Below are 55629 nucleotides of genomic sequence, written 5' to 3'. Positions count from 1 at the left end.
GGCCCTGGCCTATTGCATCCGCCGCTGCTGTGAACTCAAGGCTGAAGTGGTCGCCGCGGATGAACGCGAAAGCGGTCTGCGTGCGCTGCTGAATCTGGGCCATACTTACGGTCATGCGATCGAAGCCGAAATGGGCTATGGTGTATGGTTGCACGGTGAGGCCGTTGCCGCCGGCATGGTGATGGCGGCAGAAACCGCGCACCGTCTCGGTCAGTTCTCCACCGACGATATTGAACGTATTAAAGCCCTGTTGTTACGTGCCGGTTTACCGGTGTGTGGTCCGCAGCAAATGGCCCCGGGATCTTATCTGCCGCATATGATGCGCGATAAGAAAGTACTGGCCGGTGAACTGCGCCTGGTACTGCCGACGGCGATTGGTCAGGCGGAAGTCCGTGGCGGAGTGGGGCATGATATGGTGCTTGCTTCGATCGCCGCTTGCCTTCCTGTAGGGAATGCCTAAGTAAATCGGACGAAGTAACAGTGGCTTAGCCGCCGTTTACATCTATATTAATTATGTGCAAAGCACGCTTGGCGTCGCTTTGCCATCATCGGGTTAATCTGCCCGTGCCACGGTAGGTCTACAGTGGTGGGCTTTTGCCTCTAGTTGGAGGGTTTCAGATGGATGAGTTTAAACCGGAAGACGATCTCAGACCTGATAGCAGCGATCGTCGTCCAGCACGCTCGCGTAAGCCGGCTCCGGGACCACGTTTTGCCGTTTCACGTCAGCATTTAATGATTGGTATCGGTATTTTGGTGCTGTTGTTGCTGATTGTCGGCATTGGCTCGGCGCTGAAAGCGCCAACCAAGCATGAGGCAGCCCAGGAAGGCGCGCAAAATGGTGCGGCTAAAGACATTAACCTGTCAGGATCTTCGTCACTGACTGCCGGTAACTCCGGTGTTCCGGGCGGCACCACCGACACCAATGACAATAACGGCGTGAGCAGCAGCTCTCAGCCGCAAACCGTCAGCGTCCCACCGATCTCCAGTACCCCGACGGAAGCACAACCGCAGCCACCGCAGGGCGGCGCGCAGCAGCGTGTCGATCTGCCGGGCAATATGTCAGACGCGCTGTCAGCGCAACAGGGCCAGGTTGATGCGGCTACGCAGGGCATGACCGGTCCAGCGTCGACGCTGCCGACGGCTCCGGCTACCTTGATGAACGGTGCCGCGGCGAAAGAAACCGTACGTCCGGTTCAGGGTACGGCGCCACAGCAGCATAAAACACCGGCAAAAACCGTCAGCAAGCCTGCGGCTACAGCCTCGCAACACAAAACGCCAACCAAGGTGTATACGCCGGCGCCGTCCTCTTCCGCCAAAGCGGGAGCCGCAAGCGCCAAGACGGGCGCCGTAAGCGGCAGCGGCGGTTCGCTGCAGTCTGCACCGGCCAGCCATTATACTCTGCAACTGAGCAGCGCCTCGCGTTCCGATACGCTCAACGCCTATGCCAAGCAGCAAAAGCTGCAGCATTATCTGGTATATGCGACCCAGCGTGACGGTAAACCTTGGTATGTATTGGTGAGCGGTAACTATGCCTCTTCGGCAGAAGCGAAGCGCGCAATCGCGACGCTGCCAGCGGATGTTCAGGCGAAAAAACCATGGGTCCGACCTGTACGCCAGGTACAGCAAGATCTGAAAAAGTAACCCGGTAGATTTCAAGCTGCAGCCAGACGGCAAGAGCAGGGGTTTCAGGCATAGTATAAGGGCGCAGCATGCTGCGCCCATGTTAATCGGGGCGCGCAATTTAGCCCGCGACAGATGACTGAAATGGTCTGGAAACAGACCGAATAACCGTGTGTAGCCAACGAGGCCGCGGCTTGAAGAATGAAGGGTATCAATCACTTAAATTTGTGCGCTGATGTGCTGTCTGAAACAGAGTACAATCCGCCGCTCTGAATTGTATAATAAGTAGCTAATTGACGGCATGAAGAAAAACCGCGCTTTTTTAAAATGGGCTGGTGGAAAATACCCGCTGGTGGACGAAATTCGTCGTCATCTACCAGCAGGCGACTGCTTAATCGAGCCCTTCGTGGGTGCGGGTTCAGTCTTTCTGAACACGGAATACGATGCCTATATTCTCGCCGACATCAACAGCGATCTTATTAATCTGTATAACATCGTTAAGCTGCGTACGGATGACTTCGTGCGTGATGCCCGCCTTCTTTTCACCGATGAATTCAATAAGTCGGATCAGTTTTACCTGCTGCGCGAAGAGTTTAATACTAGTGCCGATCCTTATCGCCGCGCGCTGCTGTTTCTTTACCTGAACCGCCACTGTTACAACGGTCTGTGCCGCTATAACCTGCGTGGGGAGTTCAACGTCCCGTTTGGGCGTTACAAGAAACCGTACTTCCCGGAGGAAGAGCTGTACTGGTTCGCCGAAAAATCCCGCAACGCCACTTTTGTCTGCGAGCATTACCGCGATACCATGGCAAAAGCCGAACGCGGTACCGTGGTGTATTGCGATCCGCCGTATGCGCCATTATCGGCGACGGCGAATTTTACCGCCTACCACACCAACAGCTTCAGCATGGCCGATCAGCAGAGCCTGGCGTTGATGGCGCATCAGCTTTCGGTAGAAAGCCAGGTGCCGGTATTGATTTCCAACCACGATACCGAACTGACGCGTGACTGGTACCAGCACGCCTCGCTGTACGTGGTGAAGGCGCGCCGCACCATCAGCCGCAATATTCTTGGTCGCAGCAAAGTGAATGAACTTTTGGCGCTTTATCGTTAAACCGGGGTTACGCCCCGGCGTATAACAAATTCGAACCCTACGTTTGGAGATAGCGGATGAAAAAATTTTTGATTGCCCCGTCCATTTTGTCGGCAGATTTTGCTCGCCTGGGTGAAGATACTGCCAACGTGCTGGCCGCAGGTGCCGACGTAGTGCACTTCGACGTGATGGATAACCACTACGTTCCCAACCTGACCATCGGGCCGATGGTTTGTCAGGCGTTGCGTAACTACGGCATCACCGCACCGATTGACGTGCACCTGATGGTGAAGCCGGTAGACCGCATTGTGCCGGACTTCGCCGCAGCGGGTGCCAGTTACATCTCTTTCCATCCGGAAGCCTCCGAACACGTCGATCGCACCATTCAACTGATTAAAGAGCACGGCTGCAAAGCCGGTCTGGTCTTCAATCCGGCGACGCCGTTGAGCTATCTCGATTACGTGATGGATAAAATCGACGTGATCCTGCTGATGTCGGTTAACCCAGGCTTTGGTGGCCAGTCGTTTATCCATGGCACTTTGGATAAGCTGCGCCAGGTGCGCAAATTGATCGACGAAAGCGGCCGCGATATCCGACTGGAAGTGGATGGCGGAGTGAAGGTCGACAATATCGCCGAGATCGCCGCCGCGGGCGCAGACATGTTCGTCGCCGGTTCAGCCATCTTCGGCAAGCCGGATTACCGCCGGGTGATTGACGAAATGCGCAGCGAGTTGGCGAAGGTGACGCATGGCTGATTTCAGTGCGATCCGCGCTCTGGCCTTTGATCTCGATGGCACGCTGGTAGACAGCGCGCCGGGGCTGGCAGCCGCTATCGATATGGCGCTGGCGGAAATGGGTCTGCCGCAGGCCGGTGAGACGCGGGTCGGCACCTGGATTGGCAATGGCGCAGACGTGCTGGTGCAACGCGCGCTGCGCTGGGCCGAAGTGGAAGCCACGCCGGAACACTGCCTGCAGCTGCGCGAGCGTTTTGATCACTTCTATGCGCAAACCGTGGACAGCGGCAGCCGCCTGTTTCCGCAGGTGAAGGAAACGCTGGCCCAATTGGCCGCGCAAGATTATCCGATGGCGCTGGTGACCAACAAACCGACGCCGTTTGTGGCGCCATTATTGGCCGCATTGGGCATTATCGATTACTTCTCGCTGATTATCGGCGGCGACGACGTGGTGGAAAAGAAACCGCACCCGGCCCCGTTGTATCTGGTACTCGGCAAGTTGGGTCTGCGTGCCAACGAGTTGCTGTTTGTGGGCGATTCCCGCAACGATATTCAGGCGGCACAGGGGGCCGGCTGCCCGAGTGCTGCGCTGACCTACGGTTATAACTACGGCGAGGCGATTGCCCTGAGCCATCCCGACCGCGTGTTGGAGCGCTTTGCCGATTTGTTGCCCGCTCTTGGGCTGTCATCTTTAGAGAATCAGGAAATTTAAACATGAGTAAGCCCATCGTATTTAGCGGCGCGCAGCCGTCCGGTGAACTGACCATTGGCAACTACATGGGTGCGCTGCGTCAGTGGGTACACATGCAGGATGATTATGACTGCATCTACTGCATCGTTGATTTGCACGCCATCACCGTACGTCAGGACGCAGAGAAACTGCGCAAAGCCACGCTGGATACGCTGGCGCTGTATCTGGCCTGCGGTATCGATCCGCAAAAGAGCACTATCTTCGTGCAGTCGCACGTGCCGGAACACACGCAGCTGAGCTGGGTGCTGAACTGCTACACCTATTTCGGCGAACTGAGCCGCATGACCCAGTTCAAAGACAAGTCCGCACGCTACGCAGAGAACATCAACGCCGGCCTGTTCAGCTATCCGGTGCTGATGGCGGCAGATATCCTGTTATACCAGACCAACCAGGTGCCGGTTGGCGAAGACCAGAAACAGCATCTGGAGCTGAGCCGTGACATTGGTCAGCGCTTCAACGCACTGTACGGTGACGTGTTCAAAGTGCCTGAGCCGTTTATTCCCAAGTCCGGCGCTCGCGTGATGTCGCTGCAAGAACCGACCAAAAAAATGTCCAAGTCGGACGATAACCGCAATAACGTGATCGGCCTGCTGGAAGATCCGAAAGCAGTGAGCAAGAAGATCAAGCGTGCGATGACCGACTCCGAAGAGCCGCCAGTGGTGCGTTACGACGTGGCGAACAAGGCGGGGGTGTCAAACCTGTTGGATATTCTCTCCGGCGTGACCGGCAAGAGCATCGCTCAACTGGAAGCCGAGTTTGAAGGTCAGATGTATGGCCACCTGAAAGGTGCGGTAGCTGAAGCGGTATCCGGCATGCTGGGCGAGCTACAGGAGCGTTATCACCGTTTCCGCAATGACGAGGCTTTGCTGCAGCAGGTGATGCGTGACGGCGCGGCCAAGGCCCGTGCGCGCGCTCAGGAAACTTTGGCCAAGGTTTACCAAGCGGTTGGTTTTGTATCGCCGCAGTGATCCTCGCCATACTCGCCATAAAGAAAAGCGGCCAGTGGCCGCTTTTTTTACGTCTGAATTAGGCCATTTGAGCCAGTTGCGGCTGCGGCTCCCGGCTGGAGAACCAGTTCAGCTTATTGCGCAGGCTCACCACGCTGCCGACGATGATCAAACTCGGGCTGGCGGCCTGTAAGGCCAGGGTGCCCAGGTGACTCAGTTCCCCCTCGATCACCCTTTGGCGGCAGGAAGTGCCGTTTTCTACCAGCGCCACCGGGGTAGAGGCAGGCATGCCGTGCGCGATCAGTTGACGTTGGATCTCTGCCGCCTGCGTCAGGCCCATGTAAAACACCAGTGTCTGCTGCCCGGCGGCCAGCGTTGACCAATCCAACCCGCCGTCACTTTTGGCATGACCCGTGACCAGCCGCACGCTCTGCGCATGGTCGCGATGGGTGAGGGGGATGCCGCTGTAGGCCGAACAACCGGAAGCGGCGGTAATGCCCGGCACCACCGAGAACGGAATATGGGCATCGGCCAGCGTTTCCAGCTCTTCACCGCCACGGCCGAAGATAAACGGGTCACCGCCTTTCAGCCGCACCACGCGTTTACCTTGTTGCGCCTGTTCGAGCAGGATTTGGTTGATTTGTTCCTGTGGCACGCAGTGGTTGCCGGCACGTTTACCGACGAAAATACGCTCGGCATCGCGACGCACCAGCGTCATGACTTCATCGGATACCAGCCGGTCGTAAACCACCACGTCAGCCTGCTGGATCTGCTGCAGACCTTTCAGGGTCAGCAGGCCGGCATCGCCCGGCCCGGCACCCACCAGCACCACTTCGCCGCACTCTTGCGGTTGATGGCTAAACAATTCCTCGATCTGTCGCTCCGCCAGCGGCTGGTCGTCATTGGCCAGCGACTGTGCCAGCCGATCGTGGGCAAACAGTTTCTCCCAAAAGCGACGGCGTGAGCCGATGTCAGTGAAGTGCTTTTTCACCCGTTGACGCAATGAACCGCCCAGTTGTGCCAGCTTGCCAAGATGCTGGGGCAGGATAGCCTCCAGCTTTTCACGCAGCAGCCGTGCCAGCACCGGCGCTTTGCCGCCGGAGGACACCGCGACCATAATCGGCGAGCGATCGATGATCGACGGCATGATAAAGCTGGCGCGCTTGGGATCATCCACCACGTTGCAAAACACCCGCTGTTGGTTGGCGCATTGGTACACCAGCGCGTTAACCTCGACCCGGTCGGTGGCGGCGATCACCAGCCACTTTTCTGCCAGCAACGCCGCACTGAACTCGCCTTCCACCAGCGTGACCCGGCCAAGTGCGGCCCATTCGTGGAATTGCGAGGTAAAGTCGCAGGCGTTGACGGTCAGCGCTGCACCGGCATCCAGCAGCAGGCGCGCTTTGCGCTCGGCTATCTCGCCGCCGCCGACCAGCAGGCAGGCTTTGTGTTGCAGTTGGCAGAAAATCGGCAGGTAATCCATCGGCAATCCTCGGGGCAATCAGCAGAGGGCGCAAGGCGCCCCAAAATATTATGCAGCCTGGCGCGCGGTGGCTTTCTCAGCCTGCGGGCGTTCGGCTCGGGGTGTTGCGTACCAGTAACCCAGGCCCATCAGCACCGCACCGGACAGGGTATTACCCAGCGTGACCCACAGCAGGTTATGGCCGATCCCGCTCAGGGTATAGGCTTCGCTGTGATGACCGAACCAGGACAGGGCGAACAGCGTCATGTTGGCGACAGAGTGCTCATAACCGGAAGCGATAAAGGCCAGCAGGCACCACCAGATGGCGATGAACTTGGCGGCGCCTTCAACGCGGATGGCCATCCAAATCGCCAGGCAGACCAGCCAGTTACACAGCACGCCCTTGAAGAACAGCACCTCTGCCGGTGCGGTGGTTTTTGCCAGCGCCACGGTGTGTACCAGGCTGGTGTCTACCGGCAACAGGCTACCGCCGCCGTAATAATACATCAGCGCCACCAGCACCGAACCCAGCAGATTGCCCAGCCAGGTTTGCGGCAAGACCGCCCACATTTGGCCCTGCGTGATGGTGCCGGCTTTGACGCCCAGGGTCAGGAACATGGTGTGGCCGGTGAACAGTTCCGAACCGGCGATGATCACCAGCGTCAGCGCGATGCCGAAGGTGGCGCCCATCACCAGCGGGCGAAGGGACGGATCGACCAGATTGCCGAGGGTGAAGATTAAAATGATGCCGAGGCCGACGTAAGCCCCGGCCATCGCCGAGCTGATCCAAAAGCCCAGCGGGCTGTGCTTCGACAGCCTGACGATGCGCGCTGCGTTGGCGGCGCATTTGTTGATGGTATCGGTGAACATGCTGCTTCCCCTGAGGTTAAAGTAAAAGTATCAGGCCGCGACCTGCACCATGCCGTCCACGACTCGGCTGGTGAAATGCGCGACGGAGCGGCTGTCATCTTCCAGGCAGTAACCGTCGTGCAGGCGGAAATGTTGTTTTTTTAACGGGCTGGCGACCCACAGCTCACCCTGATGTTCGGCGATCAGGCCGCGCGACAACACGCTGGCCTGGGCGAAGGGATCAATATTGCTGATGGCAAAGACCTGTTCGTCGGCATAGGGACGGAATATCGCCACCTGTTGGTCGCCGATCAGGGCACACACGCCGGTGCCTGGCAGAATATCGGTGAGGGGGCAAAGGGTTGTCCACTGGCTCATGCGTTGTTCTCCTCGGCTTCCAGCAGGGTGACAGGAATGCGTTCATCCGGACGTGCCGGCCGATGCTGTTCACGCTCGGCGACCACCTGGACGTTCGGATCGCGCAGGCTGCTGTTGATAAAGTGAGCGAAGCGCACCTGAGATTCAGGATGTTCGACGGTTTCTTTCCACTCGCAGACCACCGCGTCGCGCAGACGGGCGATTTCGGCTTCCAGTTGCGCGTTGATGCCCAGTTTGTCGTCAATGATCACTTTGCGCAGATAATCGATGCCGCCTTCCAGGCTTTCCAGCCATACCGAGGTACGTTGTAGCTTATCGGCGGTGCGGATATAGAACATCATGAAGCGGTCGAGGTAGTGTTCCAGCGTTTCGCTGTCGAGATCCGCCGCCAAAAGATCGGCGTGGCGCGGTTTCATCCCGCCGTTACCGCAGACGTACAGATTCCAGCCATTTTCGGTCGCGATAATGCCGACGTCCTTGCCCTGCGCTTCGGCGCATTCACGGGTGCAGCCGGAAACGCCAAACTTCATTTTGTGCGGGGTGCGAATGCCTTTGTAGCGGTGTTCCAGTTTGACGCCAAAGCCGACGCTGTCGCCGACGCCAAAGCGGCACCAGGTGCTGCCGACGCAGGTTTTCGACATGCGCAGCGCCTTGGCGTAGGCGTGACCGGTTTCAAAACCGGCGGCAATCAGTTTGCTCCAGATGGCCGGCAGGTCGTCTTTCTGCGCGCCGAACATGCCGATGCGCTGGGAGCCGGTCATCTTGGTGTACAGATTATATTCCTTGGCGATCTGGCCGACCGCCATCAAACCGTCTGGCGTGATTTCGCCGCCGGCGGAGCGTGGGATCACCGAATAAGTCCCGTCTTTCTGGATATTGCCGAGGAAGTTGTCGTTGGTATCCTGCAGCGGCGTGTGCTGCGGTTTGAGCACGTACTCGTTCCAGCAGGAGGCCAGCAGCGAGCCGACGGTCGGTTTACATACTTCACAGCCATAGCCCTTGCCGTATTTGGCCAGCAGTTCGTCAAAGGATTTGATGCCTTCAACGCGGATCAGGTGGTACAGCTCCTGGCGCGAATAGGCGAAGTGTTCGCACAGGTGATGGTTGACCTCGATACCCTGTTTGGCCAGTTCGGCATTCAGCACCTGGGTGATCAGCGGAATACAGCCGCCGCAGCCGGTGCCAGCCTTGGTTTCGGACTTGATCGCCGCAACGGTATGGCAACCCATGCCGACCGCCTTGATGATGTCGCCTTTGCTGACGTCGAAGCAGGAGCAGATTTGTGCGGTTTCCGGCAGTGAGTCGACGCCGATGGCCGGTTTACTGCCCGCGTGTGATGGCAGGATCAGACCGTCCGGGTTTTCCGGCAGTTCGATGGCGTTTAACGCCAGCTGCAGCAGGTTGCCGTAGTCGCTGGTGTCGCCGACCAGCACCGCGCCGAGCAGGGTTTTGTTGTCCGCGCTGACTACGATGCGTTTATAAATTTCTTTGCTTTCGTCCAGATAAACGTAGCTGCGCGCCCCTTCGGTACGGCCGTGGGCATCGCCGATGCCGCCGACGTCGACGCCCAGCAATTTCAGCTTGGCGCTCATGTCCGCGCCCAGGAAGGTGTTTTCGCGGCCCAGCAGATGGTCGGCGGTCACCTGCGCCATTTTATAGCCCGGCGCTACCAGACCGAAGGTGCGATCGCGCCATGAGGCACATTCGCCGATGGCGTAAACGTCCGGATCCGAGGTTTGGCAACTGTCGTTAATTACGATGCCGCCCCGGCGTGCGGTGGCCAGCCCGCATTGATGCGCCAGTTTATCCTGGGCACGGATGCCGGTGGAGAAGACGATAAAGTCGACTTCCAGCGCGGAACCGTCGGCGAACTGCATGGTCTTGCGCGCCTGTTCCCCGCCGTTGACGATTTCCTGGGTGTTTTTACCGGTATGGACTTTGACGCCCATGCGTTCGATTTTACGACGTAGCTGATCGCCGCCCATGGGATCGAGCTGCTCTGCCATCAGCACCGGCGCGAACTCAATCACATGGGTTTCTACGCCCAGGCTTTTCAGCGCGCCTGCGGCTTCCAGCCCCAGCAGACCGCCACCGACCACCGCACCGCGTTTGCTGCGGCGTGCGCAGGCTTCGATAGCGTTCAGATCTTCAATGGTCCGGTAGACGAAACAGTCCTGGCTGTCGGAGCCTTTGATCGGCGGGATCCACGGGTAAGAGCCGGTGGCCATGATCAGCTTGTCGTAGTACACCGTGCGGCCGGTATTGGAGTGAATGACTTTTTCGCTGCGGTTGATGGTGATGGCGCGTTCACCGACCAGCACCTTCACGCCCTGTTTTTCATAAAAACCTTCACGAACCAGCGAAAGCTCTTCGGCGGTGTGGTGGGAAAAATAAGAAGACAGGTGCACGCGATCGTAGGCGATGCGCGGTTCTTCGCAAAATACGGTGATGTTGAACTGGTCTTTGTCTGCTTTTTCCAACAGATCTTCGATAAATCGGTGGCCGACCATGCCGTTCCCGATGACAGCAAGTTTGACTCTGCTCATTATTGCCTCAAAATTCTGGTTTCCTAGGGTTACCTTATTCTTCCCAACGGGCAATTTATTGATGCAAATCAAGCGTCCCTCCATATACCTCTTATGTGGTATATGGATGATTTTTATCGATATTTGATAAGTTGCGGTTTTTATTCACCTTTAGCTGAAACGAGCCAGTTGATGCGAATTCTACTTATTTGGGAGTAACGGGGGGGGAATAACCGCAAGGTGGCTTTGTCAGTCTGATCCGCTGCCAGTATGATGAATAAAACAGGCGGCAACAGCAGAGGTGAAGGGTGGCCAAGAGTCCATTGAAGTTTATCGATAACCTGCGTTTAAGCGGGCATGAAGGGCTGTGGCAACTGGCCATTGAACAGGGCCGCATTGCCCATATCGTGCCGCAGCCGGAAGGGCAGGAGTGGCGCAGCGACGTGCTGGATGCGCAGGGTGGGCTGGCGCAGCCGGCGTTTGTCGAACCGCATATCCATCTGGATACCACCCAAACCGCCGGGCAGCCGGCCTGGAATCAGTCAGGCACCCTGTTTGAAGGCATTGAACGCTGGGCGGAGCGCAAGGCGCTGCTGACCCATGAGGACGTCAAACAACGCGCCTGGCAGACGCTGAAATGGCAGATCGCCAACGGCGTGCAGTACGTGCGTACCCACGTTGATGTCTCCGATCCGACCCTGACGGCGTTGCGTGCGATGCTGGAAGTGAAGCAGGAAGTCGCTCCCTGGGTCACGCTGCAAATCGTCGCTTTCCCGCAGGAGGGCATTATGTCCTATCCCAACGGCGAAGCCTTGTTGGAAGAGGCGCTGCGGCTGGGGGCCGATGTGGTAGGGGCCATTCCGCACTTTGAGTTCACCCGGGAATACGGTGTGGAATCGCTGCACAAGGCGTTTGCTATGGCGCAGAAATACGATCGGCTGGTGGATGTCCACTGCGATGAGATTGACGACGAACAGTCGCGATTTGTCGAGACCGTGGCGGCGCTGGCATTGAAACTGGATATGGGCGCCAGGGTGACCGCCAGTCACACCACGGCGATGCACTCTTACAATGGCGCTTATGCTTCACGGCTGTTCCGCCTGCTGAAAATGTCCGGTATCAACTTTGTCGCCAACCCGCTGGTGAATATCCACTTGCAAGGGCGTTTCGACAGCTACCCGAAACGGCGCGGCATCACCCGGGTGAAGGAGATGCTGGAGGCGGATATCAACATCTGTTTTGGCCATGACGATGTGTTCGACCCCTGGTACCCGCTGGGCACCGCCAACATGTTGCAGGTGCTGCATATGGGGCTGCATGTGTGCCAACTGATGGGATACGGCCAGATCGACGACGGGTTGAAACTGATCACCAGCCACAGCGCACGTACCCTGAATCTGACCGATTACGGACTGAAGGCGGGCAACAGCGCCAACCTGGTGATTCTGCCGGCGGAAAGCGGCTTTGATGCGGTGCGCCGACAGACACCGGTACGCTATTCGATACGTCAGGGAGCGGTGATTGCCGAGACTCAGCCAGCCGAAACCACGCTGTATCTGGCACAGGATGAGAAGGTGGATTTCCGGCGTTAAGATCGGGTTGCCGACCGATTTTCTTTGGTTACCAATGCTCTATCACACATTGTTGTTAATCATTGCGCAATATATCTACATAGGCCTGATAGACGTAGCTTTTGCTTCTTAGCCGACCTGTCGTTTCCATCAGGATCCCTGCATTTTCCAGCGCTTTGACGGCGGCGCTGGCAGTAGGGAAGGAGACGGCCAACTCCGCCTGAGCGCGTTCCACAGTCAATTTTGGCATGGTGGGTAATAACTCAAAGAGGCGCAGTGTTTGTAATGTACTTGATGCAGTAGCGAGAATTTTTTTCCTGTCAGTTGCGATCAACGAAGCTATCTGAATGATGCTTCGTTGTGCTTCCTCTGCCGCTATTTCAACCCCTTCAAGAAAGAAAGTCACCCACGATTCCCAGTCCCCATTGCTCCTGATTTCAGATAAACAACGATAGTACTCAGCCTGATGAGCTTTCAGATATCCTGACAGATACAATAATGGCTCAGGCAAAAGTTTCCATGTCTCAAGTAACATGGCGATCAGCAAACGACCTATACGGCCATTTCCATCAAGAAAAGGGTGAATGGTTTCAAACTGGGCATGCACCAAAGCTATCCTCACCAGGGGGGGTAAGGTAGGTGCTTCATCGTGTATAAAAATCTCAAGATCTGCCAGTAAACGGGTGACATGCTCGGGTGGCGGTGGAACATACGCCGCATTACCTGGTCGCGTACCGCCAATCCAGTTCTGACTGGTTCGTACACTGCCCGGCTGCTTATTGGTACCCCGAATGCCATCCAGGAGAACTTTGTGGGCCTCGGTGAGTAAGCGGACCGATACAGGTAATCCCGTCGGAGAGAGTATCTGCTCGCGGACAAACCTGAATGCCTGCAGATACCGGGTGACCTCCTCGACATCATTCGCATTGGTTACAGACAATCCGGCCTCTTCATCAAAAACATCTGTCAGCGTCGCCTGAGTCCCTTCAAGCTGAGAGGTGAGTAATGCCTCTCGTCTTATTGCACTGTAGATGAGCCATTCCCCCGATGTCACCAGGCCTGTCATACCCGATAGTCTGGCCAACGCAAGTTCAGCTCGGGTATTGAGTTGTTGATAGGATTGGGAATCAAGGACAGGAGCAGACGGCGGTAAAGGCACAGGTACAAAGGCATTGACGCTTTCCTGATGACTCTGGGTTGTCATAAATCGGCCAGATGTGCGCTTCATTAAACTCTCCTTTAATAAACCTGAACGTTATTAAACAACTCTTTAATAACATGGGGGCTCATTAAAAGTCTTTTTAATTAGTTGAGGTCATGAAGACAAGGGGCAAATCGCTTATGGGCCTGGACTCATTTTGCCCGCCAAAACATATAAAAAATCCGGTGACGGGGACTCACCGGATTTTGATCTCTTGGTAAAAGCGCGTTTTATATCGCGCTAGCAGATCAGTGCGTCACGTGACCGTGGCTGCGGTGCTTGGTCACGAAACCGAGCAGCAGACACATGACGAACACCGCCAGGTACAGGCCGTTAGCGGTAGTCAGCGCAGCGTGCGCGCCGCCTTTCGCGACGATCGGGCCGGTGACCACGAAGGTCAGCATGGTGCCGATGGTGCCGCAGGTCAGGATGAAGTTGACCAGTTTCGGTGAGGAAACCTTGGTCTGCAGCGAGCCCAGAGTGATCAGCGTGGTGTAGATTGCGCTGGAAACGAAGCCCAGAGCCATAATGTAGTAGCCCAGGTGTTCCGGGTTATCGGTGCTGACGAACATGTACATCGCACCGGTCGCCAAAGCGGCCAGAATGGTGACGATGCGCTGCAAATCGAAGAAGCGCAGGATAAAGCTGAACACCCACATGCCCACCATGTACGAGGTCCAGAAATCGCTCACCAGTTTACCGGCCTGGCTGATATCCATGCCGAACGATTTGGTGGCGTATTCCGGCACCCACTGGATGAAGCCAAGCTGGCCGAGGATGTAGCACAGTGCGGCGATCGACAGGAACAGCACGCCGATACCCCATTTCTCTTTCGCCACCGGCTGGCCGGCGTCGGCGCCTTTGTTGCCCAGCACCGGGAACTCGGAGAACAGGGTCAGCACAAAGATACCTACGTACAGCAGACCGATGCAGGCATACACCCAGTACCAGCCGAGCTGACGCGCCAACAGCATTGCGGCGACAATCGGGAAGATCATCCCGGCCATGCTGAAGAAGGAGTCAGTGAACAGCAGGCGCGAACCGCGTTGGCGGCCGGCGTACATATGGGTGATCAAGAAGGTGCCTATCGACATGGTAATACCGCTGACCACGCCAAGGACAAACATGCACAACGAGAACATGGTCAGGCTTTTGCCTACCATCAGCCCGGCGACAGCCAGCACCATCAGCACAAAGCCAAACATCAATTGACGTTTCAGCGGGATAATTTCCATCAGCCAGGCATTGAGGAAGATCGAAATCAAAATACCGGCGTTAAGAAAGGTAAAAGTATTGCTCATGCTGGAAACCGGCAGATTAAAATACTCTGCAATGTTCCCCATCACCATCCCTGTGACGATAACTAAAGCACCGGTCAGCGCGTAAGAAAAATAGCTGATCCAGGTAAGCCGTAGACGGTTGCTGTCATTCATTATATAGGCCTGATTATGTCTGTTAGGAGTTTAAAACTGGCATAGGGCCGCTGGCTTTTCCTGGCAAAAGCAGAAAAAAGTCCCGATCAGGCCACCAGGGAGCGGATCCTAGCACAGACAACGGGAGTTTTTGTGATGGCTGTCGATTTTTTGATGCAATGAATGAGCGGTGGTGAAATATTTTTGTGATCTGTTAGTTCACCGCCACGATGGAATCTCGGCTGATGATGATCGGCGAGAAGCTGACCTCTGGCGTGGTCGGATCAATCAGCCGCCTTGCGGCGTATTGCGCCATTTCGGTAATCGGGAAATGCACGCTGCTCAGCGCTGGGCGCACGAAGGGCGCGCGTTCGCCGCTGTCGTAACAGATCAGTGAGATATCTTGCGGAACCCGCAGGCGGTGCTCGTTGATCGCCAGCAACGCGCCGATGGCCATCTCTTCATTGCAGCAATAGATGGCGGTTGGTGTGGTTTTCATTTGCAGCAGCTGGTCGGCGCAGCGATAGCCACTCTCCAGATCGTAAAGCCCTTCGACGCAGGCTACCGGTTTGATATGCGCGGCCTGCATTGCCTGTTCAAACCCCTGTAGCCGCAAGTGGCTGGAAGGGCGGTCGCGCGGGCCGCTGATACAGGCGATATGTCGGTGGCCGGCATCAATCAACCGTTGGGTCGCCATGCGGCTGGCACGCGGATGATCGAAGGTGACGCAGCGGTCTTCCAGGCCGGGCACCAGACGATCGAGCAGGATGAAAGGGCGTTGTTCTGTCGCCAACTGGCGCAGTTGGTCATCGCTGAGGAAGCGGACATGGAGGATCACGCCGTCGCAACGCAGGCTGAAAAGCCGTTGAATCGCCTGCCATTCGTTTTCGGCGCTGTTGCGGCCCTGGGTCACCAGCAACTGTTTACCGTGGGATTCGGCTTCGGTTTGTACAAAGTCCATCAGCGCGCCGAAGAAGCCGCCGCGGTAGGAGGTGGTGACCAGCCCCAAGGTGTTGCTGTGGCTGGAGGCCAGTGCACGGGCTGCAGGGTTGGGGGTGTAGCCGAGCTGGGCTACCGCTCGCTCAACCTTCTCGCGGGTCTGCCCTTTAACGTTGGTGTCGCCATTCACTACGCGGGACACGGTGGCGCGGGACACGCCCGCCAAGGCTGCGACATCTTCCAGTGTCACCATCATCCGACTCCTGATTACGACAAAAATGGGGTCGACGTATCGACCCCCTACAAATTAGTTATAGCAATGTATCAGCCACTGCGGCTGGCCCGGCGGCTATTTAAACTGTGGCAGATAAGGTGCATTCACTGCCAACACTTCATCCAGCAGCGGCTGAGCCACATTGGCATTGCCGACCAGCGGATTGGTCACCAACGCCAGCAGGCCGCTGCGGCGATCGCCATGCACGGCGGCTTCGATGGTCAGGCGCTCGTAGGCTTTCACCTGTTGGGTCAGCGCGTGCATGGAATCCGGCAGCGTGCCGAAGGTCAGCGGGTGGGCGCCCTGAGCATCGACGATACAGTTGGTTTCTATCACCGCGTCGTCCGGTAAACCGCGAATAGCGCCACGGTTTGCGGTATTGACGACTAATTGCGTACCGAGATTATTATGGATCGCACGAATGAGCTCCAGCGCGACTTCCGAATAATATGATCCACCGCGGAAACTTAATTGTTCCGGTTTGCTGTCGAGGTGCGGATCGGCATACAGCTCAAACAGCTCTTTCTCTACCTTCATCACCTGCTCGGCACGGGTACCGCGCTCGGCCGCTGCGGCAATTTCCTCCGCCAGCATCTCTTTGGTTTGGTAGAAATAGCGGTGGTAGGGGCAAGGGATTGCGCCCACGGCGCGCAGGAAGTCCGGCTGCCAAGGTTCTTCCTTAATGTTGTTCATGGTCAATGCGGCACCATCGCACAGCATATCGATCACCTTGCCGGTGACGTCATGACCGTTTTGCAGCACCTGATGCACCCAGACCATGTGGTTCAGCCCGGCAAATTGCAGCTGTATTTCTTGAGAAGGGCTTTTCAGCATGTTGGCGATCATATGGTGCATGCTGATCGGCACGTTGCACAGCCCGATGATTCTCGCTTTGGTATAACGGGAGACCGCTTCGGTAACGATGCCGGCCGGGTTGGTGAAGTTGATGATCCAGGCATCCGGCGCCAGTTTTTCCACTCTGCGGGCGATATCCAGCATCACCGGGATGGTGCGCAGTGCCTTGGCAAAGCCGCCAACGCCGGTGGTTTCCTGCCCTATCAAGTCGTATTTCAGCCCCAAACGTTCGTCGGCGGCGCGTGCCGGCAGCTGGCCGACGCGGAACTGGGTCAGGACGAAGTTCGCGTCCCGAATAGCCTCATCCAGCTCGAAATGCACGCTGACCTTGACCTGCTCCAGACCATGGCGCGCCAGCATGCGTTCGGTCAGTGCGGCAATGATCTCCACCTTTTCGCGGCCAGGCTCGACATCCACCAGCGCCAGCTCGGTTACCGGCAGTTCTTCGATGCGTTGGATCAGTCCATCAACCAATTCTGGTGTGTAGCTGCTGCCACCGCCGATCACGGCGATTTTCAAGGAACTCATGCGCGAACCTCCAACTGAGCCTGACGGCGATAAAGTTCAATCATGTCATCCGCCAGATCCTGGATCACCATGGCGTTCATCAGGTGATCCTGGGCATGGACGGTAATCAGGTTGATAGCCAGTTTGCCGCAGCCTTCATCCATGCCGATCAGCTGGGTTTGGATCAGATGGGCTTTTTTCACCGACTGCTTGGATTCGGCCATGTGCTTGGCTGAGGCGGTAAAGTCGCCGGCACGCGCTTGCTGCAACGCCATCAGCGCACTGCTGCGGGCGCCACCGGAGAACACCAGCAGCTCCATGATGGTGCTTTCAAAATCGGGGCTGATTTCAGTCATCAATTCACTCACATTATTTCTCCTGTTATTGCGCGGCAGCGGTGCCGGCGGATATTCACTATTTTCAATGTCGCCTCAAAATGAGAGCGCTCTCATTTCTCTAGATTAACCCGAATGGGAAATGAAACCGGGAGTTGTGTCGCAAAAAGCGACCAAGGGGTAAAAAGGGCAAAAAATGCGTGATGCAGTTGGCAAAAAGGTCTAAGGCGATCATACTTTTGGCAGTTAAATTCGGGGCTGAATGAGATATGTCCCACAATTGCGTAAATATAGGTAAATGGCTGGCACTCGCAGGTTCAGCTCTTTAGAATCAAGGCGCTTTTCCGTTGTTTGTCTCTTAGAGAAAGGACCCGTTAATGTTCAAACGTACTTTAGTGACCTTCGTTGCGCTGTGTTCCCTGACAGCAATGGCACCCGCTGCGCTCGCTGCCGGTGAATCTCATGTCATGCTGACCACCTCGGCAGGGAATATCGAATTGGCGCTCGACAGTCAGAAGTCTCCGGTTTCCACCAAGAACTTCATCGACTACGTGAACAGCGGCTATTACAACAACACCGTTTTCCACCGCGTGATCCCGGGCTTTATGGTTCAGGGTGGTGGCTTTACTGCGGATATGCAGCAGAAATCTACTCAGGCCCCGATCAAGAACGAAGCGGATAATGGCCTGCGTAACCTGCGCGGCACCATTTCGATGGCACGTACCGCCGACAAAGACAGTGCGACCAGCCAGTTCTTCCTGAACGTGGCGGATAACGCCTTCCTGGATCACGGCCAACGCGATTTCGGTTACGCGGTATTCGGCAAGGTGGTCAAAGGCATGGACGTGGTGGATAAAATTTCCCAGGCGCCGACCGGCAACGTAGGCCCGTACCAAAACGTCCCGAGCAAACCTATCGTCATTCTGTCAGCGAAAGTGCTGCCATAATGATTTTGCGCCGGCCCCTGGTGGGCCGGCTGCATTGCTTTCCCTGGAAGCCTTGCCTGCATCACTGTTTTTCCCCCCGTCGCATGCTTTAATCGCCAGCTTATAATCAGACCGGAAACCCGGCGTTCTACATCTGTTTTGTTAAGGGATGAGCTGCTGCCATGTTTGAATTTAGCCAGGTTCTGCTGCTGCTACAGCAGATGTGCGTCTACCTTGTTATTGCTTATTTACTGAGCAAAACCCCGTTATTTATTCCGCTGACGCAGGTGACCATTCGCCTGCCGCACAAGCTATTGTGCTACGTGATTTTCTCGGTGTTTTGCATCATGGGCACCTATTTCGGACTGCATGTCGAAGGGTCGATAGCCAATACCCGTGCGATCGGCGCCGTGCTGGGCGGCCTGTTGGGTGGCCCTTCGGTAGGGTTCCTGGTGGGATTGACCGGGGGCTTGCACCGTTACACCCTGGGTGGCATGACCGACATTGCCTGTGCGGTTTCCACCGTAGCGGAAGGGTTGGTGGGCGGGGTGGTGCACAGCATCGCCATGCGTCGTCGGCGCATCGATTTGCTGTTTAACCCCTTGTTTGTCGCCGGCGTGGCGTTGGTTACCGAAGTGCTGCAAATGGCGATTATCCTGGCGATCGCACGGCCGTTTGGCGAGGCGCTGCGGCTGGTGGAACACATTGCCCTGCCGATGTTGATCGCCAACACGGTCGGCGCGGCGATGTTTATGCAGATCCTGTTGGATCGGCGCGCGATGTTCGAGAAATATACCGGCGCGTTCTCCGCCAAGGCGCTGAAGATCGCCGAGCGTACCGAGGGTATTCTGCGCCAGGGGTTCGATCAGGAGAACAGCATGAGGGTGGCGCGGGTGCTCTATCAGGAACTGGGGATTGGCGCCGTAGCGATAACCGACCGCGAGAAGCTGCTGGCGTTTATCGGTATCGGCGATGACCATCACCTGCCGGGCACGCCGATTTCATCAAAGCACTCGCACCGTGCGATCGACAACAACGAAGTGGTGTACGCCGACGGCAATGAACTTTCCTACTGCTGCTCGATCAGCCCCAGTTGCAAGCTGGGTTCGACGCTGGTGATCCCACTGCGCGGCGAGAACCAGCGGGTGATCGGCACCATCAAATTGTACGAGCCGAAGAGTCGCTTGTTCAGCACCATAAACCGCACGCTGGGCGAAGGTATCGCCAGTCTGCTATCCGCGCAGATTATGGCCGGCCAATATGAGCGCCACACACAGCTGCTGGCGCAGTCGGAAATCAAATTGCTGCATGCGCAGGTGAATCCACACTTCCTGTTCAACGCCCTGAATACGCTGGTGGCGGTGATCCGTCGCGACGGGGACCGAGCCTGCGAGCTGGTGCAGTACCTTTCGACCTTCTTCCGCAAAAACCTGAAGCGTTCGGACGACGAGGTCAGCCTGGCAGACGAGCTGGAACACGTTAATGCCTATCTGCAGATCGAGCAGGCGCGTTTTGCCGATCGGCTGGAGGTTGCGGTGTCCCTGCCGGAAGAACTGTTAGCGGTACGATTGCCGGCATTTTCACTGCAACCGATCGTTGAGAATGCCATTAAGCACGGCACGTCGCAGTTGTTGGGGGTCGGGCGAATAGACATTGGCGCGCGGCTCGAAGAAGGCTGCCTGTTACTGCAGGTGACCGACAACGCCGGCCTATACCAACCGCTGCCGAACAACAGCGGGCTGGGAATGAACCTGGTAGATAAGCGTATTCGCGTACGCTATGGAGACGGTTATGGCATCCAGGTGGCTTGCGAGCCGCAAACATTCACCCGCATTACGCTCAATGTACCGCTGGCGAGGGCTGCCTGATGTTAAACGTACTGATTGTCGATGACGAACCTTCTGCGCGCGATAACCTGCGACATTTGCTGGAAGCGGAAGCGGGCATCAGCATTGTCGGTGAATGCGCCAATGCGATAGAGGCCATCAGCGGGATCCATCGCCTGCAGCCGGACGTGGTGTTTCTGGATATTCAGATGCCGCGCATCACCGGGCTGGAAATGGTGGGGATGCTCGATCCCAATCGCATGCCGCATATCGTGTTCCTGACCGCCTATGACGAATATGCGGTACAGGCTTTTGAAGAGCATGCGTTCGACTATCTGCTTAAACCGGCGGAACCGAAGCGGCTGAGCAAAACGCTGCAGCGTCTGCAACAGCAACGTGGGCCACAAAATATCGCCGCCCTGGACGAAAGTGCCGGCTACCTGAAATACATTCCCTGTACCGGTCACAGCCGCATCTATTTGCTGCGTTTTGATGAGGTGGTGGCGATACGTTCGCGACTGAGTGGCGTGTTCGTGGTGCGTAATGACGGCATGGAATGTTTTACCGAGCTGACGTTGCGAACGCTTGAGCTGCGGACACCGCTGGTGCGCTGCCACCGCCAGTATTTGGTCAACCTGGAGCGGGTGCGTGAAATTCGCTTCGATGACGGTGGGGCGGCGGAAATGATCATGCCGGTGGGGGAGCCGGTACCGGTTAGCCGTCGCTACCTGAAAGCGTTGAAAGAAGAGCTGGGGCTGCGGGGGTGATTAATCTTTTGGCCATTGGCGGCGGGCGTGTACTACCGCCAATATGATAAGCGTGCCGTTGGTTAGTTCATAAATAAGCAAGTAAGAATGATGAATCACTAGCTCACGGGTACCCGAAGCCCGGCCTGGTTTGCCGCTCAATGGGTTTTGGGAGAGGCGAGCCGTAGCCGCGGAAATCAGGGCGTCAATTTCTGCGGCAGCGACTGGATTCTTTGATGCCAGATAGTCATAAATTGCCATTCGGTCGGCAATCGCGGGTTCCGTCCACTTGAGCTTCACGATATTTCCTTATCGTATTACCGCATTGATTTTGCCCTGCGCTCGGCGAAGTACGCCTCAACATCCTCATTATCAACCACTTTGCCTTCCTGAAGCGCTTTGCGGCTCAACTCCACCTTTTCTTGCAGCCACTGTTCATATTCTTTCTGCTGAGATTGGCGACTGACAAAATCCCGCATGAAATCACGCAAAAGTTGGGATGCCGTACGGTCCGCCGCTTTTGCAGCACTGGCGAAAGCCATTTTTAACTCGTCATCCACGCGGATCACCACGGTAGATTCAGACATGGTAAGTACCTCGTATATACAGCGTCTTGCTTACTATATCACTGCTGTTTTATTGTTCAAGTGGGTTATGGCATGGCTGCAATGGGCTAAGCGGAATCCTAAATTTACCTGTCCAGTTGGCGGGTTAAGGGGCCGATTTTTGTTTGTCCTTGACGGGGTTACGTCCCCCTTATAGCTTTATTGACATTAACAGGCGCTTTTCGCGCCGCGTCCAAGGAAAAGAAAATGAGTGAAGCACGGATTATCGCCAAAGCGATGAAAGACGGGAAACCGGTACAGGATCTGGTCATTTTGCCCGCGTTGGCGAACCGCCATGGTTTGATCACCGGGGCGACCGGGACAGGTAAAACCGTGACGCTGCAAAAAATGGCCGAGCAGTTTTCGCGCATTGGCGTGCCGGTGTTTTTATCTGACGTGAAGGGAGACTTGTCGGGTATTGGTACCGAAGCCGTGTCTTCCGAGAAGCTGCAGGCGCGCCTGGCGGCAATTGACGTTACTGACTGGCAGCCGCAGGCTTGTACCATTATTCCGTGGGACATTTATGGCGAGAAGGGCCACCCGATCCGGGCCACCGTGTCCGATCTGGGGCCGCTGCTGCTGGCGCGTTTGCTGGATCTGAACGACGTGCAAAGCGGCGTGCTGCAGTTGGTGTTCAAAATCGCCGACGATAATGCGCTGCTGCTGTTGGACATGAAAGATCTGCGCGCCATGGTGCAGTACGTCGGGGATAACGCCAAACAGTTCCAAACCCAATACGGCAATATCTCTTCGGCTTCGGTCGGCGCTATTCAGCGCGGTCTACTGACGCTGGAGGAGCAGGGGGCGAACCAGTTCTTCGGCGAGCCGATGCTGGACATCAATGACCTGATGAAAACCGATGCCAACGGCCACGGCATCATTAACCTGCTGGCGGCGGACAAGCTGATTAACCAGCCGAAACTCTATTCGGTGTTCCTGCTGTGGCTGCTGGCCGAGCTGTTCGAACACCTGCCGGAAGTGGGCGATCCGGAGCAGCCGAAGCTGGTGTTCTTCTTCGACGAAGCACACCTGCTGTTCAACGACGCACCGGCGGCGCTGCTGACGAAAATCGAACAGGTGGTACGCCTGATCCGTTCCAAAGGTGTCGGCATCTACTTTGTTACCCAGAACCCGCTGGACATTCCGGACAGCGTGCTCGGTCAATTGGGCAACCGCGTGCAGCACGCGCTACGTGCTTTTACTCCGCGCGACCAGAAAGCGGTGAAAGCCGCTGCGCAAACCATGCGCGCCAATCCGGCCTTCGATGCGGAAACGGCGATCACCGAGCTGGGCGTCGGCGAGGCGCTGGTCTCTTTCCTCGACGAAAAAGGGCGGCCAAACGTGGTGGAACGGGCGATGGTGATCGCGCCGGAATCCAAGATGGGCATGTTGGGTGCGGAAGGGCTGAACAGTGCGATCAACAAATCGCCGCTGTACGGTCGTTATGAGGATATGGTGGATCGCGAGTCGGCCTATGAGAAGCTGTCTGCGGAAGGGTTCGCCACCGTCGGTGCACCGCAAGCGGGCCAACCGGCGCAGCAACCGCAGGCACAGCAGCAGGCGGGTGGCGGCCTGATGGGCGGCCTGAACGATATCCTGTTCGGTTCCACCGGGCCACGCGGCGGCAAGCGCGACGGCATTGTCCAGACGGCCGCCAAGAGCATGGCGCGCGATCTTGGCCGTCAGATCCTGCGTGGCGTGCTGGGCTCGATCATGGGCGGTCGCAAAAAGTAAGCTGAAATTATCGGTAGCGGCAGTATCCCAGGGGCGTTGTATACTGCGCCCGTGTAAATCGGGGCGGCATATTCGCCCCCTACGAGGATGTCTGTTGGAAACACTATGCTGCTGTTGATCGATAACTACGACTCTTTTACCTATAACCTTTACCAGTACTTCTGCGAATTAGGTGCCGAGGTGCTGGTAAAGCGGAACGACGAGCTGCAACTGGCCGATATCGAAAGGCTGGCACCGCAGCGTCTGGTGATTTCTCCCGGCCCCTGTACCCCGAATGAAGCCGGCATTTCGCTGGCCGCTATCCAACATTTTGCCGGCAAGCTGCCGATCCTCGGCGTTTGTCTGGGGCATCAGGCGTTGGGGCAGGCGTTTGGCGCCAAGGTGGTGCGCGCCCGCGAGGTGATGCACGGCAAGACCTCGGCGATCCGCCATCTCGACAGCGGTGTTTTTCACGGGCTGAACAATCCGTTGACCGTCACCCGCTACCATTCGCTGGTGCTTGAAGCCGCCACGCTGCCGGACTGTTTTGAAGTCACCGCCTGGAGCGAGCGTGACGGCGTACGCGATGAGATTATGGGCATCCGACATCGGCAGCTGGCGCTGGAAGGGGTGCAGTTCCATCCTGAAAGTATCCTCAGTGAGCAGGGACATCAGCTGTTGGATAATTTCCTTAAAAGTTAATCGGTTAGGTTTTTTTTAGCGACGAAGGCGATTTGCGTTTGCCCTTTATTGGTTTTTTATGCATATTTTGTGATTATATTTTCACTCAATCGCAACCAAAAGACTGAGTCACTTTCAGGGTGGACCCCATAATGACCGAAAAATTCGAAGTCAACCGCAGCACCTTTGATCAGGTTATCCTGCCTGTTTATGCACCTGCCCAGTTTGTCCCGGTCAAGGGCAAAGGCAGCCGCGTGTGGGACAGCCAAGGGAAAGAGTACATCGATTTCTCCGGCGGCATTGCGGTGACGGCGTTGGGGCACTGCCACCCGGCGTTGGTTGCGGCACTGAAACAGCAGGGCGAAACCCTGTGGCATACCAGCAACGTGTTCACCAACGAACCGGCACTGCGCCTGGCGACCAAGCTGATCGACGCCACCTTTGCCGATCGGGTGTTTTTCGCCAACTCCGGTGCGGAAGCCAACGAAGCGGCCTTCAAGCTGGCGCGTCATTACGCGATCACCCGTCACAGCCCGTACAAAACCAAAATCATTGCGTTCTATAACGCGTTTCATGGCCGTACGCTGTTCACCGTCTCGGTCGGTGGGCAGGCCAAATATTCCGACGGCTTTGGGCCGAAACCGGCCGACATAATACACGTGCCGTTCAACGATTTGGCCGCGGTGAAAGCGGTGATGGACGACCACACCTGCGCGGTGGTGATGGAGCCGATCCAGGGTGAGGGTGGTATTACCCCGGTGAATGCCGAATTCCTCAAAGGCGTGCGCGAACTGTGCGACAAGCACCAGGCTTTGCTGGTGTTCGACGAAGTTCAAAGCGGCATGGGACGCAGCGGCAAACTGTTCGCCTACATGCACTATGGCGTGACACCGGATATTCTCACCACGGCCAAAGCGCTCGGCGGTGGTTTCCCGGTCAGCGCCATGCTGACCACCGAAGAGATTGCCTCGGTGATGCAGGTGGGCACCCATGGCACCACTTACGGTGGTAACCCGCTGGCCTGTGCGGTGGCGGAAGCGGCGCTGGACGTGATCAATACGCCGGAAGTGCTGAGTGGTATTGAATTGCGTCATGGGTTGTACGTGCAGGCGTTAAAGCAAATTGGCGAGAAGTATGGAATTTTCAGTGATATTCGCGGCATGGGTCTGCTGATCGGCGCCGAACTGACTGAAAAGTACCACGGCAAGGCGCGCGATTTCCTGACAGCCGCGGCAGCACGCGGGTTGATGATCCTCAACGCCGGGCCAAACGTGATCCGCTTCGCGCCTTCGCTGGTGGTAGAAACCCAGGACATTGACGAAGGGATGGCGCTGTTTGAGTTGGCGGTACAGGACGTGATTAACGCTTAATGCGTTGCATTGATGATAAGGGCGCCAGACGGCGCCCCTATTGATCGCGCAGTTTGCGCTTCAGCCAGATGCCGTGGTGCGGACGCTGGCTCCAGGCCAGCGACGAAATGGTGTGCATGACGCTCAGATGGGACAAAATGCGCCGCAGGTGACGTTCCATTTCAGTCACCGGCATATCCGGCTGCAAATCCGGTGGCTGCATAATGCCGCTGCCACTGCTCGGCCCGTCGTATTCCAGCCGCTGCTGACAGCTTTGCAGCGCGATTTCACAAGATTGCAGATACTCCTCCGCCAGCTTCGGCGTCAGCATATAGTGCTCGCGCGCCAGAATGGTCATCGCATTCAGGTGTTCGACAATAAACTGGCTGTGCGTGACCCACAAACGCATATCCGCCAGGTAGCTCGATTCAAAACCCGGTTCCTGCATCGCCTGATTGAGCGAGGTGAATAGCGCGTTGTGCGCTTGATTGACCTGCATACGGGCATAGGCCAGCGCGCTGGGGTCGGGTTCTTGCTCTTCCAGCAACAGACGCAGCGCTTGCTGATCGTTCTCCAGCGCCTGATGAGCGTTCTTGCGCAGCAGGCCGCTTTGCCACTGCGGCCACAGCCAGATGGTGCTGCCGAACACCAGTACGCAGCCGATCAGCGTATCGATCAGGCGCGGCACCAGGAAGTGCGTGCCGTTTAGCGCCAACAGTTGCAGGGTGTAGACCGCAGTCACCGTAAAGCCAATCACCGCCAACCCGTAGTTTTTGCGTGAAACCAGATAAGCCAGCAGGGTGATTACCAGCATCACGCCCAGCGTCTCAACCTCCGGGAGTTGTAATTGCAGCAGACCGGCGGCAATTACCAGTCCGACCAAGGTGCCGAGCGCACGGTGCTGGATGCGTACCCGGGTGGCGTTGTAGCCGTTTTGGCTCACCAGCATGATGGTCAGCAGGATCCAATAGGGCTTCGGCAGATTGAAAATCATGCCCAGGCTGCTGCCCGCCGCCAGTGTGACCCCCAGGCGTGCCGCATTGCGCAGGGCATTGGATTTGAATGACAGGTAGCTGACCAGTGCGGGCCAAAACGGCAGACGGTTTTGATTGGCCATCAGATCGCGTCGGTAGAGCGGATGCTGGGTGCGCAGCAGGCGGGCGATGCGGCTGAAGTGGTAGTAGCAGAACTGGCCAACCGGGTTGTCCGGGTGCTGCGCCGCCACTTTTTCCAGGGCGGCCAGCTCAGAGTCCATCTTGAAACGCTGAGAATGCTGATGATAGAGAATATCGTGCGCCACCGTGCGCAGCCGGTTGGCAATCACCTGTGCATTGCGGCGGATAATGGCTTCGGCCTGGCTTTGTTCCACCAGCTTTTGCACCTCTTCCGGCAAGTGCAGGCTGACGGTGATGTGCTCCTGCAAATCCAGCGCGACCTGGAAGGTGCGTTGCAGGCGTTTTTGTTCGAGATTACTGGCGTGCGGCAGAAAATTAAGCTGCTGATACAACAACGAGATCAGGTCCATCACCTTTTGCTGGCGCACCAGCAGCGGCGGTAACGCGGTCTGCGGATCGGTGTGCTGGGTCAGCAGCGAATATTTGGCTTCGAAGTAATCCGCCAGCTCCAGATAGAGCTGGTTGAGCGATTCGCGCATCGGTTGTTCTTTCCACAGCTTGAACCAGAACCAGGTAAACAGGCCGTACCAGGCGGTGCCCACGACATATAACAGCGGGGCGTGCCAAAGCGGCACCGTACCGGCCATGCTGAGGGAGAAGATGGCGGCCACCAGCGCGGCGGGCAGCAGGCGGGCGTGCAGTGGGCTGATTTCACCGCTGACCCCGAGCAGCAGTGCCAGACCGAGCATCAGTGCCGGCAGCGGCAATTGCCACAGCAAGGCTTGCTGCAATAACAGGCTACTGAGCGAAAATAACGAACCGCCGACGATCAGGCGTTTGAAGAAGCGTTTGTGGGGCGTGTCCAGCCCGGCGATGTTACAGCAGGCGGGTACCAGAGAAAATAACAGGCCGTACTGCAACTGACCTATCAACAGGCCGAGCAGAACCGGCAGGCACAGCACCAGCGTTTGTCGCAGTGCGTAATTGACTTCCGGATGGTAAATCAGTCGGCGCCACATGATGACTCGGGGCATAAAAAAACGGCGCGGATCACCGCGCCGTTTTTTCAGTAATTAACGCGTGCCGTAAACGACAATAGTTTTGCCGTGGGCGGAGATCAGGTTTTGATCTTCCAGCATTTTCAGAATACGGCCAACGGTTTCACGAGAACAACCGACGATCTGGCCAATTTCCTGACGGGTGATTTTAATCTGCATGCCATCCGGATGGGTCATGGCATCAGGCTGTTTCGCCAGGTTCAGCAGCGTTTGCGCGATGCGGCCCGTAACGTCCAGGAAGGCGAGGTTACCCACTTTCTCAGAGGTTATCTGCAGGCGGTTTGCCATCTGGGCAGACAGGCGCATCAGGATGTCCGGGTTAACCTGAATCAACTGGCGGAATTTCTTATAGGAAATTTCAGCCACTTCACAGGCGGTCTTCGCCCTAACCCAGGCGCTACGCTCCTGACCTTCTTCAAATAATCCAAGCTCGCCGATGAAATCCCCCTGGTTAAGGTAGGACAGGATCATCTCTTTACCTTCTTCATCCTTAATCAGCACCGCTACGGAGCCTTTGACGATGTAGTAAAGCGTTTCGGCTTTTTCACCTTGGTGAATCAGCGTACTTTTGGATGGATATTTGTGGATATGGCAATGAGACAGGAACCATTCGAGAGTAGGGTCTGTTTGCGGTTTGCCGAGAACCATTCGCTGTTATCCTCTGTTGTTATCGCTGCCTTGTGTCACAGGGGTCAGAGTTCCCTGTAAAACGTGCTGTCGCCGTTTTTTTAATGGTGGCTGGCAGCAGGTTTTGAGGCGTGTCATAAATATACGCTGTCGCTCTAGCATATTAACTTGCCGGGAGAGCTGCAAGCTACATTCTGTTAACATACCGGTAAAGGAGCCTTTCCCTGGGAGTTTCCCTGAAATCAGTGTCCCGGAAAGATTTATTGCGGCTCTGTTTGTAGCACAGAGTGAGGCGGGTGTCTCGTGTTGTCTTGCTCACACATGATTAGCATCAGGTTCCGTTGCCAGTTTCTATGCGAAAGCGTACGCTGATTTTAAGAAATTAATCGGAGTGACCAGTATGCAGGCAAGAGTTAAGTGGGTGGAAGGGTTGACGTTTCTGGGCGAATCCGCGTCTGGCCATCAGGTGTTGATGGACGGTAACGCCGGCGATAAAGCGCCCAGCCCGATGGAAATGGTGCTGATGTCAGTCGGGGGCTGCAGCGCTATCGACGTGGTGTCGATCCTGCAAAAAGGTCGTAATGACGTGCGCGATTGCGAGGTAAAACTGACCTCCGAACGCCGTGAAGAAGCGCCACGGTTGTTTACCCATATCAACCTGCATTTTATCGTCACCGGCAAAGATTTGAGCGACAAGATCGTGGAACGGGCGGTGAACCTCTCGGCCGAGAAGTACTGTTCGGTGTCACTGATGTTGAGCAAGGCCGCCAGTGTGACCCACAGTTTTGAAATCCGCGACCTGGCGTAACGGATAAAGGGGCGCGTTTTTTGCGCGCCCCGCCGACTACTCGATTTTTTTTCCTTCCAGCAGTTGCTGCACCAGCGGTGCCATGATCAGCTCCATCGCCAGCCCCATCTTGCCACCCGGCACCACCAGCGTATTGATATGCGAGATAAAAGATCCCTGCAGCATCGCCAGCAGATAAGGGAAATCGATCTGGTCCAGGCCGCGGAAGTGGATCACCACAAAGCTCTCGTCCAGCGAAGGGATGGCCTTGGCGGCGAACGGGTTGGAGGTGTCGACCGTTGGCACCCGTTGGAAGTTGATATGGGTACGTGAGAACTGCGGCGTGATGTAGTTGATGTAATCTTCCATCGAACGTACCACCGAATCCATGACCGCTTCACGGGAGTGACCGCGCTCGCCGGTATCGCGGATCAGTTTCTGGATCCATTCCAGGTTAACGATGGGCACCACGCCGACCAGCAAATCGACATGTTTGGCCACGTCGTTGTGCTCGGTCACTACGCCACCGTGCAGCCCTTCGTAGAACAGCACGTCGGTCGGTGCCGGCAGGGCTTCCCACGGGGTAAAGGTGCCGGGCACCTGATTATAGGGTACCGCTTCGTCGTAGGTATGCAGATACTTGCGTGAACGGCCGGTGCCGTTTTTGCCGTAGTCGAGAAAGCTTTGTTGCAGCAGGCCGAAGTCATTGGCTTCGGGGCCGAAATAGCTGATATGGCGACCGAGATCGCGCGCTTTACGGATCGCCGCGTCCATTTCCGGCCGGGTGTAACGGTGGAAGCTGTCGCCTTCCAGCTCTGCAGCACGGATGTTCAACTGCTGAAAGATTTTACGGAACGCCACGCTGGTGGTGGTGGTGCCGGCCCCGCTGGAGCCGGTCACTGCGATAACGGGATGTTTGGCGGACATGGTGGTAGGTCACTCCGTGTTTAATGCGCAGGCGTCAGATATGATTATTTGTCTGGTTGACGCCCTTTCGCCAAGGGCAAAATTCCGCGCGTTGGTTTGCAATAACTCATTGTTACCTGATTTTTTCCGTCAGTCATAGAACCGATCGTCACTAAATTTCTTCCTGCCCGGCGCGGAACTGACCGCGCGGCATGATGTTGATGGTCTCATGCAGTTCTGACCAAACCAGCAGTACCTCGCCGTTTTTCAACTGGCGGCGCACGTCTTCCACTTTCTGTTCCAGCGAGCGTTCGTGCTCGCCGTAGTCGGTGCCTTCGCGCAACACAAAGGACTCGATCAGGCTGTTCAGGGTCTCAGTTTCCAGTTCTTTCCAGGGGATAATCACGTGGTGGTGTCCAGATAAGGGGAAAGCCAGGATGGAATACGGTATTCCAGCCACATTTGGGGTTTTTTCAAGGTGCCGCCGACAAAACCGACGTGGCCGCCAAACTCGGTCAACTGATACTCAATGTTGCGCGGCAGCGTGGCGACCTCGGGGATCACTTCGTCGGTCATAAAGGGATCGTCCTTGGCGTGGATGATCAATAACGGCGTCTGGATCGCCGGTAACAGCGGCAGGGCGCTGCAGCGGCGGTAATAATCGCTGGCGTCGTTGAAGCCGTGGATGCGCGAAGTAATGACGTCGTCGAAGTCGCGGATCCGGCGTAGTGCCCTGAGCTGCGGCAGCTTGAGCGGCAGAGTGTCGGGGTAGTGCAGCAGCTTGCGGGTGGCGTTCTGTTTCAATTGCCCAAGCAGATAGCGCTGATAAACGCGCGAGAAGCCTTGCTCCATACGTAACGAACAGGGTTCCAGCATCAGCGGTGCAGACACCACTACCGCCGCCTGCAGCAGGCTATCCGCTCCCTGTTGCGCCAGGTAGCAGGCCAACATGTTGCCACCGAGTGAGACGCCTACCGCCGCGGTCGGCACTTCACCGTAGGTCGTGCGCAGCCACTTCAGGAAGAAGCGCGCATCTTCCGTTTCACCGGAATGATAGATGCGCTGCTTACGGTTGGGCACACCGCTGCAGCCGCGAAAATGCATCACCACGCCAAGCCAGCCTTTTTCACGCCAGGCGCTGAGTTGACCGTGGGCGTAGGGGCTGTAGAAGTTACCTTCCAGCCCGTGGAACAGCACCACACGCGGTTTTTCGACAGCCTGGGCCGGATCTTCGCTCCAGGCGAGATCGACAAAGTCGCCGTCGGGCAATTCCAGCCGTTGCCAATGCGGTTTTAGCTGCACGCGGCGGCGCACCAGCCGTGGCAGCAGTGTCTGCAGATGCGGATTACTGGCCCCGGTCAGAGGGCGAAAAGATTCATGCATACCTGAGTAAAAATCTTGTTGGCGGCTATTGTGGGATTAATAGTGCGCTGTTAGCTTCACTATCCTGAACTGACAATAATACTGCAAAAAATCCCCTGGGTGAGGAGCACCCGCCTCATGGAACCGAGTTTATTTCTTTCGATGTTAGGCTTCCTGTGGGTTGCCGCAATCACGCCAGGCCCCAACAATATGTTGCTGACCACCTCCGGCGCCAATTTTGGCTTTATGCGCTCGCTGTTGTTGATGATGGGCATCATGCTGGGGATGCAAAGTATTTTGCTGCTGGTGGCGTTCGGCGTCGGCAGCCTGATCCTGGTTTACCCGGCCCTGCACCTGGTGCTGAAAATCCTCGGCAGCCTGTACCTGCTGTGGCTGGCGTGGAAAGTGGCCACTGCCGCCTATGAAAAGCTGGAAACCGACGTCGCGCCGCCTAAACCGATACGACTGTATCAGGGCTGGCTGTTGCAATTCCTTAATCCCAAGGCCTGGTTGATGGCGTTGGGGGCAGTGGCGAGCTTCAGCCTGGCGGGCGACAAGTACAACACGTCGATTGTGGCGATCTCGCTGGGCATTTTCGTGGTGAATATCGTCGCCGGCGTGATTTGGTTAGGATTTGGTACGGTGATTGGCCGCCTGCTGCGCAGCAAAAAGGCCTGGATCATCTTTAATCTGTCTATGGGGCTGCTGACCGCGGCCTGCGTGTTACTCATCTGGCATTAAGGAGTTGCGGATGGCAGAAAATTACTTCCACGTTGCGGCCTTCACCGGCGAAGGGTTGCGTGGCAATCCGGCCGGCGTATGCTTGCTGAAACAGCCATTGTCGACCGCCGGGATGCAGGCCATCGCCAATGAACTTAATCTGCCGGAAACCAGCTTTGTCTGGGACGATGGCGACATGTCGGCCATTCGCTGGTTCACTCCTCAGCGCGAGGTGGATCTGTGCGGGCACGGCACGCTGGCGGCGGCGCACGTGATGCTCGGTGTGGTGAATCCGGCGTTGCAGGATATCCGTTTCCGTTCGGCAAGCGGCGATTTATACGTTAAACGTGACACTGAAGATGGCGAACGTTTGATCCTTGATTTCCCCTCTCGACCGCCGCAGAAAATCGCGACACCTGCCGGGTTGACCGCACGATTGGGTGTTGAACCGCAGGAAGTGTGGCAGGCCAATGCGTTACTGGTGGTGCTGGAAACCGAAGCGCAGCTGCGGGCACTGCAACCGGATATCCCGGCGCTGATTGCCCTGGCCGGTCGTGCGGTGATCGCCAGCGCTCCGGGCGAAACGGTGGATTTCGTCTCGCGCTATTTCACCCTAGACGGCGGTGAGGATCCGGTGACCGGCTCTGCGCACTGTACGCTGATGCCTTACTGGAGCGCCCGTCTCGGCCGCCATCAGTTACACGCGCGGCAGATTTCGTCTCGCGGCGGTGAGCTGTTCTGTGAGTCGAAGGGCGACCGTACCTTGATTGGCGGCTATGCGCGTACCTTTTTGCGTGGCGAGTTAAGCCTGTCATCAGGCTGAACCGCGCTCAACCAACCGCCATTCGAGCACTTCGTTGCGCGGCGGTTGCTGCGGGTGCTTAATTTTATCCAGCAGCAGCTGCACGCTGCGTACACCGAACTGATGCATCGGCTGTTCGACGGTGGTCAGCGGTGGGGTGGTGATGGCACCGAAGGGCACGCCGTCAAAGCCCATGACCGCGACCTGTTCGGGGATGCGTATTCCTTGTTGGTGCAGGGTGCTCATTGCCCCGCCGGCGATCACGTCGGAGATGGCGAATACCGCATCCGGTCGCGGTTGTGCGTCCAGCAGGCGGCTCATCGCCAGTGCGCCGGCGGCGTATTCCAATCCTTCGACATATTCCACCTGACAATAATCCAGCTTGGCTTCGGCCAACGCCTGTCGATAACCCTGCTCACGCTGCTGTGAATAGAGATAGCGCATGTCGCTATTGATCAGCGCAATGCGCCGTCGGCCCTGAGCGACCAAATAGCGCACGCCGGCCATTGCCGCCTGATGGTTGTCGATGGTGACCGAAGAGGCGCGGAACTCGGGATCGCCTTCGCCGCACTGGACCCAGGGAAAATCACCAATCATTGCCGTCAGGCCGGGCAGGCAACTGACCGCGTCCATGGTAATAACGCCGTCGACCACCTTGCCACTCAGCAGGCTGAGGTAGGCGGATTCTCGCGTCGGGTTGGATTCGGAGTTGCACAGCAAAATGTGGTAGCCGTGACGCTCGGCCTCTTCTTCGATACCGCGCACTACCAGGGAGCAGAAAGGGTTGGTGATGCTGGAAACCAGCACCAGCAGCATGCGGCTACGCGACGTGCGCAACTGCCGCGCCAGCAGGTTGGGTTGATAGTCGCAGGCGCTGATCGCCGCCAGAACCTTATCGCGAGTGGCCGGTTTGACGATCTGCTGGCCGTTCAATACCCGTGAAACGGTCGCGGCGGAGACGCCGGCGAGTTTCGCCACCTTTTCGATCGACATGGTTTGCTGTTCCTTCTGCCCATTTGCCCCGCACAATAGGCTCAAGCGCGGGAAAATGTCTGCGCCTGACCGCAGGATTGTGATGTTGATTACAAATTCATCTTATCAGCCCTTTTCATAACATTAATCAGGTTGCCGAAAAAAAGAAATCGATTACATTTTGCTCATGGTGAAAATGAAATCGATTACATTTTACGATTTCGCGGTATTTCGCTGAACCCATAATCTGAAAAGAGGTGGCGGATGCAGGTGCAATTGAGGGTAGCGGAAAGCGGCGATCGCCCGGAGATCGCGCAACTGATCCATCTGTCGACCAATGCCTGGTATCAGCGCCACGGCATGGGCGCCATTTTTACCGCAGAACCGGCCAGCTGCGGGCTGTTCGTTGACGTCTATCGCCAACTGGATCCCGGCGAGCACTGGATTGCGCTTGATGAACAAGGCGTGTTGTGCGGATCCTGTTTTTTCCACCCGCGTGAGACACACCTCGGCCTGGGCATCATGAATGTGCATCCCGAATACTTCGGTCGCGGCATCGCCGCGCAGTTGCTGACCAAAGCCGATGAGTTGGCGGGAGGCCTGCCCATACGCCTGCTTTCCAGCGCGTTAAACCTGGACTCTTACGCGCTGTACCACCGTGCCGGCTTTACTCCCTACGCGATTTATCAGGATATGGCGATCCCGGTGCCGGTGCAGGGTTTCTCCTTTCCACGGCTGACGCGCGGCCGGGTGCGTGCCGCTCGGCAGGACGATCTGCCCGGCATTCTGCAATTGGAGCGAATGCTGCTGTGCATCGAGCGCCGTCGCGATATCGACTATTTCATCAACGACACCAGTGGGCTGTGGCGTATCGCCGTGTGGGAACTGGACGGCGTGATTGGCGGTTATCTGGCGTCGGTGGCGCATCCGGCCTCGCGCATGTTGGGGCCGGGTTGCAGCCACAGCGAAGAGATCGCCCTGGAGTTGATCAGTTGGATGCTGGACCAGCATCACCGCGGCACCACGCCGGTAGTGCTGGTGCCGGCGCAACGTTCCGCCCTCAGCCAGGTGCTGTTGCAATGGGGCGGACGGATTTGTGAATTACATTTGGCGCAGGTGAAAGGCCGAGCGCAGCAGCCCGGCGGTGTGGTTATGCCGTCCTTCCTGCCGGAAAGCGGTTAGACAACACCACAACAATACCAATGGGGAAATTATGCAAACTGACAGCACGGCCCTGGGGGCCAACAGCGTCACATTCAAATGGGTAGTGCCGCGGCTGGCACTGATGATGTTCCTGCAATTCTTTGTTTGGGGCGCCTGGTACGTCACGCTCGGCGTGGTGATGGGCAAGTTCGGCCTGGCGGCAATCATCGGCGATGCCTATTCCACCGGGCCAATCGCGTCGATTTTGTCGCCGTTCGTGCTGGGCATGCTGGTGGATCGCTTCTTCGCCTCGCAGAAGGTGCTGGGGGTGCTGCATCTGATCGGCGCCGGGTTGCTTTGGCTGATGCCGGGCTTTTTCAGCAGTGGGCAAAGCGGCCTGCTGTGGATCATCTTCGGTTATATGCTGTGTTATATGCCGACGATTGCCCTCAGCAACAACGTGGCGTTTTACAGCCTGAGCAACAGTGAAAAGGCCTTTCCGGTGGTGCGGGCGTTCGGGACCTTCGGCTGGATTGTCGCCGGGTTAATCGTCGGCGCCAGTGGCTTGTCCGACAGCACCGGTATTTTCACCTTGGCAGCGGTCGCTTCGTTGGTGCTGGCCCTTTACAGCTTTACCCTGCCGCACACGCCGGCACCGGAGCGTGGCAAACCGGTAAAAATGCGTGACCTGCTGTGTGCCGACGCCTTCGCCATGCTAAAGCAACGGCACTTCCTGGTGTTCATCATCTGCGCGACGCTGATCTCTATCCCGCTGGCGGCCTACTATGCCTATGCTGCGCCATTCGTGGCAGCGACGGGGTTTAGCAACGTTGGCGGCGTGATGTCGTTGGGGCAGATGTCCGAGCTGTTCTTTATGTTGCTGATCCCGTTCCTGTTCGCGCGGTTGGGTATCAAAGTGATGCTGCTGATCGGCATGTTGTCGTGGTTCCTGCGTTACGTGATGTTTGCGTTGGGCATCACCGAAGAACTGCGCTGGATGATTTACCTCGGCATCATTCTGCACGGTATGTGTTACGACTTCTTTTTCGTGATTGGCTTTATCTATACCGACAAGGTGGCGGGCGACAAGGTCAAGGGCCAGGCGCAGAGCCTGCTGGTGCTGTTCACCTATGGGCTGGGCATGCTGATCGGTTCGCAAATCAGTGGTGCGTTGTTCAATCGAATGGTGACGGCGGAGGGGGCGGCCGCATTGCCGCAGTGGCAGAGCTTCTGGTGGTATCCGGCCATCGGTGCGCTGGTCATCGCGGCGCTGTTCTTCTTCACGTTCAACTACCGGGAAAACCCGCAGCAGGAGAAACGCGATGACTGACTTACGCGTGCTGGTGGTGGGCTGCGGCAATATGGGAGCGTCGCACGCCGAAGCCTATCACGGCATGGAGGGCGTCGAGATCTGCGGATTGGTGGCGCGTGGCGACTCCCGGTCTCGGCTCAATGCCCGGCTGGGCGGCGGTTATCCGGAGTTCAGCGATTTTGCCAAAGCTCTGGCGGAGACGCGCCCGGACGCGGTGTGTCTGACCACCTGGCCCGATACTCACGAGGCTTATGCATTGGCGGCGCTGGCGGCCGGTTGCCATCTGTTCATTGAGAAACCCCTCGCCACTACCCTGGCAGGTGCGGAACGGGTGGCCCGTGCCGCCGGGCGGCAACTGGTGGTCGGTTATATCCTGCGTCACCATCCGTCATGGCAGCAATTTGTTGCATTGGCGCGTGGCTTGGGCAAACCGCTGGTGATGCGCATGAACCTTAATCAGCAAAGTCACGGCGCGATGTGGGATGTGCACCGTAATCTGATGCAGTCACTGTCGCCGATTGTCGACTGCGGCGTGCATTACCTCGACGTGATGTGTCAGATGACCCAGTCGGAGCCGGTTAGCGTCAGTGCCATCGGCGCCCGGTTGAGTGATGAGCTGCCGCCGGAAATGTACAACTATGGTCAGCTGCAGGTGCGCTTTGCCGACGGTTCGGTGGGCTGGTACGAAGCGGGCTGGGGCCCGATGATCAGTGAAACCGCCTATTTCGTGAAAGACGTGATTGGGCCACTCGGCGCGGTTTCGATCGTTGCGCGACACTCGGGTGCGGCGAGGGGATCTGATAACGTCGACGGCCATACCCGCACCGATTCGTTGCGCGTCCATTATGCGGCGCTGGACAGTACTCAACAGTTTGTTCACCCGGACCGCTGGATCGACTGTCAGGACGAACCGGACCATTTGGCGCTGTGCCTGAGCGAGCAGCGCTATTTTCTTCAGGCGATACAAGACGGGCTGGATCTCAGTCGGCATTGGCAGGATGCCTTAAACAGCCTGCGCGTAGTCCTGGCGGCGGATGAAGCGGTGCGCAGCCAGAGAACGGTCATGTTAGGGAGGTCATCACCATGAAAACCATTCAGGGGCCAGGACTGTTTTTGGCCCAGTTTATCGGTACGCAGGCACCGTTCGATTCTCTGGACGGGCTGGCCGCTTGGGCCGCCGGGTTGGGGTTTAAAAGCTTGCAGATCCCGACCGGTGTCCCGGCTATTTTTGATCTCGAGCGGGCCGCCCACTGTCAGGAATATTGCGATGGCGTGCGTGAACGGCTGGCGGGACACGGCCTGACTGTCTCGGAATTGTCCACTCACCTGCAGGGGCAACTGGTGGCGGTGCATCCGGCCTATGATTTGGCCTTCGATGCTTTTGCCCCACCGCAGATGCGCGGCAATCCACCGGCGCGTCAGGCATGGGCGACCGAGCAATTGCTGATGGCCGCGCAAGCGTCGCAGCGGCTTGGATTAACTGCGCACGTCACCTTCTCCGGTGCGCTGGCCTGGCCCTATTTTTATCCCTGGCCGCCGCACAATGCGCTGCTGCTGGAAGAGGCTTTCGGGCAGTTGGCGCAGCGTTGGCGTCCGATCCTCGATGCTTTTGACCACGTCGGCGTTGACCTTTGCTATGAGCTGCACCCAGGGGAGGATCTGCACGACGGGGTGACTTTCGAGCGTTTCCTGCGTCAGGTTGGCAATCATCCGCGCTGCCATATTTTGTACGACCCCAGCCATCTGCATTTACAGCAAATGGACTATCTGGGCTTTATTGATGTTTACCATGCGCGCATCCGGGCGTTTCACGTCAAAGATGCGGAATATCGGCCCAGTGCCCGCAGCGGCGTGTACGGCGGTTATCAGCCGTGGCTGGAGAGGCCCGGGCGTTTTCGCTCGCTCGGTGATGGGCAGATCGACTTCCCGGCGATCTTCAGCAAACTGGCACAGTACGATTTCCCCGGTTGGGCCACGCTGGAATGGGAGTGCTGCCTGAAGTCGCCCGAAGCGGGGGCGCGGGAAGGGGCCGAGTTTATCGCTCGCCATATTATTCCTGTCGCCGATCGGGCGTTTGATGATTTTGCCGCCTCCGGCGGTGAGCGCAAAGAGGTCCGGCGGATGCTGGGTCTCGGAGAACAGCCATGAGATTACGCTTAGGGATGGTCGGCGGTGGAGAAGGGGCCTTTATCGGCGCGGTGCACCGTCTGGCGGCGCGGATGGACGACGAGTTCGAGCTGGTGGCCGGGGCTTTCTCCTCCGATGGGGAAAACTGTCGTCGCACCGGTGAACGACTGCACCTGGATCCGCAGCGCTGCTATCGCGATTTCCAGCAGATGGCGCAGGTCGAGGCGGCTCGCGCAGACGGCGTGGATGTGGTGGCGATCGTCACGCCCAATTATTTGCATGCGCCGGTAGCGACCGCCTTTCTCAACGCCGGCATCGACGTCATCTGCGACAAACCGCTGTGCAACAGTTACGCCGAGGCGTTGCAATTGGCCGAAACGGTGCGCGCCAGCGGAAGGCAACTGATATTGACCCACAACTACAGCGCCTATCCGTTGGTGCGTGAGGCGCGCAGTCGGGTGTTGGCCGGTGAACTGGGCGAAATCCGCTTTATCGAAGTGGAATATCTGCAGGAATGGCTGGCGCAGCCGCTGGAGCTGACCGATAACAAGCAGGCGGGGTGGCGCGCGCAGCCAGAGAAGGCCGGGGCCGGGTGTATCGGTGACGTCGGCACCCACGCCTGGCAGTTGGCGCAGTTTGTCAGCGGTTTGTTGCCGCAGGCGATCAGTGCCGAGCTGACGACGTTTATTCCGGGGCGCAAGCTGGACGACGATGTGCGGGTACAAATGCGTTATGCCAATGGTGCCAGAGGCCGACTGTGGGCAAGTCAGGTGGCTTGCGGCCATGAGAACGGCCTGCGGCTGCGGATCTATGGCAGCGAGGGCAGCCTGGAGTTTTGCCAGGAGCAACCGAACCAGCTGTGGATGCGCCCGCGAGATGCGCCGGCCTATTGCATCACCCGTGCTTCTTCATGCCAGTATGCGGAGAACCGCCCACTGGCACGCGTGCCGGCCGGCCACCCTGAGGGCTATCTGGAGGGATTTGGCCAAATTTACCGCGAGGCGGCCCAGCGACTGCGTGAAGGCCCTCAGGCGGCACCGCTGTTACCGGGGATTGAAACCGGCGTGCAGGGCATGGCGTTTATCGATGCCGCCCAGCGCAGCAGCGCCGCCGAGGGGCAATGGGTCGATTTGATTTAATTAAATATTCCCATAAGTAATAACCCAGAGTTTTTTATTCTTTTATAGCTCGCCACCGCTCAGATAAAACTGTCAGCAACTGAACAGACTTTTATCAACGGAGCGACCATGACGAGCAAACTCTTTTCATTACGCAGCGCGGCACTGCTGGTGTTGTCACTCAGCGCGGCCAGCGCCTATGCGGTGGACGTGACCGTGGCTTACCAGACCTCGGCGGAACCCGCCAAGGTGGCGCAGGCAGAAAACAGCTTCGCCAAACAGTCTGGCGCGACCGTTGACTGGCGTAAATTCGACAGTGGTTCCAGCGTGTTGCGCGCATTGGCTTCCGGCGACGTGCAGATCGGCAACATCGGTTCCAGCCCGTTGGCGGTGGCCGCCAGCCAAAAACTCCCCATCGAAGTGTTTCTGATCGCCTCCCAGCTCGGCAGTTCCGAAGCGCTGGTGGTGAAAAAAGAGATTAAAAGCCCGCAGGATCTGATCGGCAAACGCATCGCCGTGCCCTTTATCTCAACCACTCACTACAGCCTGCTGGCCTCTCTGAAGCATTGGGGCATCAAACCTGAACAGGTCAAAATACTCAATCTGCAACCGCCGGCCATCGCCGCTGCCTGGCAGCGCGGTGATATCGATGGCGCCTATGTTTGGGCTCCGGTGGTCAATGAGTTGGCCAAGCAGGGCAAGGTGCTGACGGATTCTGCCCAGGTCGGACAGTGGGGTGCCCCGACGCTCGACGTCTGGGTGGTGCGTAAGGATTTTGCCGAGAAACATCCTGAAGTGGTGACCGCCTTTGCCGCCAGCGCACTGAACGCGCAAAAAGCCTATCTGGCGCAGCCGGATCAATGGCTGAAGGACAAGGGCAACCTCAGCACGCTGTCCCGGTTGAGCGGGGTGCCGGAAGAGCAGATACCGGTGCTGGTGCAGGGCAATACTTACCTGCCGGTCGCCGAGCAGATCACCCAGCTTGGCCAGCCGGTGGACAAGGCCATTCATGATACCGCCGAGTTCCTCAAGCAGCAGGGCAAAATTCCCCAGGTCGACAGCGATTACAGTGCCTATGTCACCGATCGCTTTGTGAAACAGGTGCAGGCTGCGCCGCAGTCGTAAGGGAGCAGAATGCTAAACGTTAACCATCTTTCAACAGAGTACCAGGGGCGCCCTGCGCTGCGCGACGTCTCGTTCCAGATTGACGCCGGACAACTGGTGGTGGTGCTTGGCCCTTCGGGCTGCGGCAAAACCACACTGCTGAATTTGATCGCCGGGTTTATCGAGCCTTCAGCTGGCAGCATCACGCTTGACGAAGTTCCCGTAAAAGGCCCCGGAGCCGAGCGGGGCGTGGTGTTCCAGCATGAAGGTTTACTGCCGTGGCGTAACGTGGTGGATAACGTCGAGTTCGGTTTGCAGTTGGCCGGTGTCGGCAAGCCGCAGCGTCGTGAAGTGGCGCAGCAGATGTTGCAGCGTGTCGGACTGGCCGGTTATGAGCAGCACTTCATCTGGCAGCTTTCCGGCGGTATGCGCCAGCGGGTGGGCATCGCTCGCGCCCTGGCGGCCGACCCGCGTTTGCTGTTGCTGGACGAACCGTTCGGCGCACTGGACGCTTTTACTCGTGAGCAAATGCAGGAACTGCTGCTGACCATCTGGCGGGATACCGGCAAACAGGTGCTGCTGATTACCCACGATATTGAAGAAGCAGTGTTTCTCGCCAGCGAACTGCTGCTGCTGTCGCCGGGACCGGGGCAGGTGGTGGAGCGTCTGACGTTGAACTTCGGCCAACGCTATGCTGACGGCGAAGCCTGTCGTTCGATCAAATCCGATCCTGAATTTATCGCCCAGCGCGAATACGTGCTGGGCAAAGTCTTCCAACAGCGCGAGGCCTTGTTATGAGCCTGCATTCTGCCCTTAAAGAGGTTGCCCAGCCGAAGGCTGCGGCACCGCGGCGCTTTAGCGTGCCGCGTAACGTCTGGTTGAGCAGCGCCACCCTGTTGGTGGTATTGGCTATTTGGTGGGGCGTGACCGCGCTGAACCTGATCAGCCCGCTATTCTTGCCGGCACCGCAGCAGGTGTTGCATCAATTGATTACCATCGCCAGTCCGCAGGGCTTTATGGACGCCACGCTGTGGCAGCATTTGGCCGCCAGCCTGGGGCGCATTCTGGTAGCGCTGCTGGCCGCGGTGATTATCGGGGTCCCGGTGGGTATCGCCATGGGGCTGAACGATACGGTGCGCGGCATTCTCGATCCGTTGATTGAAATCTACCGCCCGGTGCCACCATTGGCCTACCTGCCACTGATGGTGATTTGGTTCGGCATCGGTGAAACCTCGAAAATACTGCTGATTTATCTGGCGATTTTCGCCCCGGTAACTTTGTCTGCCGTGGCCGGGGTGCGCAGCGTGGCTCAAGTTCGGGTACGTGCTGCCCGCGCGCTGGGTGCCAACCGCTGGCAGGTGCTGCGGTTCGTGGTGCTGCCGAGCGCCTTGCCGGAGATTTTAACCGGTATCCGCATTGGGCTGGGGGTCGGTTGGTCGACGCTGGTGGCCGCAGAACTGATTGCCGCCACCCGCGGCCTGGGATTTATGGTGCAATCCGCCGGTGAGTTTCTGGCGACCGATGTGGTACTGGCCGGTATCGGCGTGATTGCGATTATTGCATTTGGGCTGGAGCTGGGGCTGCGTGCCTTGCAGCGCCGATTGACCCCGTGGCATGGAGTACAGCAATGAACGAACGTTTGAGTATCACCCCGTTGGGGCCTTATATCGGTGCGCTGGTGGAAAACGTTGAGCTGGCGCGCCCTTTGGGTGACGGCCAGTTTGAACAGCTCTATCATGCATTGCTCAAACACCAGGTACTGTTCTTGCGCAATCAACCGATCACGCCACTGCAACAGCGCAATCTGGCCGGTCGTTTCGGCGATCTGCACATCCACCCGGTCTACCCGCAAGCCGCCGATGTAAAAGAGATTATCGTGCTGGATACCCATGACGATAATCCGCCGGACAACGATAACTGGCATACCGACGTGACCTTTATCGAAAACCCGCCGCTGGGGGCGATTTTGGCGGCGAAAACCCTGCCCTCCACCGGCGGAGATACGCTGTGGGCCAGTGGGATTGCGGCTTATGAAGCCTTGTCTGCCCCTTTAAGACAGTTGCTGGCAGGGCTGAAGGCAGAGCATGACTTCACCAAGTCATTCCCCGAATACAAGCATCGCGGCAGCGAAGAGGAACATCAGCGCTGGCAACTGGCGGTACAGAAAAACCCGCCGCTGCTGCATCCGGTGGTGCGCACGCATCCGGTCAGCGGCCGGCAGGCGCTGTTCGTCAATGAAGGCTTCACGACCCGGATTGTCGATTTGGCGCCGAAGGAGAGTGACGCGCTGCTGAACTTCCTATTTGCCCACATTACCAAACCGGAGTTCCAGGTGCGTTGGCGCTGGCAGGAGAATGACATTGCCATCTGGGATAACCGCGTGACGCAGCATTACGCCAACGCGGATTACCTGCCGCAGCGGCGCATTATGCACCGTGCGACCATTCTGGGGGATAAACCCTTTTACAAAGGGTGATCCGTCGGGGACGGCATGCCGCCCCTGCATTGCTTAAGATTCGAACTCTTGCGTAAACTGTTCCAACTGTTCTTGCGCATCCAGCCAGGTCATTTCCGTTTCTTCCAATGCGGACTTGGCCTGACTTTGTTGCTGTAGGCAGAGGGTCAGATCGGCTTTACGGCTGATGTCATACAGCGTGGAGTCCGCCAGCTTCTCTTCCACTGCCGCCAGTTCGGCACTCAGCTTTTCCATTTGCTGTTCCAGTTTGGCGATCTGCTTGCGCAGCGGCTGGGTCTGGCTGCGGAACTCGGCTTCGCGACGTTTCTGATCTTTACGTGCCTGAGCGCTGTTACCGTTGTTCTCTTTCTCCGGTGCGTCCTGCTGGTTCTCCTGGCGCTGCAGGTCGATCAGCCATTGCTGATAGTCGTCCAGATCGCCTTCGAACACTTCCACCTGGCCATCATGCACCAGATAGAGATCGTCGGTGGTGGAGCGCAACAGGTGACGGTCGTGCGAGACCACCACCAACGCGCCTTCGAAATCGATCAGGGCTTCGGTCAATGCCTGGCGCATGTCCAAATCGAGGTGGTTGGTCGGTTCATCGAGCAGCAGCAGGTTAGGGCGCTGCCAGACGATCAGCGCCAGCACCAGCCGCGCCTTTTCGCCGCCGGAGAATCGCTCGGTGGCTTCGGTGACCTTATCGCCCTGGAAGCCAAAGCCGCCGAGGTAATCGCGCAACTGTTGTTCCAGCACCCGCGGCGCGATGCGGCTCAGGTGTTGCAACGGCGACTCATCAGCGCGCAAGAACTCCAACTGATGCTGGGCGAAGTAACCCAGTTTGATCCCCTTCGCCAGACCAATCTCACCGCTCAAGGGTTCAAGCGAGCCGGCCAGCATTTTGATCAGGGTCGATTTACCGGCGCCATTACGGCCCAGCAAACCAATGCGCGAGCCGGGAACCAGGTTCAGCTTGATCGATTTCAGGATCACCTTGTCGTCGTAGCCGGCACTGACCTTCTCCATGCGCAGCAACGGGTTCGGCAAGCTTTCCGGCTGGCGGAAGCTGAAGCTGAACGGGTTATCGACGTGGGCCGGGGCGATCAGCTCCATGCGTTCCAGCATTTTGATGCGGCTCTGCGCCTGTTTGGCCTTGGTGGCCTGCGCGCGGAAGCGATCGATGTAGCTTTGCAGGTGCGCCACTTTCTCCTGCTGGTTCAGGTACAGCGATTGCTGCTGCGCCAGTTTGGTCGAACGCTGACGCTCGAACGAGGAGTAGTTGCCGGTATATTCGTTGATGGTCTCTTGTTCGATATGCAAAATTTTATCGACGATCGGATCCAGGAAATCGCGGTCATGCGAAATCAGTACCAGCGTGCCGGGGTAGCCCTTCAACCAGCGTTCCAGCCAGATCACGGCGTCCAAATCCAGGTGGTTGGTCGGTTCGTCGAGCAGCAGCAGGTCGGAGCGGCAGAGCAGCGCTTGCGCCAGGTTCAGACGCATACGCCAGCCGCCGGAGAAGGCGCGGACCGGATTAAGCAACTGTTCGTTGGAGAAACCCAGGCCGTGCAGCAGGCTGGCGGCACGAGAGCGAATGGTCCAGGCGTCGATAGCATCCAGCTTGCCGTGCAGCGTGGCGATGGCGTGGCCGTCGTTTTTATCGTTCGCCAGTTGCAGATCGGCTTCAAGCTGGCGGAATTCGCGGTCACCGTCGATAACATACTCAAGTGCCGGCACGTCAAGCGCCGGCGTTTCCTGGTTGACCCAGGCCAGGGCCCAGTTGCTCGGGAAGGTGTAACTGCCGCCGTCTGCGGCCATTTCGCCCTTTAGCAAGGCCAGCAGCGTAGATTTGCCGCAGCCGTTTTTACCCACCAGGCCGACTTTCTGACCTGGATTAACCGTCGCCGTGGCGTTGTCCAACAGGACGCGGGTGCCGCGTCGGATTTGTAGCGAGGAGAATACAATCATAAAGCGCCGTATGTTCAGAGTATGTTAAATTGAATGGATTCTAAGTTAACAGGACACAGACTGTCCTATTATTAGTCTTTGCGGAGCATGGTAACGGAAAACCGCTACCCTGACGACGCTTTGGAGGGGAATGATGTCGCAGCCGCCCAAGGTCTTGCTGCTGTATGCCCATCCGGAATCCCAGGACTCGGTCGCGAATCGGGTTTTGCTTCGACCGGCACAGCAGTTGGAACATGTCACCGTGCACGATTTATACGCGCACTATCCTGATTTTTTTATTGATATTCACCACGAACAACAACTGCTGCGTGAACATCAGGTCATTGTTTTTCAACATCCTCTCTATACCTACAGTTGCCCGGCCCTGTTGAAAGAATGGTTGGATCGCGTGCTGTCGCGCGGTTTTGCCAGCGGCATGGGCGGCAATGCACTGGCGGGAAAGTACTGGCGTTCGGTGATCACCACCGGGGAACCGGAGGGCGCCTATCGCACCGGTGGTTATAACCGCTACCCGATGGAAGATATTCTGCGGCCGTTCGAACTGACCGCCGCCATGTGCCATATGCACTGGCTGACGCCGATCCTGGTGTATTGGGCGCGCCGGCAGAAACCGGAAGTGCTGGAAAGCCATGCCACGGCGTATGGCGACTGGCTGCGTAACCCGCTGCCGCACGGAGGAAGGTAAACATGGAAGGCTCAACGTTACTGACCGCAATTTTATTGTTTCTGTTCGCCGCCGTGGTCACGGTGCCGATTGCCCGACGCCTGGGCATTGGCGCGGTGCTGGGTTACCTGATTGCCGGTATCGCCATCGGTCCCTGGGGGCTGGGGTTCATCCGCGACGTCGACGAGATCCTGCACTTTTCCGAGCTGGGCGTGGTGTTCCTGATGTTTATCATCGGACTGGAACTGAACCCGAGCAAACTGTGGGAGCTGCGACGCTCAATCTTTGGCGTCGGCGCCGGGCAAGTGCTGATCACCGCCGCCGTATTGGGCGCGCTGCTGTATCTGACGCATTTTGCCTGGCAGGCCGCGGTGATAGGCGGTATCGGACTGGCGATGTCTTCAACCGCCATGGCGCTGCAGTTGATGCGCGAGAAGGGCATGAACCGCAACGAAGGCGGTCAACTGGGGTTCTCGGTACTGTTGTTCCAGGATATGGCGGTGATCCCGGCGTTGGCGCTGATCCCGATCCTGGCCGGTGCCGGCGGCAACAGCGACGACTGGGCGAAGATCGCGCTCAAGGTCGCGGCGTTCGGTGGCATGCTGATCGGGGGACGTTTCTTGCTGCGTCCGCTGTTCCGCTATATCGCCTCTTCCGGGGTACGTGAAATTTTTACCGCCGCGGCCCTGCTGGTGGTGCTGGGAGCGGCATTGTTTATGGATGCGCTTGGCCTGTCGATGGCGCTCGGTACCTTTATCGCCGGCGTGCTGCTGGCGGAAAGTGAGTATCGCCATGAGCTGGAAATCTCCATCGAGCCTTTCAAAGGGCTGCTGCTGGGGCTGTTTTTTATCTCGGTGGGCATGGCGCTGAATATCGGCGTACTCTATACCCATCTGGCCGAAGTGCTGCTCGGCGTGGTGCTGTTGGTGGCGATCAAGTCTGGCGTGCTGTATTCGCTGTCGCGTATTTTCGGCCTGCGCAGCTCGGTGCGCTTGCAGTTTGCCGGCGTGCTCAGCCAGGGTGGGGAATTCGCCTTCGTGCTGTTTTCGGCAGCGGGTACGCAGAAGGTGTTGCAGCCCGATCAGCTTGCGCTGTTGTTGGTGGTGGTGACCCTGTCGATGATGACCACGCCGCTGCTGATGCAGATTATCGATCGTATCCTGGTGCGCCGTTATAACGCCCGGGATGAAGATGAAGAGACGCCGTATGTGGAAGATGATGATCCGCAGGTGATCATCGTTGGTTTCGGGCGCTTTGGTCAGGTGATTGGCCGCCTGCTGATGGCCAACAAGATGCGCATTACCGTCCTGGAGCGCGATGTCAGCGCCGTCGGCGTACTGCGTCGTTACGGCTACAAGGTGTATTACGGTGACGCCACCGAGCTGGAGCTGCTGCGTGCGGCCGGCGCCGCAAAGGCCAAATCGATAGTGATCACCTGTAATGAGCCGGAAGACACCATGGAAATTGTGCGCCTGTGCCAGCAGCACTTTCCCGAACTGAGCATTCTGGCGCGTGCGCGTGGCCGTGTGGAGGCGCACGAATTACTGCAGGCGGGCGTTAAACAGTTCAGCCGCGAAACCTTCTCCAGCGCACTGGAGTTGGGGCGTAAGGCACTGATGGAATTGGGTATGCATCCGCATCAGGCCTATCGCGCGCAGCAACACTTTCGCCGGTTGGATATGCGGATGTTGCGTGAATTGATGCCACCGCATCATGGCGATGTGGCGCAAATTTCCCGCGTGAAAGAGGCGCGGCGCGAGCTGGAAGAACTTTTCCACCGGGAAATGCAAAAAGAGAGTCGCCAGTTCGACGGCTGGGATGAATACGAATAATTTGGAGCACTGAGATGTCTGCAACACGTAAAAGATTTATCGCCGGGGCGGTCTGCCCAAGCTGTAAGGCTATGGATACGCTGGCAGTTTGGCGCGAGGACCAGGTCGAAGTGGTGGAGTGCGTCAAGTGCGGCCATCATCAGCGACAGACCGAACAGCAGGTGGAGAAGCACGTCCGGCCGCAGGAACAGGTGATCGGTATTTTCCATCCGGAATAGCGTTATCGAGTGCGTTTTTTTATGCTGGAGGGTACAGCGGGGCAGATTTCCGATACAATCTGTCCGGTAAAGGCGTGGCCCCCATGACGGCCGCGTCCAAGTATCCAACGGTAGGAGATATCATGAAAGTAGCAAAAGACTTGGTGGTCAGCCTGGCTTATCAAGTACGTACAGAAGACGGTGTGTTGGTTGATGAGTCTCCGGTGAGTGCGCCGCTGGACTATCTGCACGGGCATGGTTCTCTGATCGCAGGTCTGGAAAAAGCACTCGAAGGCCACGAAGCGGGCGATCGTTTTGACGTTAATGTTGGCGCTAACGATGCGTACGGCAACTACGACGAAAACCTGGTGCAGCGCGTGCCGAAAGACGTCTTTATGGGCGTTGACGAGTTGGAAGTTGGCATGCGTTTCCTGGCTGACACCGATCAGGGCCCAGTACCGGTCGAAATCACCGAAGTGGACGGCGATCACGTAGTGGTCGACGGTAACCACATGCTGGCTGGCCAGAACCTGAACTTCAACGTAGAAGTTGTCGCGATCCGCGAAGCTACTGCTGAAGAACTGGCACACGGTCACGTACACGGCGAGCACGATCATCACCACGAACACGGTGAAGGTTGCTGCGGCGGCCATGGTCACGATCATGACCACGCGCATGACCAGGATCAGGCCAAGAAAGGCGGTTGCGGTAACGGCGGTTGCGGCTGCCACTAATCGCGGTGCAGTAACGGCAAAAAAGGGCGGCCCTGGGGCTGCCCTTTTTTATTGCTTATCAATAATGTGGCGGTGGGGTTTCTTCCGACTGCGAGGCGATCATCGACGTTTGGGTCGAACGCAGCTTATCGGTCAGCATGCGTAGCTGATCCTGCAATTTCATCATTTCAAGCTGGTGTTGCACCACGGTCTGATTGAGTTCTTCGATGGTGACTTCCTGAAAGGCCTGGCGGCTTTCCAGCTCTTCAAGCCGCAGTAACAGGCTTTGGGTATCGGCGTTGTGCATGATGCTACCTCTGACACGGTTTAATCCTGAATCTGGCGCTATGTTAACAGCTGCCACCGGCTTTGCGCTGCGCTATTTCATCCCGCTCGGTGAGGGCGAGGGCGGCAAGCGCCGGCACGCTGTGTAAATTGCTGAAAAATAGAGCGCTTGCCCCGGTGGTTTTTGTTACTGTTGATACTGCGGGTACAGGAAAAATCTGACTTATCATACGGGTAGCACATTAAACGAAACTTCTGTTTAAAGCTGGAGTCACACTTTGACTCGATTGGTTACCTGTGTGACTGTTTTGTTTTGTTTCGGACAGCTATAGTAGCCCGGTTATCTTACTTAATGATTGTTTGGGGCACCGCTTCAGACACTGGAGAAATGGATGAAATCTTTGTTTAAAGTCACGCTTCTGGCAACCACTATGGCTTTTGCTTTGAATGCGACCCAGGTCATGGCTGCCGATGCAGCTAAACCGGCAGAAGCAGCTAAAGCTGCCGACGCGGCGCCAAGCACTGGCAAGTTCAAGAACGATGACGAGCAAGCGGCTTACGCATTGGGTGCATCCCTGGGCCGTTACATGGACAACTCACTGAAAGAGCAAGAAAAGCTGGGCATCAAACTGGATAAAGACCAGTTGATCTCAGGCGTTCAGGACGCTTTCGCCAACAAGAGCAAGCTGAACGACGCAGATATCGAAAAAACTCTGCAGAGCTTTGAAGCGCGCGTGAAGGCTTCCGCTCAGGCGAAGATGGAGCAGGACGCGAAAGATAACGAAGCGAAAGGCACCAAGTACCGCGACACCTTCGCGAAAGAAAAAGGCGTGAAGAAAACCGAGTCCGGCCTGCTGTATCAGGTAGAAAAACCGGGTACCGGTTCTGCGCCTAAAGACAGCGATACCGTTGTCGTGAACTACAAGGGCACCCTGACCGACGGTACCGAGTTTGATAACTCCTACACCCGTGGCGAGCCACTGTCATTCCGTCTGGACGGTGTGATCCCAGGTTGGACTGAAGGCCTGAAACACATCAAGAAAGGCGGCAAAATCAAGCTGGTTATCCCACCGGCGCTGGCCTACGGTAAAACCGGCGTTCCGGGCATCCCGGCTAACTCCACCCTGGTGTTCGACGTTGAGCTGCTGGATGTGAAAGCTACACCGAAAGCCGACGCCAAGGCAGAGAAACCGGCTGACGCAGCGGCTGATGCCAAAGCGCAATAAGCCTCTCTGAGTCCCCCCATCGCCGCGAACATTCTTCGCGGCGATGCTCATTTCGACCGGCCAAATCACCGGTAACTTTCACTTCCTTTCCCACTGATCGCTTGACGCCTGCCGGGCATCGGGCTTAACGTCAATACCACGCGCAAACGCAAGGACTTTACTCTGGCTGTTTTGCTAGACTAATAATCCGGACTTATGAGTCATGCGCCTGCCCCTTAGGGCGTGTACCTAAAACTGTTCCTGGTCATCCCATCGGCCTGCGGACGCTCGTCGTGCTGTTTCAGACTGATATCAGCCAGCTCATCCTGCCTAACCTCAGGGGGGCCGCCTGTGGAAGGGAACCCGCACGAGCAGTTTTAGCTGCGCCCCCTGGCACAGGCGATCTTTGAGGGTGGTATTTTCGATGTCTAATTCGCTTTTATCCAGCGAAGCCAGCGAACTTGATTTGCTGAATGAACGTCCGTTTACCCAGACGGATCATGAAATCCTGAAGTCTTACGAAGCGGTTGTCGACGGCCTGGCGATGTTGATCGGCGGGCACTGTGAGATCGTGCTGCACGCTTTGGAAGATTTGAAATGCTCGGCGGTACGCATTGCGAATGGCGAGCACACCGGGCGGCAAATCGGTTCGCCGATCACTGACCTGGCGCTGCGTATGTTGCATGACATGGCCGGCGATGACAGCAGCGTATCGAAGGCCTATTTTACCCGCGCCAAGAGCGGCGTGCTGATGAAGTCGGTGACTATCGCCATCCGCAATCGCGAGCAGCGAGTGATTGGCTTGCTGTGCATCAACATGAACCTCGATGTGCCTTTCTCCCAGGTGATGCAGACCTTCATGCCGCCGGAAACTCAGGATGTGGCGCCTTCAGTCAACTTTGCTTCTTCCGTCGACGATCTGGTGGCGCAAACGCTGGAGTTCACCATTGAGGAAGTGAATGCCGATCGCAATGTCTCCAACAATGCCAAAAACCGTCAGGTGGTACTGAACCTTTACGAGAAAGGCATTTTTGATATCAAAGACGCGATTAATCAGGTGGCGGACCGTCTGAATATCTCTAAACACACCGTGTATCTGTACATCCGTCAGTTCAAAAGCGGTGATCTGTTGGGAACTGACCGTTGATGCTGGATTACTGTCTTTTGGTCACCGGCCCGGCTTACGGCACCCAACAGGCCAGCAGCGCCTATCAATTCGCCCAGGCCTTGCTGGCCAAGGGACACCGCCTCTCCAGCGTGTTTTTTTACCGTGAAGGGGTGTTGAACGCCAATCAGCTGACTGCCCCTGCCAGCGACGAATTTGATTTGGTACGTGGTTGGGTGCAGCTGGCGCAGCAACATGGTATTGAGCTCAACGTCTGCGTGGCCGCTGCGCTGCGGCGTGGTGTGACCGATGAACAGGAAGCCGCACAGCAAGGGCTGGCCAGCGCTAATCTTCAGCCGGGTTTCACCCTCAGCGGGTTGGGCTCTTTGGCTGAGGCTTCACTGAGCTGTGACCGCCTGGTGCAGTTCTGAGAGAGTTTATGAAACGAGTCGCTTTTGTTTTTACCCAGAGTCCGCACGGCAGCGCTGGCGGCAGGGAAGGGCTGGATGCACTGTTGGCCACTTCGGCGCTGAGCGAAGATCTGGGCGTGTTTTTTATCGGTGACGGCGTGTTGCAGTTATTGCCGGGGCAGCAACCGGAAAAAATTCTGGCGCGCAATTACATCGCCACTTTTGGCGTGCTGCCGCTGTATGACGTTGAACAGTGTTATCTTTGCCAGGCATCGCTACAGGAACGCGGCCTGAGTCAGGTGACCGACTGGGTACTGGACGCCGAGGTTTTGGCTCCGGATGCGCTGAGTCGCCAACTGGCCAGTTTTGATGCGGTGATGACTTTTTAGGAAATCCTGATGCTGTATACCCTTAGCCGTTCCCCCACTCAATGCGATTTGCCCGCGTTGCTGCGTCTGACCGCCCCGGGCGATGACCTGTTGCTGCTGCAGGATGGTGTGTTGGCCGGCCTGGTCGGCAGCGCTCACCTTGAATTGCTGCTCAACGCCCCCATATCCCTTTATGCGCTGCAGAACGACCTGGATGCCAGAGGGGTGTCTGGTCATTTTTCACACAAAATCACTGTCATCGGCTATAATCACTTCGTTGAATTAACCGAAAAACATCGCAGCCAAATGGCCTGGTGATGAGAGTGATGTTGTATATTTCTTGACACCTCTACTACTCAGCCATAAAATTCTGCGTCCTCGTACTTTGCCAGTAGTGCATACGAGGGGATTTATCACGTGTTTACGAAGCAAAAACCAGGAGCTTTTTAATGGCAACAATTAATCAGCTGGTACGCAAACCACGCTCTGTGAAGGCTGCTAAAAGCAACGTTCCAGCGCTGGAAGCCTGCCCGCAGAAACGTGGCGTATGTACTCGCGTATATACCACCACTCCTAAGAAACCAAACTCCGCACTGCGTAAAGTATGCCGTGTGCGTTTGACTAACGGTTTTGAAGTTACCTCCTACATCGGCGGTGAAGGTCATAACCTGCAGGAACACTCCGTGATCCTGATCCGTGGCGGTCGTGTAAAAGACTTGCCAGGTGTGCGTTACCACACCGTCCGTGGTGCACTTGACTGCTCCGGTGTTAAAGACCGTAAGCAAGCTCGTTCCAAGTACGGCGTGAAGAAGCCAAAGGCTTAATGGTTCTCCGTTAAGTAAGGCCAAACATTTTCACTTTAATGTCAAAATAAACTCGTAGAGTTTTGGACAATCCTGAATTAACAACGGAGTATTTCCATGCCACGTCGTCGCGTAATTGGCCAACGTAAAATCCTTCCAGATCCTAAGTTCGGATCCGAACTGTTGGCTAAATTTGTAAACATCCTGATGGTAGATGGTAAAAAATCTACTGCAGAAGCAATCGTCTATACCGCGCTGGAGACCCTGGCTCAGCGTTCTGGTAAAGATTACCTGGAAGCTTTCGAAGTAGCTCTCGACAACGTTCGCCCGACTGTAGAAGTTAAGTCTCGCCGCGTTGGTGGTTCTACTTATCAGGTGCCAGTTGAAGTCCGCCCGGTCCGTCGTAATGCTCTGGCAATGCGTTGGATCGTTGATGCTGCTCGTAAACGCGGTGATAAATCCATGGCTCTGCGCTTGGCGAACGAACTTTCTGATGCAGTTGAGAACAAAGGTTCTGCTGTTAAGAAACGTGAAGACGTTCACCGTATGGCAGAAGCCAACAAGGCGTTCGCCCACTACCGCTGGTAATTGCCACGCAGTAGTTATGCTAACCAAGCGGGCGCTTCAAGAAGCCAACCCGCTTGGGTTAACCGAACTTGAACGCCTAAGGCAATAGAGGAATCAAATGGCTCGTAAAACACCCATTGAGCGCTATCGTAACATCGGTATCAGCGCCCACATCGACGCCGGTAAAACAACCACTACCGAACGTGTTTTGTTCTACACCGGTGTAAACCACAAAATCGGTGAAGTGCATGACGGCGCAGCTACCATGGACTGGATGGAGCAGGAGCAGGAACGTGGTATTACCATCACGTCCGCTGCGACTACCTGTTTCTGGTCTGGTATGGCTAAGCAGTTCGAAGCACACCACATTAACATCATCGACACCCCAGGACACGTTGACTTCACCATCGAAGTAGAACGTTCCATGCGTGTTCTTGATGGCGCGGTAATGGTTTACTGTGCTGTTGGTGGCGTTCAGCCACAGTCTGAAACCGTATGGCGTCAGGCTAACAAATATAAAGTTCCACGCATCGCGTTCGTTAACAAAATGGACCGCATGGGTGCTAACTTCCTGAAAGTTGTTGGTCAGATTGAACAACGTCTGGGTGCAACTCCGGTCCCTCTGCAGCTGGCTATTGGCGCGGAAGAGAAATTCACCGGTGTTGTTGACCTGGTGAAGATGAAAGCAATCAACTGGAACGAAGCCGATCAGGGCGTGACCTTCGAATACGAAGAGATCCCAGCTGATATGCAAGCTCTGGCTGAAGAATGGCGTCAGAAACTGGTTGAGGCCGCTGCTGAAGGCTCTGATGAGCTGATGGAGAAATTCTTTGGTGGCGAAGAGCTGACTGAAGAAGAGATCAAAACTTCTCTGCGTAAGCGCGTTCTGGACAATGAAATCATCCTGGTTACCTGTGGTTCTGCGTTTAAAAACAAAGGCGTACAGGCAATGCTGGATGCTGTTGTTGAGTATCTGCCAGCACCAACTGACGTTGCAGCTATCAACGGTATTTTGGATGACGGCAAAGACACTCCAGCAGTTCGCCATTCTGACGACACTGAGCCGTTCTCTGCTCTGGCGTTCAAAATCGCTACTGACCCATTCGTGGGTAACCTGACGTTCTTCCGCGTTTACTCCGGTCTCGTCAACTCAGGTGACACTGTATTTAACCCAGTGAAATCTCAGCGTGAACGTCTGGGGCGTATCGTTCAGATGCACGCTAACAAGCGTGAAGAGATCAAAGAAGTTCGTGCAGGCGACATCGCTGCGGCTATCGGTCTGAAAGACGTGACTACCGGTGACACTCTGTGTGATCCAAACAACGTGATCATTCTGGAGCGTATGGAGTTCCCTGAGCCGGTAATCTCCGTTGCAGTTGAACCAAAAACCAAAGCTGACCAAGAAAAAATGGGTCTGGCTCTGGGCCGTCTGGCGAAGGAAGACCCATCATTCCGCGTATGGACTGACGAAGAATCAGGTCAGACTATCATCGCAGGTATGGGTGAACTTCACCTGGACATCCTGGTTGACCGTATGCGTCGTGAATTCAACGTTGAAGCTAACGTGGGCAAACCTCAGGTTGCTTACCGTGAAGCGATTCGTTCGAAAGTTACCGATATCGAAGGTAAACACGCCAAGCAGTCTGGTGGTCGTGGTCAGTATGGTCACGTTGTGATCGACATGTACCCACTGGAGCCGGGCTCAAATCCGAAAGGCTACGAGTTCGTCAATGACATTAAAGGTGGTGTGATCCCAACGGAATACATCTCTGCCATTGATAAAGGCCTCCAGGAGCAGCTTAAGTCTGGTCCGTTGGCTGGTTACCCGGTTGTCGATCTCGGTGTGCGTCTGCATTTCGGTTCTTACCACGATGTTGACTCCTCCGAATTGGCGTTTAAACTGGCCGCGTCTATCGCCTTTAAAGATGGCTTTAAGAAAGCGAAACCTGTTTTGCTTGAGCCAATCATGAAGGTTGAAGTTGAAACGCCGGAAGAGAACACTGGTGACGTCATCGGTGACCTTAGCCGTCGTCGTGGCCAACTGAAAGGTCAGGAATCCAACGCTACTGGCGTTCAGATTCACGCTGAAGTTCCGTTGTCCGAGATGTTCGGCTACGCAACTCAACTGCGTTCTCTGACCAAAGGCCGTGCTTCTTACTCCATGGAGTTCCTGAAGTACGATGATGCGCCGAACAACGTCGCTCAGGCCGTTATTGAAGCCCGTGGTAAATAAGCTTTCGGGTTTAACACATTGATCAGTGCTCTCTCCATGAGGGGAGAGCATAAGAGTAAGGAATATAGCCGTGTCTAAAGAAAAATTTGAACGTTCCAAACCGCACGTTAACGTTGGTACTATCGGCCACGTTGACCACGGTAAAACTACCCTGACTGCAGCAATCACTACCGTTCTGGCTAAAACCTACGGCGGTGCTGCACGTGCTTTCGACCAGATCGATAACGCGCCAGAAGAAAAAGCTCGTGGTATCACCATCAACACTTCTCACGTTGAGTATGACACCCCGACTCGCCACTACGCGCACGTTGACTGCCCAGGGCACGCCGACTACGTTAAAAACATGATCACCGGTGCTGCTCAGATGGACGG

At 56.8% G+C, this 55629-nt stretch carries 57 protein-coding genes (1 of these 57 only partly in view); 38 read left to right on the top strand and 19 right to left on the bottom strand.

The features are described 5' to 3' along the window. The 6 genes from aroB to trpS all read left to right on the top strand — a co-directional run. Positions 1 to 460, top strand: the end of a protein-coding gene (aroB, locus tag ACGS9J_RS19240; RefSeq protein WP_442232391.1) for a 3-dehydroquinate synthase. The gene continues 638 nt to the left of window position 1, outside the view; 460 of the gene's 1098 nt are visible here — the last part of the coding sequence; the start codon falls outside the window, past its left edge; the stop codon is at positions 458 to 460. A gap of 158 nt (positions 461 to 618) precedes the next feature. Further along, positions 619 to 1641: an SPOR domain-containing protein gene (locus tag ACGS9J_RS19235; protein WP_442232390.1), complete on the top strand. Its 1023-nt coding sequence runs from the start codon at positions 619 to 621 to the stop codon at positions 1639 to 1641. Between the two features lie 280 nt (positions 1642 to 1921). Next, positions 1922 to 2734, top strand: coding sequence for an adenine-specific DNA-methyltransferase (gene dam / locus ACGS9J_RS19230; RefSeq protein WP_262241570.1), 813 nt, complete (start codon positions 1922 to 1924; stop codon positions 2732 to 2734). Positions 2735 to 2790: 56 nt separating this feature from the next. Beyond that, a complete protein-coding gene (gene rpe, locus ACGS9J_RS19225; protein WP_442232389.1) occupies positions 2791 to 3468 on the top strand; it encodes a ribulose-phosphate 3-epimerase in 678 nt (225 codons plus the stop codon). Continuing rightward, the gene (locus ACGS9J_RS19220; protein ID WP_442232388.1) at positions 3461 to 4159 is read left to right on the top strand and encodes a phosphoglycolate phosphatase; all 699 of its coding nucleotides are present in this window, start codon (positions 3461 to 3463) and stop codon (positions 4157 to 4159) included. The genes rpe and ACGS9J_RS19220 overlap by 8 nt, the downstream gene beginning before the upstream one ends. 2 nt (positions 4160 to 4161) lie before the next feature. Next, the gene (gene trpS, locus ACGS9J_RS19215) at positions 4162 to 5166 is read left to right on the top strand and encodes a tryptophan--tRNA ligase (RefSeq protein WP_442232387.1); all 1005 of its coding nucleotides are present in this window, start codon (positions 4162 to 4164) and stop codon (positions 5164 to 5166) included. Positions 5167 to 5224: 58 nt separating this feature from the next. Here the strand turns inward: trpS and cysG are convergent, their stop codons facing one another. Genes cysG through nirB form a run of 4 tightly spaced genes read right to left on the bottom strand, consistent with a single transcriptional unit; the run spans position 5225 to position 10380 of the window. Continuing rightward, the gene (gene cysG / locus ACGS9J_RS19210; RefSeq protein WP_442232386.1) at positions 5225 to 6628 is read right to left on the bottom strand and encodes a siroheme synthase CysG; all 1404 of its coding nucleotides are present in this window, start codon (positions 6626 to 6628) and stop codon (positions 5225 to 5227) included. Positions 6629 to 6676: 48 nt separating this feature from the next. Further along, positions 6677 to 7477, bottom strand: a complete 801-nt coding sequence (gene nirC, locus ACGS9J_RS19205; protein WP_442232385.1) for a nitrite transporter NirC — start codon at positions 7475 to 7477, stop codon at positions 6677 to 6679. Positions 7478 to 7507: 30 nt separating this feature from the next. Beyond that, a complete protein-coding gene (nirD, locus tag ACGS9J_RS19200) occupies positions 7508 to 7834 on the bottom strand; it encodes a nitrite reductase small subunit NirD (RefSeq protein WP_442232384.1) in 327 nt (108 codons plus the stop codon). After that, entirely contained in the window at positions 7831 to 10380 is a 2550-nt protein-coding gene (gene nirB, locus ACGS9J_RS19195; protein ID WP_442232383.1) for a nitrite reductase large subunit NirB, read from the bottom strand. The genes nirD and nirB overlap by 4 nt, the downstream gene beginning before the upstream one ends. Positions 10381 to 10682: 302 nt before the next feature. On the opposite strand from nirB, the gene ACGS9J_RS19190 reads away from it, so the two are divergent. Next, a complete protein-coding gene (locus ACGS9J_RS19190) occupies positions 10683 to 11951 on the top strand; it encodes a cytosine deaminase (RefSeq protein ID WP_442232522.1) in 1269 nt (422 codons plus the stop codon). A gap of 55 nt (positions 11952 to 12006) precedes the next feature. On the opposite strand, the gene ACGS9J_RS19185 is transcribed toward ACGS9J_RS19190, so the two are convergent. From ACGS9J_RS19185 to ACGS9J_RS19165, 5 genes are all read right to left on the bottom strand, one after another. Next, positions 12007 to 13158 (bottom strand): Fic family protein, encoded by a 1152-nt coding sequence (locus ACGS9J_RS19185; RefSeq protein ID WP_442232382.1) that lies wholly within the window; start codon positions 13156 to 13158, stop codon positions 12007 to 12009. Positions 13159 to 13379: 221 nt separating this feature from the next. Beyond that, on the bottom strand, positions 13380 to 14564 hold the full coding sequence (tsgA, locus tag ACGS9J_RS19180; RefSeq protein WP_442232381.1) for an MFS transporter TsgA: 1185 nt from the start codon (positions 14562 to 14564) through the stop codon (positions 13380 to 13382). 193 nt (positions 14565 to 14757) lie between these two features. After that, positions 14758 to 15735, bottom strand: a complete 978-nt coding sequence (locus ACGS9J_RS19175; protein ID WP_442232521.1) for a LacI family DNA-binding transcriptional regulator — start codon at positions 15733 to 15735, stop codon at positions 14758 to 14760. Between the two features lie 96 nt (positions 15736 to 15831). Next, entirely contained in the window at positions 15832 to 17139 is a 1308-nt protein-coding gene (locus ACGS9J_RS19170; protein WP_442232380.1) for a 6-phospho-beta-glucosidase, read from the bottom strand. Next, on the bottom strand, positions 17136 to 17474 hold the full coding sequence (locus tag ACGS9J_RS19165; RefSeq protein ID WP_442232520.1) for a PTS lactose/cellobiose transporter subunit IIA: 339 nt from the start codon (positions 17472 to 17474) through the stop codon (positions 17136 to 17138). Before ACGS9J_RS19165 ends, ACGS9J_RS19170 begins: the two co-directional genes overlap by 4 nt. A 356-nt stretch (positions 17475 to 17830) precedes the next feature. Here ACGS9J_RS19165 and ppiA point away from each other — a divergent pair, with 356 nt between their 5' ends. The 3 genes from ppiA (at position 17831) to btsR (ending at position 20972) form a co-directional block, all read left to right on the top strand. Continuing rightward, positions 17831 to 18400, top strand: a complete 570-nt coding sequence (gene ppiA / locus ACGS9J_RS19160; protein ID WP_442232379.1) for a peptidylprolyl isomerase A — start codon at positions 17831 to 17833, stop codon at positions 18398 to 18400. A 161-nt stretch (positions 18401 to 18561) separates the two neighbouring features. Continuing rightward, the gene (locus ACGS9J_RS19155; RefSeq protein ID WP_442232378.1) at positions 18562 to 20247 is read left to right on the top strand and encodes a LytS/YhcK type 5TM receptor domain-containing protein; all 1686 of its coding nucleotides are present in this window, start codon (positions 18562 to 18564) and stop codon (positions 20245 to 20247) included. Continuing rightward, on the top strand, positions 20247 to 20972 hold the full coding sequence (gene btsR / locus ACGS9J_RS19150) for a two-component system response regulator BtsR (protein ID WP_442232377.1): 726 nt from the start codon (positions 20247 to 20249) through the stop codon (positions 20970 to 20972). The genes ACGS9J_RS19155 and btsR overlap by 1 nt, the downstream gene beginning before the upstream one ends. On the opposite strand, the gene ACGS9J_RS19145 is transcribed toward btsR, so the two are convergent. Together ACGS9J_RS19145 and ACGS9J_RS19140 are read right to left on the bottom strand one after the other, a co-directional pair. Then, the gene (locus ACGS9J_RS19145; RefSeq protein WP_442232376.1) at positions 20973 to 21251 is read right to left on the bottom strand and encodes a type II toxin-antitoxin system RelE/ParE family toxin; all 279 of its coding nucleotides are present in this window, start codon (positions 21249 to 21251) and stop codon (positions 20973 to 20975) included. A 17-nt stretch (positions 21252 to 21268) separates the two neighbouring features. Beyond that, entirely contained in the window at positions 21269 to 21538 is a 270-nt protein-coding gene (locus tag ACGS9J_RS19140) for a CopG family ribbon-helix-helix protein (RefSeq protein ID WP_442232375.1), read from the bottom strand. Positions 21539 to 21763: 225 nt separating this feature from the next. Here ACGS9J_RS19140 and ACGS9J_RS19135 point away from each other — a divergent pair, with 225 nt between their 5' ends. From ACGS9J_RS19135 to argD, 3 genes are all read left to right on the top strand, one after another. Then, a complete protein-coding gene (locus ACGS9J_RS19135; protein WP_442232374.1) occupies positions 21764 to 23290 on the top strand; it encodes a helicase HerA-like domain-containing protein in 1527 nt (508 codons plus the stop codon). 105 nt (positions 23291 to 23395) lie between these two features. Beyond that, positions 23396 to 23971 carry an aminodeoxychorismate synthase component II gene (locus ACGS9J_RS19130; protein WP_269935935.1) on the top strand — a complete coding sequence of 192 codons (576 nt, stop codon included), beginning with the start codon at positions 23396 to 23398 and terminating at the stop codon, positions 23969 to 23971. Between the two features lie 131 nt (positions 23972 to 24102). Next, the gene (gene argD / locus ACGS9J_RS19125; RefSeq protein ID WP_442232373.1) at positions 24103 to 25320 is read left to right on the top strand and encodes a bifunctional acetylornithine/succinyldiaminopimelate transaminase; all 1218 of its coding nucleotides are present in this window, start codon (positions 24103 to 24105) and stop codon (positions 25318 to 25320) included. 37 nt (positions 25321 to 25357) lie between these two features. On the opposite strand, the gene ACGS9J_RS19120 is transcribed toward argD, so the two are convergent. Together ACGS9J_RS19120 and crp are read right to left on the bottom strand one after the other, a co-directional pair. Then, on the bottom strand, positions 25358 to 27433 hold the full coding sequence (locus tag ACGS9J_RS19120) for a YccS/YhfK family putative transporter (protein ID WP_442232372.1): 2076 nt from the start codon (positions 27431 to 27433) through the stop codon (positions 25358 to 25360). Between the two features lie 54 nt (positions 27434 to 27487). Next, positions 27488 to 28120: a cAMP-activated global transcriptional regulator CRP gene (crp, locus tag ACGS9J_RS19115; RefSeq protein WP_004718520.1), complete on the bottom strand. Its 633-nt coding sequence runs from the start codon at positions 28118 to 28120 to the stop codon at positions 27488 to 27490. 379 nt (positions 28121 to 28499) lie between these two features. On the opposite strand from crp, the gene ACGS9J_RS19110 reads away from it, so the two are divergent. After that, the gene (locus ACGS9J_RS19110; protein WP_020837287.1) at positions 28500 to 28907 is read left to right on the top strand and encodes an OsmC family protein; all 408 of its coding nucleotides are present in this window, start codon (positions 28500 to 28502) and stop codon (positions 28905 to 28907) included. 36 nt (positions 28908 to 28943) lie between these two features. On the opposite strand, the gene ACGS9J_RS19105 is transcribed toward ACGS9J_RS19110, so the two are convergent. From ACGS9J_RS19105 to ACGS9J_RS19095, 3 genes are all read right to left on the bottom strand, one after another. Further along, positions 28944 to 29813, bottom strand: a complete 870-nt coding sequence (locus tag ACGS9J_RS19105; protein WP_442232371.1) for a phosphoribulokinase — start codon at positions 29811 to 29813, stop codon at positions 28944 to 28946. 151 nt (positions 29814 to 29964) lie between these two features. Next, positions 29965 to 30198: a YheU family protein gene (locus tag ACGS9J_RS19100; RefSeq protein ID WP_012147255.1), complete on the bottom strand. Its 234-nt coding sequence runs from the start codon at positions 30196 to 30198 to the stop codon at positions 29965 to 29967. Further along, positions 30195 to 31175: a hydrolase gene (locus ACGS9J_RS19095; RefSeq protein WP_442232370.1), complete on the bottom strand. Its 981-nt coding sequence runs from the start codon at positions 31173 to 31175 to the stop codon at positions 30195 to 30197. Before ACGS9J_RS19095 ends, ACGS9J_RS19100 begins: the two co-directional genes overlap by 4 nt. A gap of 117 nt (positions 31176 to 31292) precedes the next feature. Between ACGS9J_RS19095 and ACGS9J_RS19090 the strand changes: the two genes are divergently transcribed. Both ACGS9J_RS19090 and ACGS9J_RS19085 read left to right on the top strand, forming a co-directional pair. After that, positions 31293 to 31895: a LysE family translocator gene (locus ACGS9J_RS19090; protein ID WP_442232369.1), complete on the top strand. Its 603-nt coding sequence runs from the start codon at positions 31293 to 31295 to the stop codon at positions 31893 to 31895. 10 nt (positions 31896 to 31905) lie between these two features. Continuing rightward, positions 31906 to 32697, top strand: a complete 792-nt coding sequence (locus ACGS9J_RS19085) for a PhzF family phenazine biosynthesis protein (protein ID WP_442232368.1) — start codon at positions 31906 to 31908, stop codon at positions 32695 to 32697. Here ACGS9J_RS19085 and ACGS9J_RS19080 read toward each other — a convergent pair. After that, a complete protein-coding gene (locus ACGS9J_RS19080; protein WP_442232367.1) occupies positions 32689 to 33669 on the bottom strand; it encodes a LacI family DNA-binding transcriptional regulator in 981 nt (326 codons plus the stop codon). The two genes, ACGS9J_RS19085 and ACGS9J_RS19080, sit on opposite strands and share 9 nt — an antisense overlap. Before the next feature lie 243 nt (positions 33670 to 33912). On the opposite strand from ACGS9J_RS19080, the gene ACGS9J_RS19075 reads away from it, so the two are divergent. The 9 genes from ACGS9J_RS19075 (at position 33913) to tauD (ending at position 42928) form a co-directional block, all read left to right on the top strand. Continuing rightward, positions 33913 to 34830, top strand: coding sequence for a GNAT family N-acetyltransferase (locus tag ACGS9J_RS19075; protein WP_442232366.1), 918 nt, complete (start codon positions 33913 to 33915; stop codon positions 34828 to 34830). 31 nt (positions 34831 to 34861) lie between these two features. Continuing rightward, a complete protein-coding gene (locus tag ACGS9J_RS19070) occupies positions 34862 to 36121 on the top strand; it encodes an MFS transporter (RefSeq protein WP_442232365.1) in 1260 nt (419 codons plus the stop codon). Further along, a complete protein-coding gene (locus tag ACGS9J_RS19065) occupies positions 36114 to 37190 on the top strand; it encodes a Gfo/Idh/MocA family protein (RefSeq protein WP_442232364.1) in 1077 nt (358 codons plus the stop codon). The genes ACGS9J_RS19070 and ACGS9J_RS19065 overlap by 8 nt, the downstream gene beginning before the upstream one ends. After that, positions 37187 to 38251, top strand: coding sequence for a sugar phosphate isomerase/epimerase family protein (locus ACGS9J_RS19060; RefSeq protein WP_442232363.1), 1065 nt, complete (start codon positions 37187 to 37189; stop codon positions 38249 to 38251). Before ACGS9J_RS19065 ends, ACGS9J_RS19060 begins: the two co-directional genes overlap by 4 nt. Next, positions 38248 to 39369 (top strand): Gfo/Idh/MocA family protein, encoded by a 1122-nt coding sequence (locus ACGS9J_RS19055; RefSeq protein WP_442232362.1) that lies wholly within the window; start codon positions 38248 to 38250, stop codon positions 39367 to 39369. The genes ACGS9J_RS19060 and ACGS9J_RS19055 overlap by 4 nt, the downstream gene beginning before the upstream one ends. A gap of 108 nt (positions 39370 to 39477) precedes the next feature. Further along, complete coding sequence (gene tauA / locus ACGS9J_RS19050; RefSeq protein WP_442232361.1) at positions 39478 to 40473, top strand: taurine ABC transporter substrate-binding protein; 996 nt, start codon at positions 39478 to 39480, stop codon at positions 40471 to 40473. A 9-nt stretch (positions 40474 to 40482) separates the two neighbouring features. Further along, positions 40483 to 41250 carry a taurine ABC transporter ATP-binding subunit gene (gene tauB / locus ACGS9J_RS19045; protein WP_442232360.1) on the top strand — a complete coding sequence of 256 codons (768 nt, stop codon included), beginning with the start codon at positions 40483 to 40485 and terminating at the stop codon, positions 41248 to 41250. Continuing rightward, a complete protein-coding gene (gene tauC, locus ACGS9J_RS19040; protein ID WP_115060703.1) occupies positions 41247 to 42083 on the top strand; it encodes a taurine ABC transporter permease TauC in 837 nt (278 codons plus the stop codon). The genes tauB and tauC overlap by 4 nt, the downstream gene beginning before the upstream one ends. Further along, complete coding sequence (gene tauD, locus ACGS9J_RS19035) at positions 42080 to 42928, top strand: taurine dioxygenase (protein WP_442232359.1); 849 nt, start codon at positions 42080 to 42082, stop codon at positions 42926 to 42928. Before tauC ends, tauD begins: the two co-directional genes overlap by 4 nt. A 33-nt stretch (positions 42929 to 42961) precedes the next feature. On the opposite strand, the gene ACGS9J_RS19030 is transcribed toward tauD, so the two are convergent. Beyond that, positions 42962 to 44875, bottom strand: a complete 1914-nt coding sequence (locus ACGS9J_RS19030) for an ABC transporter ATP-binding protein (RefSeq protein ID WP_442232358.1) — start codon at positions 44873 to 44875, stop codon at positions 42962 to 42964. 133 nt (positions 44876 to 45008) lie between these two features. On the opposite strand from ACGS9J_RS19030, the gene kefG reads away from it, so the two are divergent. The 4 genes from kefG to slyD all read left to right on the top strand — a co-directional run bounded on the left by kefG (position 45009) and on the right by slyD (position 48302). Continuing rightward, on the top strand, positions 45009 to 45560 hold the full coding sequence (kefG, locus tag ACGS9J_RS19025; protein ID WP_442232519.1) for a glutathione-regulated potassium-efflux system ancillary protein KefG: 552 nt from the start codon (positions 45009 to 45011) through the stop codon (positions 45558 to 45560). A gap of 2 nt (positions 45561 to 45562) precedes the next feature. Beyond that, entirely contained in the window at positions 45563 to 47371 is a 1809-nt protein-coding gene (gene kefB, locus ACGS9J_RS19020; protein WP_442232357.1) for a glutathione-regulated potassium-efflux system protein KefB, read from the top strand. A 14-nt stretch (positions 47372 to 47385) separates the two neighbouring features. After that, positions 47386 to 47589, top strand: a complete 204-nt coding sequence (locus ACGS9J_RS19015; protein ID WP_004951224.1) for a YheV family putative zinc ribbon protein — start codon at positions 47386 to 47388, stop codon at positions 47587 to 47589. Positions 47590 to 47711: 122 nt separating this feature from the next. Continuing rightward, on the top strand, positions 47712 to 48302 hold the full coding sequence (slyD, locus tag ACGS9J_RS19010; RefSeq protein ID WP_442232356.1) for a peptidylprolyl isomerase: 591 nt from the start codon (positions 47712 to 47714) through the stop codon (positions 48300 to 48302). 58 nt (positions 48303 to 48360) lie between these two features. Here the strand turns inward: slyD and ACGS9J_RS19005 are convergent, their stop codons facing one another. After that, complete coding sequence (locus tag ACGS9J_RS19005) at positions 48361 to 48588, bottom strand: SlyX family protein (protein WP_442232355.1); 228 nt, start codon at positions 48586 to 48588, stop codon at positions 48361 to 48363. Positions 48589 to 48958: 370 nt separating this feature from the next. Here ACGS9J_RS19005 and fkpA point away from each other — a divergent pair, with 370 nt between their 5' ends. The 9 genes from fkpA to ACGS9J_RS18960 all read left to right on the top strand — a co-directional run. Further along, complete coding sequence (gene fkpA, locus ACGS9J_RS19000; RefSeq protein ID WP_442232354.1) at positions 48959 to 49792, top strand: FKBP-type peptidyl-prolyl cis-trans isomerase; 834 nt, start codon at positions 48959 to 48961, stop codon at positions 49790 to 49792. Between the two features lie 403 nt (positions 49793 to 50195). Continuing rightward, positions 50196 to 50918 (top strand): helix-turn-helix transcriptional regulator, encoded by a 723-nt coding sequence (locus ACGS9J_RS18995; protein WP_442232353.1) that lies wholly within the window; start codon positions 50196 to 50198, stop codon positions 50916 to 50918. Further along, entirely contained in the window at positions 50918 to 51307 is a 390-nt protein-coding gene (tusD, locus tag ACGS9J_RS18990) for a sulfurtransferase complex subunit TusD (RefSeq protein ID WP_442232352.1), read from the top strand. The genes ACGS9J_RS18995 and tusD overlap by 1 nt, the downstream gene beginning before the upstream one ends. 8 nt (positions 51308 to 51315) lie before the next feature. After that, positions 51316 to 51675 (top strand): sulfurtransferase complex subunit TusC, encoded by a 360-nt coding sequence (gene tusC / locus ACGS9J_RS18985; protein WP_442232351.1) that lies wholly within the window; start codon positions 51316 to 51318, stop codon positions 51673 to 51675. Positions 51676 to 51684: 9 nt separating this feature from the next. Further along, entirely contained in the window at positions 51685 to 51972 is a 288-nt protein-coding gene (tusB, locus tag ACGS9J_RS18980) for a sulfurtransferase complex subunit TusB (RefSeq protein ID WP_442232350.1), read from the top strand. Between the two features lie 131 nt (positions 51973 to 52103). Next, positions 52104 to 52478, top strand: a complete 375-nt coding sequence (rpsL, locus tag ACGS9J_RS18975; protein WP_004930426.1) for a 30S ribosomal protein S12 — start codon at positions 52104 to 52106, stop codon at positions 52476 to 52478. Between the two features lie 96 nt (positions 52479 to 52574). Continuing rightward, positions 52575 to 53045 carry a 30S ribosomal protein S7 gene (rpsG, locus tag ACGS9J_RS18970; protein ID WP_020837252.1) on the top strand — a complete coding sequence of 157 codons (471 nt, stop codon included), beginning with the start codon at positions 52575 to 52577 and terminating at the stop codon, positions 53043 to 53045. Between the two features lie 97 nt (positions 53046 to 53142). Further along, complete coding sequence (gene fusA, locus ACGS9J_RS18965) at positions 53143 to 55257, top strand: elongation factor G (protein ID WP_442232349.1); 2115 nt, start codon at positions 53143 to 53145, stop codon at positions 55255 to 55257. Positions 55258 to 55327: 70 nt separating this feature from the next. Beyond that, positions 55328 to 55629 (top strand): GTP-binding protein (locus ACGS9J_RS18960; RefSeq protein WP_442232348.1); only part of this gene is annotated, 302 nt, incomplete at its 3' end.

The organism is Serratia quinivorans, from assembly GCF_052113645.1.
Lineage (GTDB): Bacteria > Pseudomonadota > Gammaproteobacteria > Enterobacterales > Enterobacteriaceae > Serratia > Serratia quinivorans_B.
Note: the sequence above shows the minus strand (reverse complement) of the source record. Positions and strands in the feature narration are given on the sequence as shown.

Coding starts and splice junctions, on each gene's coding strand:
- tauB (WP_442232360.1), top strand. CDS start 40,483: ATGCTAAACGTTAACCATCTTTCAACAGAGTACCAGGGGCGCCCTGCG.
- kefB (WP_442232357.1), top strand. CDS start 45,563: ATGGAAGGCTCAACGTTACTGACCGCAATTTTATTGTTTCTGTTCGCC.
- ACGS9J_RS19135 (WP_442232374.1), top strand. CDS start 21,764: ATGAGTGAAGCACGGATTATCGCCAAAGCGATGAAAGACGGGAAACCG.
- ACGS9J_RS19090 (WP_442232369.1), top strand. CDS start 31,293: ATGGAACCGAGTTTATTTCTTTCGATGTTAGGCTTCCTGTGGGTTGCC.
- tauD (WP_442232359.1), top strand. CDS start 42,080: ATGAACGAACGTTTGAGTATCACCCCGTTGGGGCCTTATATCGGTGCG.
- ACGS9J_RS19070 (WP_442232365.1), top strand. CDS start 34,862: ATGCAAACTGACAGCACGGCCCTGGGGGCCAACAGCGTCACATTCAAA.
- nirC (WP_442232385.1), bottom strand. CDS start 7,477: ATGTTCACCGATACCATCAACAAATGCGCCGCCAACGCAGCGCGCATC.
- ACGS9J_RS19140 (WP_442232375.1), bottom strand. CDS start 21,538: ATGTCTGAATCTACCGTGGTGATCCGCGTGGATGACGAGTTAAAAATG.
- btsR (WP_442232377.1), top strand. CDS start 20,247: ATGTTAAACGTACTGATTGTCGATGACGAACCTTCTGCGCGCGATAAC.
- nirD (WP_442232384.1), bottom strand. CDS start 7,834: ATGAGCCAGTGGACAACCCTTTGCCCCCTCACCGATATTCTGCCAGGC.
- slyD (WP_442232356.1), top strand. CDS start 47,712: ATGAAAGTAGCAAAAGACTTGGTGGTCAGCCTGGCTTATCAAGTACGT.
- tusB (WP_442232350.1), top strand. CDS start 51,685: ATGCTGTATACCCTTAGCCGTTCCCCCACTCAATGCGATTTGCCCGCG.
- ACGS9J_RS19165 (WP_442232520.1), bottom strand. CDS start 17,474: ATGACTGAAATCAGCCCCGATTTTGAAAGCACCATCATGGAGCTGCTG.
- crp (WP_004718520.1), bottom strand. CDS start 28,120: ATGGTTCTCGGCAAACCGCAAACAGACCCTACTCTCGAATGGTTCCTG.
- ACGS9J_RS19185 (WP_442232382.1), bottom strand. CDS start 13,158: ATGAAGCGCACATCTGGCCGATTTATGACAACCCAGAGTCATCAGGAA.
- ACGS9J_RS19155 (WP_442232378.1), top strand. CDS start 18,562: ATGTTTGAATTTAGCCAGGTTCTGCTGCTGCTACAGCAGATGTGCGTC.
- ppiA (WP_442232379.1), top strand. CDS start 17,831: ATGTTCAAACGTACTTTAGTGACCTTCGTTGCGCTGTGTTCCCTGACA.
- tsgA (WP_442232381.1), bottom strand. CDS start 14,564: ATGAATGACAGCAACCGTCTACGGCTTACCTGGATCAGCTATTTTTCT.
- ACGS9J_RS19085 (WP_442232368.1), top strand. CDS start 31,906: ATGGCAGAAAATTACTTCCACGTTGCGGCCTTCACCGGCGAAGGGTTG.
- ACGS9J_RS19110 (WP_020837287.1), top strand. CDS start 28,500: ATGCAGGCAAGAGTTAAGTGGGTGGAAGGGTTGACGTTTCTGGGCGAA.
- fusA (WP_442232349.1), top strand. CDS start 53,143: ATGGCTCGTAAAACACCCATTGAGCGCTATCGTAACATCGGTATCAGC.
- kefG (WP_442232519.1), top strand. CDS start 45,009: ATGTCGCAGCCGCCCAAGGTCTTGCTGCTGTATGCCCATCCGGAATCC.
- ACGS9J_RS19105 (WP_442232371.1), bottom strand. CDS start 29,813: ATGTCCGCCAAACATCCCGTTATCGCAGTGACCGGCTCCAGCGGGGCC.
- rpsL (WP_004930426.1), top strand. CDS start 52,104: ATGGCAACAATTAATCAGCTGGTACGCAAACCACGCTCTGTGAAGGCT.
- ACGS9J_RS19235 (WP_442232390.1), top strand. CDS start 619: ATGGATGAGTTTAAACCGGAAGACGATCTCAGACCTGATAGCAGCGAT.
- rpe (WP_442232389.1), top strand. CDS start 2,791: ATGAAAAAATTTTTGATTGCCCCGTCCATTTTGTCGGCAGATTTTGCT.
- tauC (WP_115060703.1), top strand. CDS start 41,247: ATGAGCCTGCATTCTGCCCTTAAAGAGGTTGCCCAGCCGAAGGCTGCG.
- ACGS9J_RS19130 (WP_269935935.1), top strand. CDS start 23,396: ATGCTGCTGTTGATCGATAACTACGACTCTTTTACCTATAACCTTTAC.
- dam (WP_262241570.1), top strand. CDS start 1,922: ATGAAGAAAAACCGCGCTTTTTTAAAATGGGCTGGTGGAAAATACCCG.
- ACGS9J_RS19005 (WP_442232355.1), bottom strand. CDS start 48,588: ATGCACAACGCCGATACCCAAAGCCTGTTACTGCGGCTTGAAGAGCTG.
- ACGS9J_RS18995 (WP_442232353.1), top strand. CDS start 50,196: ATGTCTAATTCGCTTTTATCCAGCGAAGCCAGCGAACTTGATTTGCTG.
- ACGS9J_RS19175 (WP_442232521.1), bottom strand. CDS start 15,735: ATGGTGACACTGGAAGATGTCGCAGCCTTGGCGGGCGTGTCCCGCGCC.
- ACGS9J_RS19120 (WP_442232372.1), bottom strand. CDS start 27,433: ATGTGGCGCCGACTGATTTACCATCCGGAAGTCAATTACGCACTGCGA.
- argD (WP_442232373.1), top strand. CDS start 24,103: ATGACCGAAAAATTCGAAGTCAACCGCAGCACCTTTGATCAGGTTATC.
- fkpA (WP_442232354.1), top strand. CDS start 48,959: ATGAAATCTTTGTTTAAAGTCACGCTTCTGGCAACCACTATGGCTTTT.
- ACGS9J_RS19075 (WP_442232366.1), top strand. CDS start 33,913: ATGCAGGTGCAATTGAGGGTAGCGGAAAGCGGCGATCGCCCGGAGATC.
- tauA (WP_442232361.1), top strand. CDS start 39,478: ATGACGAGCAAACTCTTTTCATTACGCAGCGCGGCACTGCTGGTGTTG.
- tusC (WP_442232351.1), top strand. CDS start 51,316: ATGAAACGAGTCGCTTTTGTTTTTACCCAGAGTCCGCACGGCAGCGCT.
- rpsG (WP_020837252.1), top strand. CDS start 52,575: ATGCCACGTCGTCGCGTAATTGGCCAACGTAAAATCCTTCCAGATCCT.
- ACGS9J_RS19030 (WP_442232358.1), bottom strand. CDS start 44,875: ATGATTGTATTCTCCTCGCTACAAATCCGACGCGGCACCCGCGTCCTG.
- ACGS9J_RS19060 (WP_442232363.1), top strand. CDS start 37,187: ATGAAAACCATTCAGGGGCCAGGACTGTTTTTGGCCCAGTTTATCGGT.
- ACGS9J_RS19170 (WP_442232380.1), bottom strand. CDS start 17,139: ATGAGTTCCTTGAAAATCGCCGTGATCGGCGGTGGCAGCAGCTACACA.
- tusD (WP_442232352.1), top strand. CDS start 50,918: ATGCTGGATTACTGTCTTTTGGTCACCGGCCCGGCTTACGGCACCCAA.
- ACGS9J_RS19015 (WP_004951224.1), top strand. CDS start 47,386: ATGTCTGCAACACGTAAAAGATTTATCGCCGGGGCGGTCTGCCCAAGC.
- ACGS9J_RS19065 (WP_442232364.1), top strand. CDS start 36,114: ATGACTGACTTACGCGTGCTGGTGGTGGGCTGCGGCAATATGGGAGCG.
- ACGS9J_RS19220 (WP_442232388.1), top strand. CDS start 3,461: ATGGCTGATTTCAGTGCGATCCGCGCTCTGGCCTTTGATCTCGATGGC.
- ACGS9J_RS19080 (WP_442232367.1), bottom strand. CDS start 33,669: ATGTCGATCGAAAAGGTGGCGAAACTCGCCGGCGTCTCCGCCGCGACC.
- ACGS9J_RS19055 (WP_442232362.1), top strand. CDS start 38,248: ATGAGATTACGCTTAGGGATGGTCGGCGGTGGAGAAGGGGCCTTTATC.
- trpS (WP_442232387.1), top strand. CDS start 4,162: ATGAGTAAGCCCATCGTATTTAGCGGCGCGCAGCCGTCCGGTGAACTG.
- ACGS9J_RS19095 (WP_442232370.1), bottom strand. CDS start 31,175: ATGCATGAATCTTTTCGCCCTCTGACCGGGGCCAGTAATCCGCATCTG.
- cysG (WP_442232386.1), bottom strand. CDS start 6,628: ATGGATTACCTGCCGATTTTCTGCCAACTGCAACACAAAGCCTGCCTG.
- nirB (WP_442232383.1), bottom strand. CDS start 10,380: ATGAGCAGAGTCAAACTTGCTGTCATCGGGAACGGCATGGTCGGCCAC.